This window comes from Brevundimonas sp. (genome assembly GCF_035626975.1).
Lineage (GTDB): Bacteria > Pseudomonadota > Alphaproteobacteria > Caulobacterales > Caulobacteraceae > Brevundimonas.
The window spans coordinates 1-44,948 of sequence record NZ_DASPMQ010000030.1 but is presented as its reverse complement, the minus strand read 5'-3'; the positions used below and the strand labels follow the sequence as shown (position 1 = coordinate 44,948).

The 44,948-nt window shown below is 70.3% G+C and carries 48 protein-coding genes; 25 read left to right on the top strand and 23 right to left on the bottom strand.

The features are described from left to right. Together groL and groES are read right to left on the bottom strand one after the other, a co-directional pair. Positions 1–1,099, bottom strand: a 1,099-nt coding sequence (gene groL / locus VEB62_RS07970) for a chaperonin GroEL (RefSeq protein ID WP_324797775.1), incomplete at its 3' end; no start/stop codon positions are given. 55 nt (positions 1,100–1,154) lie between these two features. Further along, positions 1,155–1,442 (bottom strand): co-chaperone GroES, encoded by a 288-nt coding sequence (gene groES / locus VEB62_RS07965; protein WP_324797772.1) that lies wholly within the window; start codon positions 1,440–1,442, stop codon positions 1,155–1,157. A gap of 258 nt (positions 1,443–1,700) precedes the next feature. Between groES and VEB62_RS07960 the strand changes: the two genes are divergently transcribed. The 3 genes from VEB62_RS07960 (at position 1,701) to VEB62_RS07950 (ending at position 3,992) form a co-directional block, all read left to right on the top strand. Continuing rightward, on the top strand, positions 1,701–2,129 hold the full coding sequence (locus VEB62_RS07960; RefSeq protein ID WP_324797769.1) for a YMGG-like glycine zipper-containing protein: 429 nt from the start codon (positions 1,701–1,703) through the stop codon (positions 2,127–2,129). A gap of 170 nt (positions 2,130–2,299) precedes the next feature. Beyond that, positions 2,300–2,698: a hypothetical protein gene (locus tag VEB62_RS07955; RefSeq protein ID WP_324797766.1), complete on the top strand. Its 399-nt coding sequence runs from the start codon at positions 2,300–2,302 to the stop codon at positions 2,696–2,698. 169 nt (positions 2,699–2,867) lie between these two features. Continuing rightward, positions 2,868–3,992 (top strand): ankyrin repeat domain-containing protein, encoded by a 1,125-nt coding sequence (locus VEB62_RS07950; RefSeq protein WP_324797763.1) that lies wholly within the window; start codon positions 2,868–2,870, stop codon positions 3,990–3,992. A 50-nt stretch (positions 3,993–4,042) separates the two neighbouring features. On the opposite strand, the gene pgi is transcribed toward VEB62_RS07950, so the two are convergent. Then, positions 4,043–5,668 (bottom strand): glucose-6-phosphate isomerase, encoded by a 1,626-nt coding sequence (gene pgi, locus VEB62_RS07945; RefSeq protein WP_324797759.1) that lies wholly within the window; start codon positions 5,666–5,668, stop codon positions 4,043–4,045. 99 nt (positions 5,669–5,767) lie between these two features. Between pgi and VEB62_RS07940 the strand changes: the two genes are divergently transcribed. Then, positions 5,768–6,244 (top strand): hypothetical protein, encoded by a 477-nt coding sequence (locus VEB62_RS07940; RefSeq protein ID WP_324797757.1) that lies wholly within the window; start codon positions 5,768–5,770, stop codon positions 6,242–6,244. Positions 6,245–6,287: 43 nt separating this feature from the next. Here VEB62_RS07940 and VEB62_RS07935 read toward each other — a convergent pair whose 3' ends face one another. The 3 genes from VEB62_RS07935 to VEB62_RS07925 all read right to left on the bottom strand — a co-directional run bounded on the left by VEB62_RS07935 (position 6,288) and on the right by VEB62_RS07925 (position 9,389). Next, positions 6,288–8,450, bottom strand: coding sequence for a protein-disulfide reductase DsbD family protein (locus tag VEB62_RS07935; protein WP_324797754.1), 2,163 nt, complete (start codon positions 8,448–8,450; stop codon positions 6,288–6,290). A 65-nt stretch (positions 8,451–8,515) separates the two neighbouring features. After that, positions 8,516–8,965 (bottom strand): OmpA family protein, encoded by a 450-nt coding sequence (locus VEB62_RS07930; protein ID WP_324797751.1) that lies wholly within the window; start codon positions 8,963–8,965, stop codon positions 8,516–8,518. Between the two features lie 85 nt (positions 8,966–9,050). After that, complete coding sequence (locus tag VEB62_RS07925; RefSeq protein WP_324797748.1) at positions 9,051–9,389, bottom strand: YMGG-like glycine zipper-containing protein; 339 nt, start codon at positions 9,387–9,389, stop codon at positions 9,051–9,053. Positions 9,390–9,550: 161 nt separating this feature from the next. Between VEB62_RS07925 and VEB62_RS07920 the strand changes: the two genes are divergently transcribed. Genes VEB62_RS07920 through VEB62_RS07910 form a run of 3 tightly spaced genes read left to right on the top strand, consistent with a single transcriptional unit; the run spans position 9,551 to position 11,793 of the window. Beyond that, positions 9,551–9,892: a hypothetical protein gene (locus VEB62_RS07920; protein ID WP_324797745.1), complete on the top strand. Its 342-nt coding sequence runs from the start codon at positions 9,551–9,553 to the stop codon at positions 9,890–9,892. A gap of 54 nt (positions 9,893–9,946) precedes the next feature. Continuing rightward, positions 9,947–10,942: a diacylglycerol/lipid kinase family protein gene (locus VEB62_RS07915; RefSeq protein WP_324797742.1), complete on the top strand. Its 996-nt coding sequence runs from the start codon at positions 9,947–9,949 to the stop codon at positions 10,940–10,942. A gap of 8 nt (positions 10,943–10,950) precedes the next feature. Continuing rightward, entirely contained in the window at positions 10,951–11,793 is an 843-nt protein-coding gene (locus VEB62_RS07910) for a metallophosphoesterase family protein (protein ID WP_324797739.1), read from the top strand. Positions 11,794–11,868: 75 nt separating this feature from the next. Here the strand turns inward: VEB62_RS07910 and VEB62_RS07905 are convergent, their stop codons facing one another. From VEB62_RS07905 to VEB62_RS07895, 3 genes are all read right to left on the bottom strand, one after another. Then, positions 11,869–12,036 carry a DUF1328 family protein gene (locus tag VEB62_RS07905; RefSeq protein WP_324797736.1) on the bottom strand — a complete coding sequence of 56 codons (168 nt, stop codon included), beginning with the start codon at positions 12,034–12,036 and terminating at the stop codon, positions 11,869–11,871. 92 nt (positions 12,037–12,128) lie between these two features. Further along, complete coding sequence (locus tag VEB62_RS07900) at positions 12,129–12,533, bottom strand: hypothetical protein (protein ID WP_324797733.1); 405 nt, start codon at positions 12,531–12,533, stop codon at positions 12,129–12,131. After that, positions 12,533–12,913, bottom strand: coding sequence for a glycine zipper domain-containing protein (locus VEB62_RS07895; protein WP_324797730.1), 381 nt, complete (start codon positions 12,911–12,913; stop codon positions 12,533–12,535). Before VEB62_RS07895 ends, VEB62_RS07900 begins: the two co-directional genes overlap by 1 nt. 133 nt (positions 12,914–13,046) lie before the next feature. Here VEB62_RS07895 and VEB62_RS07890 point away from each other — a divergent pair, with 133 nt between their 5' ends. Continuing rightward, a complete protein-coding gene (locus VEB62_RS07890) occupies positions 13,047–13,700 on the top strand; it encodes a fumarylacetoacetate hydrolase family protein (RefSeq protein WP_324797727.1) in 654 nt (217 codons plus the stop codon). Then, positions 13,697–14,329 (top strand): maleylacetoacetate isomerase, encoded by a 633-nt coding sequence (maiA, locus tag VEB62_RS07885; protein WP_324797725.1) that lies wholly within the window; start codon positions 13,697–13,699, stop codon positions 14,327–14,329. Before VEB62_RS07890 ends, maiA begins: the two co-directional genes overlap by 4 nt. Positions 14,330–14,333: 4 nt before the next feature. Here maiA and VEB62_RS07880 read toward each other — a convergent pair whose 3' ends face one another. Next, the gene (locus tag VEB62_RS07880) at positions 14,334–15,257 is read right to left on the bottom strand and encodes an alpha/beta hydrolase (protein ID WP_324797723.1); all 924 of its coding nucleotides are present in this window, start codon (positions 15,255–15,257) and stop codon (positions 14,334–14,336) included. 387 nt (positions 15,258–15,644) lie between these two features. After that, the gene (locus tag VEB62_RS07875; protein ID WP_324797720.1) at positions 15,645–16,973 is read right to left on the bottom strand and encodes a M23 family metallopeptidase; all 1,329 of its coding nucleotides are present in this window, start codon (positions 16,971–16,973) and stop codon (positions 15,645–15,647) included. 399 nt (positions 16,974–17,372) lie between these two features. On the opposite strand from VEB62_RS07875, the gene VEB62_RS07870 reads away from it, so the two are divergent. From VEB62_RS07870 to VEB62_RS07830, 9 genes are all read left to right on the top strand, one after another. Beyond that, positions 17,373–20,579, top strand: coding sequence for an intermembrane phospholipid transport protein YdbH family protein (locus VEB62_RS07870; RefSeq protein ID WP_324797718.1), 3,207 nt, complete (start codon positions 17,373–17,375; stop codon positions 20,577–20,579). An 81-nt stretch (positions 20,580–20,660) separates the two neighbouring features. Beyond that, positions 20,661–20,849, top strand: coding sequence for a YnbE family lipoprotein (locus VEB62_RS07865; RefSeq protein WP_324797715.1), 189 nt, complete (start codon positions 20,661–20,663; stop codon positions 20,847–20,849). Further along, positions 20,849–21,229: a YdbL family probable chaperone protein gene (locus VEB62_RS07860; RefSeq protein WP_324797713.1), complete on the top strand. Its 381-nt coding sequence runs from the start codon at positions 20,849–20,851 to the stop codon at positions 21,227–21,229. Before VEB62_RS07865 ends, VEB62_RS07860 begins: the two co-directional genes overlap by 1 nt. Positions 21,230–21,471: 242 nt before the next feature. After that, entirely contained in the window at positions 21,472–22,521 is a 1,050-nt protein-coding gene (locus VEB62_RS07855; RefSeq protein ID WP_324797711.1) for a sensor histidine kinase, read from the top strand. A gap of 50 nt (positions 22,522–22,571) precedes the next feature. Beyond that, positions 22,572–22,856 carry a hypothetical protein gene (locus tag VEB62_RS07850; protein WP_324797709.1) on the top strand — a complete coding sequence of 95 codons (285 nt, stop codon included), beginning with the start codon at positions 22,572–22,574 and terminating at the stop codon, positions 22,854–22,856. Positions 22,857–22,887: 31 nt separating this feature from the next. Continuing rightward, the gene (locus VEB62_RS07845; RefSeq protein WP_324797707.1) at positions 22,888–23,700 is read left to right on the top strand and encodes a tryptophan 2,3-dioxygenase; all 813 of its coding nucleotides are present in this window, start codon (positions 22,888–22,890) and stop codon (positions 23,698–23,700) included. 12 nt (positions 23,701–23,712) lie between these two features. Then, positions 23,713–24,201, top strand: coding sequence for a hypothetical protein (locus VEB62_RS07840; protein WP_324797705.1), 489 nt, complete (start codon positions 23,713–23,715; stop codon positions 24,199–24,201). 61 nt (positions 24,202–24,262) lie between these two features. Next, positions 24,263–24,748: a PA2169 family four-helix-bundle protein gene (locus VEB62_RS07835; protein WP_324797702.1), complete on the top strand. Its 486-nt coding sequence runs from the start codon at positions 24,263–24,265 to the stop codon at positions 24,746–24,748. 246 nt (positions 24,749–24,994) lie between these two features. Further along, entirely contained in the window at positions 24,995–28,201 is a 3,207-nt protein-coding gene (locus VEB62_RS07830; RefSeq protein WP_324797700.1) for a beta strand repeat-containing protein, read from the top strand. A gap of 70 nt (positions 28,202–28,271) precedes the next feature. On the opposite strand, the gene rplS is transcribed toward VEB62_RS07830, so the two are convergent. From rplS to VEB62_RS07805, 5 genes are all read right to left on the bottom strand, one after another. Further along, positions 28,272–28,700: a 50S ribosomal protein L19 gene (gene rplS / locus VEB62_RS07825; protein ID WP_324797698.1), complete on the bottom strand. Its 429-nt coding sequence runs from the start codon at positions 28,698–28,700 to the stop codon at positions 28,272–28,274. A 1-nt stretch (position 28,701) separates the two neighbouring features. Continuing rightward, a complete protein-coding gene (gene trmD, locus VEB62_RS07820) occupies positions 28,702–29,463 on the bottom strand; it encodes a tRNA (guanosine(37)-N1)-methyltransferase TrmD (protein WP_324797695.1) in 762 nt (253 codons plus the stop codon). A gap of 109 nt (positions 29,464–29,572) precedes the next feature. After that, complete coding sequence (locus VEB62_RS07815; protein WP_324797693.1) at positions 29,573–31,408, bottom strand: DUF885 domain-containing protein; 1,836 nt, start codon at positions 31,406–31,408, stop codon at positions 29,573–29,575. 80 nt (positions 31,409–31,488) lie between these two features. After that, entirely contained in the window at positions 31,489–32,061 is a 573-nt protein-coding gene (locus VEB62_RS07810; protein WP_324797778.1) for a DUF6655 family protein, read from the bottom strand. A gap of 49 nt (positions 32,062–32,110) precedes the next feature. Then, complete coding sequence (locus tag VEB62_RS07805; RefSeq protein WP_324797690.1) at positions 32,111–32,551, bottom strand: VOC family protein; 441 nt, start codon at positions 32,549–32,551, stop codon at positions 32,111–32,113. A gap of 151 nt (positions 32,552–32,702) precedes the next feature. Between VEB62_RS07805 and VEB62_RS07800 the strand changes: the two genes are divergently transcribed. The 3 genes from VEB62_RS07800 to VEB62_RS07790 are packed head-to-tail and all read left to right on the top strand — an operon-like array spanning position 32,703 to position 34,455. After that, positions 32,703–33,281 carry a YqaA family protein gene (locus VEB62_RS07800; RefSeq protein ID WP_324797687.1) on the top strand — a complete coding sequence of 193 codons (579 nt, stop codon included), beginning with the start codon at positions 32,703–32,705 and terminating at the stop codon, positions 33,279–33,281. A 48-nt stretch (positions 33,282–33,329) separates the two neighbouring features. Continuing rightward, on the top strand, positions 33,330–33,863 hold the full coding sequence (locus VEB62_RS07795) for a disulfide bond formation protein B (protein ID WP_324797685.1): 534 nt from the start codon (positions 33,330–33,332) through the stop codon (positions 33,861–33,863). Next, a complete protein-coding gene (locus tag VEB62_RS07790; protein WP_324797682.1) occupies positions 33,841–34,455 on the top strand; it encodes a demethoxyubiquinone hydroxylase family protein in 615 nt (204 codons plus the stop codon). Before VEB62_RS07795 ends, VEB62_RS07790 begins: the two co-directional genes overlap by 23 nt. Here the strand turns inward: VEB62_RS07790 and VEB62_RS07785 are convergent. Genes VEB62_RS07785 through VEB62_RS07770 form a run of 4 tightly spaced genes read right to left on the bottom strand, consistent with a single transcriptional unit; the run spans position 34,439 to position 37,881 of the window. Next, on the bottom strand, positions 34,439–35,407 hold the full coding sequence (locus VEB62_RS07785; protein WP_324797681.1) for an esterase-like activity of phytase family protein: 969 nt from the start codon (positions 35,405–35,407) through the stop codon (positions 34,439–34,441). The genes VEB62_RS07790 and VEB62_RS07785 overlap by 17 nt on opposite strands. Further along, positions 35,404–37,275 (bottom strand): cobaltochelatase subunit CobT, encoded by a 1,872-nt coding sequence (cobT, locus tag VEB62_RS07780; protein ID WP_324797678.1) that lies wholly within the window; start codon positions 37,273–37,275, stop codon positions 35,404–35,406. The genes VEB62_RS07785 and cobT overlap by 4 nt, the downstream gene beginning before the upstream one ends. Before the next feature lie 52 nt (positions 37,276–37,327). Further along, positions 37,328–37,567, bottom strand: a complete 240-nt coding sequence (locus VEB62_RS07775; RefSeq protein ID WP_324797675.1) for a zinc-finger domain-containing protein — start codon at positions 37,565–37,567, stop codon at positions 37,328–37,330. A 59-nt stretch (positions 37,568–37,626) separates the two neighbouring features. Beyond that, positions 37,627–37,881 carry a hypothetical protein gene (locus VEB62_RS07770; protein WP_324797673.1) on the bottom strand — a complete coding sequence of 85 codons (255 nt, stop codon included), beginning with the start codon at positions 37,879–37,881 and terminating at the stop codon, positions 37,627–37,629. Between the two features lie 271 nt (positions 37,882–38,152). On the opposite strand from VEB62_RS07770, the gene VEB62_RS07765 reads away from it, so the two are divergent. Then, positions 38,153–39,127, top strand: coding sequence for an ABC transporter ATP-binding protein (locus tag VEB62_RS07765; RefSeq protein WP_324797670.1), 975 nt, complete (start codon positions 38,153–38,155; stop codon positions 39,125–39,127). Positions 39,128–39,135: 8 nt separating this feature from the next. Next, the gene (locus VEB62_RS07760) at positions 39,136–39,660 is read left to right on the top strand and encodes a nuclear transport factor 2 family protein (protein ID WP_324797667.1); all 525 of its coding nucleotides are present in this window, start codon (positions 39,136–39,138) and stop codon (positions 39,658–39,660) included. A gap of 43 nt (positions 39,661–39,703) precedes the next feature. Here VEB62_RS07760 and VEB62_RS07755 read toward each other — a convergent pair whose 3' ends face one another. Genes VEB62_RS07755 through VEB62_RS07745 form a run of 3 tightly spaced genes read right to left on the bottom strand, consistent with a single transcriptional unit; the run spans position 39,704 to position 42,106 of the window. Further along, positions 39,704–40,078: a Tat pathway signal protein gene (locus VEB62_RS07755; RefSeq protein WP_324797664.1), complete on the bottom strand. Its 375-nt coding sequence runs from the start codon at positions 40,076–40,078 to the stop codon at positions 39,704–39,706. Between the two features lie 34 nt (positions 40,079–40,112). Further along, complete coding sequence (gene bioB / locus VEB62_RS07750; protein WP_324797661.1) at positions 40,113–41,120, bottom strand: biotin synthase BioB; 1,008 nt, start codon at positions 41,118–41,120, stop codon at positions 40,113–40,115. 50 nt (positions 41,121–41,170) lie between these two features. Continuing rightward, entirely contained in the window at positions 41,171–42,106 is a 936-nt protein-coding gene (locus VEB62_RS07745) for an aspartyl protease family protein (protein WP_324797659.1), read from the bottom strand. Between the two features lie 193 nt (positions 42,107–42,299). Here VEB62_RS07745 and VEB62_RS07740 point away from each other — a divergent pair, with 193 nt between their 5' ends. Together VEB62_RS07740 and ahcY are read left to right on the top strand one after the other, a co-directional pair. Next, entirely contained in the window at positions 42,300–43,244 is a 945-nt protein-coding gene (locus tag VEB62_RS07740; protein WP_324797657.1) for a Nal1-like putative serine protease, read from the top strand. 105 nt (positions 43,245–43,349) lie between these two features. Then, the gene (gene ahcY, locus VEB62_RS07735; protein ID WP_324797655.1) at positions 43,350–44,741 is read left to right on the top strand and encodes an adenosylhomocysteinase; all 1,392 of its coding nucleotides are present in this window, start codon (positions 43,350–43,352) and stop codon (positions 44,739–44,741) included. The last annotated feature ends 207 nt before the right edge of the window (positions 44,742–44,948 follow it).

Below are 44,948 nucleotides of genomic sequence, written 5' to 3'. Positions count from 1 at the left end.
CCTGCAGCTTCTCCTTGTCGTAGTCCGAGGTGGTGTCCTCGATCTGCTTCTTGATCTGGCCGACGCGGGCCTCGATCGCGGCCTTTTCACCGGCGCCGTCGACGATGGTGGTGTCGTCCTTGGTGATGGTGACCTTCTTGGCCTTGCCGAGCATGTCGATCGTGACGTTCTCGAGCTTGATGCCGAGGTCTTCCGAGATGACCTGGCCGCCGGTCAGGACGGCGATGTCCTCCAGCATGGCCTTGCGGCGGTCGCCGAAGCCCGGGGCCTTGACGGCCGCGACGCGGAGCCCGCCGCGCAGCTTGTTGACCACCAGGGTGGCCAGGGCCTCGCCCTCGATGTCCTCGGCGATGATCAGCAGCGGACGGCCGCTCTGGACCACGGCCTCGAGGATCGGCAGCATGGCCTGCAGCGACGAGAGTTTCTTCTCGAACAGCAGGATCAGCGGCTCCTCGAGCTGGACCTCCATCTTGTCGGCGTTGGTGATGAAGTAGGGCGACAGGTAGCCGCGGTCGAACTGCATGCCCTCGACGACGTCGAGTTCGGTCTCGGCGGTCTTGGCCTCCTCGACGGTGATGACGCCCTCGTTGCCGACCTTTTCCATCGCTTTCGCGATCATTTCGCCGACCTCGAGGTCGCCGTTGGCCGAGATGGTGCCGACCTGGGCGATCTCGGAGTTGGCGCTGACCTTCTTGGAGGAGGCCTTGATGTCGGCGATGACGGCGGCGACGGCCTTGTCGATGCCGCGCTTCAGATCCATCGGGTTCATGCCGGCGGCGACGGACTTGAGGCCTTCCTGCACGATCGACTGGGCCAGGACGGTGGCGGTGGTGGTGCCGTCGCCGGCCTTGTCATTGGTCTTGGAGGCGACTTCGCGGATCAGCTGGGCGCCCATGTTCTCGAAGGCGTCCTCCAGTTCGATCTCCTTGGCCACCGAGACGCCGTCCTTGGTCGAGCGCGGGGCGCCGAAGGACTTCTGGATGATGACGTTGCGGCCCTTGGGGCCCAGGGTCACCTTGACCGCATTGGCCAGGATGTTGACGCCCCGCAGCATCTTCTCGCGGGCTTCGGTGGAGAACTGAACTTGTTTCGCGGCCATGTGTGGCTGCTCCTAATTCTGTGGTGTCAGGGAAAGGGTCGAAAGGCGCCGGTGCTTACGCGAGCACGCCCAGCACGTCCGATTCCTTCATGATGATCAGGTCCTCGCCTTCCAGCTTGACCTCCGTGCCCGACCACTTGCCGAACAGGATGCGGTCGCCGGCCTTCAGCTCGAGGGCGTTGACCTTGCCGCTCTCGTCACGGAGGCCCGGTCCGACGGCGATGACTTCGCCTTCCTGCGGCTTCTCCTTGGCGGTGTCGGGGATGATGATCCCGCCCTTGGTCCTGGATTCCTCTTCCACGCGCTTCACGAGCACGCGGTCGCCGAGCGGACGAAACGCCATCTTCAGTGTCTCCCAAACAGTTTGATCGAGCCCCCGACGCGGCCGCTTTGGCAGCCGACCCGTCAGAGTGCTAACGCGAGGGGCAGGTAGGGCTCCCGACGGCCACCGTCAAGCATGGCCGCGCCGGAATTTCCCCCGGCGGCGACCGCTCAGGGATGAACGCCCGATGAACGGACCCTCCCCGGCCCGTTCAGCCCCGCCCGCGCAGGATGGCCGCTTCACGGACGCAGACGCGCGGGAACCCGGAAAGGACCGACCATGAAGACGCTTTCGAACATCGCCGCCCCCGCCGTGGCCGGCGCCCTGGCCCTGACCCTGGCCGCCGCCACCCCGGCCGACGCCCAGAGCCGCTATCGGGATCGCGATCGTGACCGCGACAACGACCGGACCGAAGACGTGCTGATCGGGGCCGCGGTGGGCGCGCTCGCGGGCGCCGTCATCGGCAACGGCGACGGGACCTATATCGCCGGCGGGGCCCTGGCCGGGGCGGCCATCGGCGCCAGCGCGGGCGACGACGATGACTGCAACTATTACCGCGGCGGCCGCTGCTACCGGAACCGGGGCCACTGGGAACGCGAGCACGGCATCAACAGCCGCGACGACCGTTACGACCGGCGCGACTATCGCCGCGACCGGCGGGACGAGCGCCGCTACGACCGCGACTACCGCTACGACCGTCGCTGGTAGGCCAATCCCATTCGTCCGGCCGCGTGAGTCTGGCCGGGCGTGGGCGAGGAGGCGGGCGCCGGCGACGGCGTCCGCCTTTTTCATACGGGACCGAAAGACGCTGACGGCGGCTGACGGGCGTTAGCCGACCTTCAACGTCTTTCGGCCAAGCCTTCGGCGGGAGGTGCGCGATGGGTTTCGCAAAGCTGCTGATCGCATGGGCGCTCTCGATGGCGGTCTACGCGGCCAGCATCCACGCCTGGTACGCCGTCCAGGGGCGCGCGACGACCGCATCGGTGAAAGGCGGCGCCCTGGAGGCCTTCATGGGTCTGGGCGTCCTGCTGGCCATTCCGGGCTTCCTGTTCGCCGTGGTTGTCGGATGGCCCATCCTGTCCCGCCTCGGCGCCCTGCGCCCCGCCTGGCTCGTTCCCCTCGTCGCGGCGGGGGTGCTGGCGGCGCTCATGTGGGGTCTGGCGATGCTCATGTTGCCGGCCGGCTGGCGGGGGGCGGGATATGCCCTCGCCGGCTATGCCGCGGTGCTGGGGCTTGTCTGGGGATGCCTCGATCTCGCCATTCGGCCGGCGAGATAAGGCGTACAAGGCGGACGGTTCGGTTTTCGGGGCGGTTCGAGCATCCCGGCGGCTTTTTGAATGTCCGCTTTCCACCCCTGGCCGACGGTCGGCTTCCGACCCGTTGCGGACCCTCGCTTTCGAGCTAGTCTGGGTGTGTCGAGGACGGCAACTGAAAGCTGGATGAACCATGCCCAAGGCCAGGAAGAAGCTTCTTCCCAAAGACTTCGACACGCTTCTGAAGGCTGGCGACATCGCCCCGCTCAAGGCGGTCTTCGAGACATGCGAGCTCGATGCGCGCGGCGGCTACGGCAAGCACGTCGCGCTGGCGTTTCGCGACTGTCCCGACGAGCTGGCGCGCTGGCTGATCGGGCAAGGCGCGGACATCGAGGCCCGGGACGCCTACGGCCGTACGCCTCTGCATGATCACGCCGCCAGCTGGCAGGGGCGGATTGAGACCCTGCTCGATCTGGGGGCCGACATCCAGGCCGTGGATAAGGACGGCGACACCCCGCTTCACAAGGCGGCCAAGTCCGCCAACCTCGAGGCTGTGCGTGTGCTGCGGGACCGTGGCGCACCGGCGGACGCCCTCAACGCCTCGGGTCTGACGCCCTTGGCGGCGGGGCTGCAGCACTGCAGCAACATCCAGATCGAACCGATGGGGAAGATCGCCGACCTGCTGCTCGCGGCTCCCGCGCCGCCGCCTCGGAAGGCGGGCCTCGGGGGCCTGATCAAACGCGCCTTCTCCAGCGGACGGCACGACGCCGGTTCGGGCGATCTGCAGCTGCGGGGCTTCGTGCAGCGTATCGGGGAGAATTTCGAGTTCCACCGCGCGGGCTTCAATCCCGAATATCTGGAGGGAACCAGCGCCGCGCTGGACCGGCTCTATGCGCTCTTCGGCGTTCCGCCCGTTCCCCGCCGTCTCATGCATGACGGCGACGCGCCGATCATCGCTCGGTCGGTGTCCTGGCAGGACCAGCACCAGGAGCTGTGGGCTTTGCTGGTGCCCTCAAAGGGGGCCGCCGCCACGGTTCAGGGCGAGGTCATCCGCATCGCTGGACGCGTCGCCGACGAGATCGACCGGAACGGCGGGGTCAACTGGGACGCCGATTTCGGCAGGATGACCCGCGCCTTCCTGACCCATGTCGGCTCGGGCTCGCCCTTGTCCAATGCCGAACGCGACCGAGCGGAGCGGCTTGTCGCCACGGTCCGCAAGGATGACGGCGCGGGCGCCGGGCTCTGCGAACTGGCCGTTCAGTGGGTGACGCTCAATCCTGCTCCTATCCCGTTGAGCCCGCCCGACTACGGACGGTGATGTCCGCTTCCCACCCATCGCGGACCTCGCCGGAGCCCGCTTTTCGCCCTTCACACCATCAGCCGCTTCATCAGCTCGGCGGTGGACGGGTCCAGCCCCGCCGACGGCTCCCCCGCCTGCACGTCCTTCAGGATCGCCTTCGCCAGAACCTTGCCCAGTTCGACGCCCCACTGGTCGAAGCTGTTGATGTCCCAGATCACCCCCTCGACGAAGGTCTTGTGCTCATAGAGGGCGATCAGGGCCCCGACCGCCTCGGGCGTCAGGGCGTCCAGCAGAATCGTCGTCGACGGCCGGTCGCCGGGGAAGGCCTTGTGCGGGGCCAGCCGGTCGGCCTCTTCCGCCGTGGCGCCGGCCGCGATCAGTTCGGCCCGCGCCTCCGCCTCCGTCTTGCCGACCATCAGCGCCTGGGCCTGGGCCAGGGCGTTCGACCACAGCGGCGCGTCGCCCTCGCGCGCGTCCATGGCGGCGTCGGAGGTGTGGCCGACGACGATGAATTCGGCCGGAACGACCTGCGGCCCCTGATGAATCTGCTGGAAGAAGGCGTGCTGGCCGTTCGTGCCCGGCTCGCCGAACACGATCGGCCCCGTGGCGGTGTCGACCGGCGAGCCGTTCCGCTTCACCCGCTTGCCGTTCGACTCCATCTCCAGCTGCTGCAGGAAGGCGGGCAGGCGGCGCAGGCCGTGGGCGTAGGGCGCGACCGTCCTCGCCGTCCGTCCCCGGCCCTCGACATTGTAGACCTGGGCCAGGGCCAGCAGGATCGGGGCGTTGACCTCCAGCGAGGCCTCCCGGAAATGCTCGTCCATGGTCCGGGCCCCGGCCAGAACCCGCTCGAACACGTCCCAGCCCAGCGCCACCGCCACGGACAGGCTGACCGGCGACCACAGGGAATAACGGCCGCCGACCCAGTCGCGGAAGGCGAAGGTGCGGCCGCAGCCCCAGGCCTCGGCCTTCTCCGGCGCGGCGGTGATCCCGACCAGATGCCGGACCATCCGCCGGGGCGAGAGACTTTCGGCCAGCCACGCCTTGGCCAGGTCGGCGTTGGCCAGGGTCTCCTGGGTGGTGAAGGTCTTGGAGACGATCACCACCAGCGTGGTCTCCGGATCCAGTCCCGCCAGCGCCTCGCCCATGTCGCGCGGGTCGATATTGGCCACGAAGCGCAGGTCGATGGTCGGCTCCAGCGGCCGCAGCGCGTCCCACAGCAGGCGTGGCCCCAGATCCGAACCGCCGATGCCGATATGGACGATGGCCGTGAACGGCTGTTTGGTCCCGCCGGTCTCGGCCCCGGAGCCGATGTCCGTGGCGAATTTCGCCATCTCGCGCCGCGTCGCCGCCACCTCTTTCGACACCGGTTCGCCCAGGGCCCGGAAGTCGGCGTCGTCCGCCGCCCGCAGCGCCGGATGCAGCACCGCCCGGCCCTCGGTGTTGTTGACCGCCTCGCCGCCGAACAGCGCGTCGCGCCGCCCCTCGACGTCGCAGCTGCGCGCCAGGTCCACCGCCGCCTCGAAACCCTCGTCGCTCCACGACTGTTTCGACAGGTCCAGATAGAGGCCGGCGGCCTCCACCCCCATGCGCTCGATCCGGCGCCGGTCGGTGGCGAACTGGTGGACGATGCGCGCGCCCTCGTCCTTGCGCGCGATGGCGCGAAGCATGGCGAGGGCCTGGGAACGGGCGGTCATCGGCGAACTCTATGGGGAAGGGGTAAACCCTCGTTTACGGGTCGGGCGTAAGCCGGTTCAACGCCGAAATCGTGATTCGGCAAACAAATGAGGTTCGCCATGTCCTGCGGCGTCGCCCTGGCCGTTTCCCTGCTGCTTTCGGACCCCCACGTGGCCGTCGCCGCGGCCCAGCCCCCCGCCGCCGCGGACGCGCCCGTCTCCGTGGCGGGCGAGCCGTTGTTCGCGGACATCGTGCTGCGCTCCGGCGCGCTGAAGGGCGTCGTCGATCAGTGGCGCGCCAATCTCGCCGCCGACACCGCCTGGTCCGTCCCGGCGCCCGCCCTTTCGCAGTTCAGGGTCGAGGCCGAGGGGCTGGCGGCGCTGGACATGCAGGGCCACCTGATCCTCAAGGAGCGCGGGACCGACGGCGATCTGAAATGCATCCTGCGCGGCATTTCCGAGGACATTCCGGTCAAGCTCGCCGCCGTCGAGGCCGCAGCCACGTCCGCGGAACGCAGCGTCGCCCTCGATGAGCTGGCCTATCTGCTCAACGACAACGTCGAGGTCATCACCGCCCCGCCCCAGCCCGAGGTGTAGATCCAATCGACAGTCGTGCCGCTGAGAGCCGCAGCGCGTCTTGTCAGCCCCGGCCGGCGCCGGCCTCTTCCAGCGCCTCGATCACCACGCCTTCGGTCAGCAACTGCGGCAGGACGCGCGGCGCGGCCTCGCCCGGGGCGTACAGCAGATACAGCGGCACGCCCGAACGGCCGTGCCGCCGCAGCTCGGCGGTGATGGCGTCGTCCCGCCGGGTCCAGTCGCCGACCAGATAGACGGCGTTGGCCGCCCGGAAGGCCTCGCCCGTGCGGGCCGAATGCAGCGCCCCCGCCTCGTTGATCTTGCAGGTCACGCACCAGTCGGCGGTGAAATTGACGAGCACCGGGCGTCCCCCGGCCAGAGCCGCCCCGACGGCCTGCGCCGACCATGGCGCGGCGGGCAGGCGGCTGCTCCCGTTCGCCGTCGACGGCCCGGGCGTCTCCACCGGCAGGCGCGTCGCCACGACCACAGCGGCGACCGCCAGGATCATCGCCGCCGCACCCGCCACGGCCGGCAGCAGGGCGCGACGCCCCAACGCCCGCTCGCCCTGCGCGAGGCCGAACAGCCATCCGCCCAGCGCCAGCAGCAGGCCGGCGACGAACAGCAGGCCGAGGGCCTCGGCGCCCGTCTGCCGGCTGAACACCCAGGCCAGCCACAGGGCGGCGCCGTACATCGGGAAGGCCAGCAGGCCCTTGAGCCGCTCCATCCACGGACCGGGCCGGGGCAGGCGGGCCAGCAGGCCGGGCGTCAGGCTGACCACCACATAGGGCAGGGCGAGGCCGAGGCCGAGCATCAGGAACACGGTCAGCGCCATCGGCCACGGCATCAGCAGGGCCGAACCCAGCGCCACGGCCATGAAGGGGGCGGTGCAGGGTGCGGCGACCACCACCGCCAGAACCCCGGTCAGGAAGGCGGCCGCCGTCCCGCCCAGCCGCGCCAAGGGACCCGAGCCGACGCCCTGCAAGCCCCCGCCGACATGGAAGACTCCGGACAGGTTCAGGCCCACGGCCAGCATCAGCAGGGCCAGGCCGGCGATCACCGCCGGCGACTGCAGCTGGAAGCCCCAGCCCGCGGCCTGCCCCGCCGCGCGCAGCGCCAGCAGCACGCCGGCCAGCAGCAGGAAGGTGGACAGCACGCCCGCGAGGAAGGCCAGTCCGTCCCGGCGGGCGCGCGGCGCGTCATGGGCGGCCCCGGCCAGCGCCGCCGCCTTCATCGCCAGGATGGGAAACACGCACGGCATCAGGTTGAGGATCAGTCCGCCCAGCAGCGCGAACAGGGCGGCCTGGAGGAATCCGGCGGCCGACCCACGCTCCGCGGCGGCGGGGCGGCCTTCCGGGGCCGGGGCCAGATCGCCCGAGCCGGTGGTTCCGGACAGCGGCGGCCCGGCCTCCACCGCGATCTCGAAGGCGCCCAGGGCGGTCGACAGCACGCCCCGGATCGGCTGTTGCGCCCCGGCGAAGTCCCGGCCCGGCGTGAGGGCCAGGGTCAGGCCCTGCGGGCCATAGCCGCCCGACTGCAGGGCGGCGTGGGAAATCACGCCCGGCTCGAACGGGAAGAAATAGCCCGGTCCCGGGTCGCGCCCGGCCAGCGGACCGCCGGCGGCCGTCAGCGTGGCGACGCCGTTCTGCACGGTGAGGCGGGCGGAAATCCCCGCGGGCCGGGGCGCGGTCTCGACGATGCGCTGGATGGCCGCGCCGTGCCGCCCGTCCAGCGGCGCCGCGCCGTCCCGGATCGGCAGGTCCAGCGACAGGGTCAGTTCGTCGGGGACGCACATCTCGGCGCTGCACACGAAGAACAGCGCCCTGACCCGCAGCGGCAGGGTCGATCCGGGTCGCGCGCCGGCCGGGATCGTGACGGGGACCGGCAGATAGACCTGCCCGGAATAGCCGTAGTTCATCAACGACTTCAGCCGTTGCCGTTCGGGCAGGGGCCAGACGATGTCGCCGGCCTCGACGCCCGGGGGCAGGGTCCAGGTCAGGCTGGTCGGGCCGCCGGAATCGCCGGGATTGCGCCAGTAGGTGTGCCAGCCAGGCGCGATGTCCTGGCGCACCGCCACGATGGCGGTCGATCCGGGCGCGGCCCATTGCGACATCGCCACCAGTTCGGCGGCGATCCGGTCGGTGCGCTGCACGCGCCCGTCCTGCGCCGCCGCGACGGTCGGGGCGCACAACAGGCCGATGAGGGCGAGCAGTCTCAGGAGGCGGATCACGGGCGCGACCTTAGCCGGGTCGCCCCGCCCGCGTCACGCGGCGTGCTGTCCCAGCCCGGCCTGCCTCAGCGCGGCGCGGCGTCGATCAGAACCTCGGTCCGGCGGCGCATGGGCTCGACGGCGCCGGCGGCGGTCACCGACCCCGACTCGCCGGCCGCGACCAGGCTGAAGACCGGCGAGGGCCAGCCGGCGGCCTCGAGCGCCTCGGCCACGGCCGCGGCCCGGCGCTCGGAGAGGTCGAGGTTGGCGGTCGGCCCGCCTCGCGCGTCGGTGAGGCCGATGACGTTGACCTTGCGGATCTCGCAGCCCTGCAGCTGGGTCGCGGTCAGGCCGATGGCGTGGCGCGCAGCCTCGGTCAGACCCGCCTCGCCGTCGCGGAAATAGACCTCGAACCGGGTCGGCGCGCAGGGCTCCGGCTCGGCCACCAGATCGCTGCGGTCGCGGACGCCGGAGCCTCCGGCGCAGCCGCCCACGGCCAGCGCCACTGCGCCCACGATTACGGTCAGCCCCTTCATGCAGCTCTCCTCACGGCCCGCCCGGGCGCGAAAAGGGCGGTCCGCGCATGACGAACCGCCCTGACGTCACGAAAGCCCGGCGCGCCTAGTAGCGGCGCTGACCGTTCTCCCAATAGCATTCTGTCTGACGGTTATCGTAGCAGTAGTAGTACCGGCCGGCGCTGTCGCGGTAGCGCTGCTGGTTGGCCCGGTCCTGCTGCGAACCGCGGATCGCACCGGCCGCGCCGCCGACCACGGCGCCGATCGCCGCGCCGGTTCCGGCGTTGCCGTCACCGACGTTGTTGCCGATGATCGCGCCGGCCACTGCGCCGATGCCCGCGCCGATAGCGCCCTGACGCACCGTCTCATTGGTGCCGTAGCCGTCGCTGGCGCAGGCGGAAGCCAGCAGGCCCGCGCCGGCGATCGCGATGATTGCCTTTTTCATGGGTAATTCCTTCATCCCTCGGGTTCGCCCCACGGGTGATAATGCTGGATTACCGTGACGGTTCCCCCGCTATGGTGTTGGTCAGGCCTGTATCAGGCTTTGCAGTACGCCGCGCAGGGGGCGCGGACGGCCCCGCATGGGGCGAGAGACGGGGGTTTCGTATGCGTTTTTCTGAACCGGTCCGCATGTCGGAAGACGGCGATCACAGTCCCGTGTGGGCCCGCGGCAAACGCCGGCGGGGTAATCCGCTGGTCAGCCTGCTGGTCACGCTCCTGGCCCTGTTCGGGGTCCTGACCGCCGTGCTCGGCATCAAGGAGAAATCCCTGGCCGATGGGGGAGCCATGATGGATGGCTGGATCGCCAGGGCGGTCTCGACTGTCCGGGGCGAAGCCCCCAAGGTCGCGGACCAGGCCGGCGACGCGGCCGGAGCCGCCGCGGCCAAGGCCGGCGACGCGGCCCAGGCGGGCGCCGCGGCGGCCTCGGACGAATTGAAGAAACAATAGTCACGCTTCGGCCGCCCGCCCGGAACATCGCTTCGGGCGGGACGTTCGGGCGGCATGAGCGCAACCCTGACGCCGGCGGCCGATCCAGCGACCGCGCCCGAAGCCACGCCCGAAGCCCCGGAAGGGGCCCCGGCCGCGGAGCCCTGTGTCCTGACCAGCCATGTGGCGCTGCGGCGGGTCATCATGCTGGTGAACCCCCTTTCGGGAAGCGTCGGGCCGCGGGCGGCGGAGGAGGCCGGAGCCATCCTCGACGCGTACGCCTGCGAGACTTCGATCGTGACGCTGGATCCGGGCCAGTTCGACGCCCAGATCGAGGCCGCGCTCGACGCCCGGCCCGACGTGCTGTTCGTCCTCGCGGGTGATGGAACGGCGGGCAGCATCGCCTCGCGCGCCGGTCCGGACGGGCCGCTGGTCGCGCCGCTTCCGGGAGGGACGATGAACATGCTGCCGAAGGCGCTCTACGGCACATCGGACTGGAAGGCCGCCCTGAAGACAGCGCTTGAGGACGGCGCGCCCCAGAGCGTGGCCGGCGGCGAAGTCTCGGACGGCCAGACCACGCAGACCTTCTACTGCGCGGCCATCTTCGGCTCGCCCGCCCTGTGGGCGCCGGCCCGGGAAGCGATCCGTGTCGGCAAGCCGGGTCTGGCCTGGGCCTATGCGCGCCGGGCGCTGAAGCGCGCCTTTTCCGGACAGATGCGGTTCTCGCTCGACGGATGTCCGCCCCGCCGGGCAGAGGCCCTGGTGCTCATCAGCCCGATGATCTCGCGGGCGATGGACGAGAACACCGGCCTCGAGGCCGCCGCCATGAATCCCTCAGACGCCGGACAGGCGTTCCGGCTGGCCGCCCATGCCGTGCTCGATGACTGGCGTCAGGATCCCGCGGTGACGACCCGGGCGACACAGAAGGTCGCGATGCGCGCCCGGTCCCGAATACCGGCGGTGATCGATGGCGAGCCTGTCCTGCTGCGCCACGAGGCCCGGGTTCGCTTCATCCGCAAGGCGTTCCAGGCGCTGGCCCCGATCCCGCCCGCCGCGGAGGACAGCGTCTAGTGGGGCGTGTGCTCCAGTTTTCGGACGTGCATTTCGGGCGTGAGCACCGCCATGCCTGCGCGGCTGCGCTCGACTTCGCCCATGCCACGCCCTCCGACCTGATCCTGATCACCGGCGACGTCACCCAGCAGGGCCTGCCCGACGAGTTCGCCGCCGCCGGGGACTGGATCCGGCGCATGCCCGAGCCGACCTTCGTCATCGTCGGCAACCACGACGTACCTTACTGGAGCCTTGTGGCCCGCCTGTTCCATCCGTGGCGGGCGTTCGAGCAGGCCATCGGCCATCCCGCGCACGACCACCAGTTCCTCAGCCCCGCCCTGATGGTGCGCGGCGTGGTCACGGCGCGGGGCTGGCAGGCGCGGCCCAACTGGTCCAAGGGCGTGATCGACTTGGTCCAGACCCGCAAGGCCGCCGAGGCGTTGCGACAGGCCCCCGCGGGGGCGCTGCGCATCCTCGCCTGCCACCACCCGCTGGTGGAGATGATCGGCGCGCCAATGACCGGCGAGGTCAAGCGGGGCGACGCGGCGGCGCTGATCTTCGCCGAGGCCGGCGTCGACCTGATCACCACCGGCCATGTCCATGTGCCGTTCGCCCTGCCGGTGAACCTGGGCGACAAATGCTCCTATGCGGTCGGCTGCGGAACGCTGTCGCATCGCGAGCGGGGCGCCCCGCCCAGCTTCAACCAGATCGACTGGGACGCCCGGGAGATCGTCATCACCGCCATCACCTGGACCGGCGACCGTTTCGAGCCCGGACAGAAGTGGCATCTCCCCCGCCGGCAGGACACCCGAAAGACCTCAACGGCGCCCGACCCGAACGTCGCCGGCGAGCGCGAGCGCACGGCGACCTGAGCCCTTGTCGCCGCGCAAGAAAAAGGGCCGCGGTCATGAGAACCGCGGCCCTTCCGGTCGTCGGCCAGCGGCCGACTAGATCCTGGTGCCTCGTCGACCCTGGAAGAAGTGAACGACCAGCAGGATGAGGAAGACGACGAACAGCACATAGGCGATGTTCATCGACAGACCCGCGACTCCGCCGGCGCCAAGAGCGCCTGCGACAAGCGCGAGTACGAGGAAGATAAGGGCCCAGCGTAGCATCAGTGGTGACTCCCGGAACTATTGATCCTCAGGAGCGGCAGCATCCGCCGCGCCTGTCAGATTCAACTCTTCCGGGCCGGGGGTGTTCCGCCTCAGCGCCGTCGGCGGCCATGCGATTTCTCGGCGAAGGCGGCCGCCACCATGGTCGCCAGGGCCGGGTTGCGCAGGAATATCCAGCCCCCCGCCAGCGCCGCCGCCGTACCGAGGATCGGCCGCTGGCGGAACAGAGTGAAGGCCCGCTCGCCCAGGCCGACCGGCTCGTCGTCCTCGATATCGTCGTCCCCAGCCTCGCGCCGCAGGAAAACCACCACCACGACCAGGGCCGTCAGCGCGAACAGCAACATGGTCAGGGCGGCGGCTGCGAGCGGCACGACGACCAGGCACAGGGCGTAGAAGATCGTCGCTCCGAAGGCGACCACGGCGACCAGGGCCGCGCCCGCCGCCACGGCGGCCGCGACGGCCTTCCTGACCAGCTTTCGCCCCAGACCGCCCAGCATCAGCGGCGACGGCCGGCGAGCAGCAAGCCGAGGACGACGCCGACGCCAAGCGCGATGGCGGTCGACTGCATCGGCCGCTCCTGCACCCGCTCGGTCAGATAACGCTGGGCCTCGTCGAAGCGCTCGGAGGCCTCGTCATAGTATTCCCGGCTCCGCACGCGGGCGGTGTCGTAATAGCCCCGGGCGCGCTCGCGCAGGATCTCCGACTGTTCGCGCAGGCGGGCCTCGGTCTCCGCCGCCTTGGCGCGCAGACGGGTTTCGGCGGTCGCGGCCTTCTCGCGCAGGCGCGCCTTTTCCTCGGCGCCGAGGGTCTTCAGGTCGTCCTTCAGCGTATTGATGTCGTTCTTCACGGCTGTCCGTGCTGCCTTGGTGGTGGCCATGTGCGCGCTCCGCTCTGCAAGCTTGACGGTTAGATAGAGAACCCTGAGCCGGAACGCCACTGCGACGTGCGGGTTCCGCAACGCAGCATGACACGCGCTGGCGAAGCGGCGCTTCCCGGCCTAGACAACGGCCATGACCGACTGGCTGTTCCCACCCGCCCCGACCCCGTCCCTGCCCATCGCCGGACGAGCCGAGCGCCTGCCCGTGCGCCGCATCCTGTGCGTCGGCCAGAACTATGCCGCCCACGCCCGTGAGATGGGTCATGATCGCGCCGAACCCTTCTTCTTCTCCAAGCCCGCGGACGCGCTCGTGACCGACGGCGCCGATCCCCTGTTCCCGACCGCTACGGCCGACCTGCATCATGAGGTCGAGCTGGTCTGCGCCGTCGGCGAGGACGGGCGCATCACCGGCTGGGCGGTCGGCTGCGATCTGACCCGCCGCGACCTTCAGGCGGCCGCCAAGGCGAAGGGCCGGCCGTGGGACGCCGCCAAGGGCTTCGACCAGTCCGCCCCGTGCGGCGCCCTGACCCTCGGCCCCCTGCCGGATCCCGCCGCGCCGATCAGCCTGTCGGTCAACGGCCAGACCCGTCAATCGGGGCGGCTGGACGACATGATCTGGGCCCCCGACGAGATCCTGGCCAAGGCCCGTACCCTGTGGGATGTCCGCCCGGGCGACCTGATATTCACCGGCACCCCCGAGGGCGTTGGCCCGCTCCAGCCCGGCGACCGGGTCGAGGCGGCGATCGGCGGCCTCCAGCCCCTGACCTTCACCCTGAGACCACGATGATCCTGCACGGCTACTGGCGCTCGGGCGCCGCCTACCGCACCCGCATCGCCCTGAACCTCAAGGGCCTCGCCTACCACCAGCAGGGCGTCGACCTGCGCACCGGCGCCCAGAAGTCCGACGCCTTCCTCGCGCTCAATCCGCAGGGCCTGGTCCCCGCCCTCGAGGTTGACGGCGCCGTCCTGACCCAGAGCCCGGCCATCCTCGAATGGCTGGAGGAGGCGCATCCGGTTCCGCCTCTGCTGCCCGCCGGCCCCGTCGACCGCGCCCACGTCCGGGCCATGGCGGCCCTGATCGGCTGCGACATCCATCCGCTGAACAACCTGCGGGTCGGCAAGGCCCTGCGCGAGGCCTTCGGGGCCGATCAGGCGATCGTCGACGCCTGGGCCGCCCGCTGGATCCTGCCCGGCTTCACGGCGCTCGAGCGGCTGGTGGCGGTCCACGGCGACGGCTGGTGCTTCGGCGCCGCTCCGACCCTGGCCGACTGTTACCTGATCCCGCAAATCTATTCGGCCCGCCGTTTCAACGTCCCGCTCGAGGCCTTCCCGCGCCTGCTGGCCATCGACCTCGCCGCGCGGACCCATCCCGCCTTCGTCGCCGCCCACCCGGACAGACAGCCGGACGCGGACTGAGCCCTCAGGCCAGGAATCGCTCCACCGCCGCCAGGAAGCGGGCCGGCTGGTCGATCATGACCATATGCTCGGCCCCCTCGATCCGCTCGAACGTCGCGGGACGGGGCAGGGAGGCGTAGGCCCGGCGAAACAGGCTGTCGGTGCGGCTGCGCGGCGAGGCCTCGTCGGGGCTCCAGCCATAGACCACGGTCACGGGCGCGGTGATGTCCGGCAGCCGGTGGCGCAGGTCCACGGTCATGACCTCGTACAGCGCCTGGGCCAGCACCTGGCGATCGCCGCCCTGCCAGCCCATCGAGCCCAGCACGGCGTCGGCCGCGCCGCCCAGTTCCAGCCCGAGGGCCCGACCGTGCCCGCGCAGGCTCTCGTCGCCGAGGAACTGGACCGCCTGATAGGCGACCTGGGCGATCGGCTCGACATCGCCGACGGTCGCGCCGGGGCTGATCAGGGCCGGAAAGAACGGCGAGGCGTCGACCGTCATCACCCGGCCGACGCGGTCCGGTGCGTCGGCCGCGACCCGCAGCGCGACCAGCCCGCCCATCGAGTGGCCGATGATCGCCGGCCGCCTCAGCCCGGCCTCGACGATATATCGGCGCACCTCGCCCGCCACGGCGCCGAGGATCGCTCCGTCGGCGTTGGCCCCGGCCGCCAGTTCGCCGAACCCCCGCACCGACACCAGATGCAGCCGCCGCCGGTCCGCCAGTCCCGCGGCGGTCCGGCTCCACACCGCCGACGTCGAGGCGAGGCCGGGGATCAGGATCAGGTCGGCTCCGCGTCCGCGCGTCTCGACCACGATCCGGCGCGACTGGAACCGGCCCGGCGCCCGGGCCTCGGCCTGGGCCTGCGCCTGCGCCCCGCCCGGCGCGCCCGTGGCCGCCCACACCGCCGAGCCGGCCATCAGACCCTTGAGAATGTTCCGCCTGTGTTCCATCGCGCCGTCGGTTCAGGTTGGCCCCGTACAACACGAGGGAGGTCCAGATGATCCAGCCGGCCAACGAGGAAATCGTCTTCTACACCAGCCTCGTGTCGCACGGCCGGATCGCGTGCTGGATGCTGGAGGAGACCGGCTGTCCCCATCGCACCGTGGTGCGGGATTTTGGCACGACTATGAAGGCCGTGGACCCCCGGCGACCGCTTCCCGGCGGCGCCCGTCCATATCGACAGCCGGATCATGTGGGGGCTGCGGTTCAGGACCCTGCCCGAGCGACGCCTTCAAGGCCTGTGCGGAGGGCCAGTCCGGGCGCGCGGCGACGATTCGGGCACGCGGCATCGCGACGCCCTGATCGCGGCGGCGCAGGTGGGCGGATGAAGGGTCCGATCAGCCCTGGGCGGGGCGCAGGACACCGCCCAGGCTGGCGCGCTCGACCTGCGGGCGACGCTCGCCGCCGGCGGCGATGATGCGGTCGATCCGGGCCTTCTCGGCGCGGAAGGCGGCCAGATCGGCGCCGGCCAGGATGGTGCCTTCGGTGGTGCGCACGCCGGCGGGATTGATCCGCCGTCCGCCGCGCCAGATCTCATAGTGCAGGTGCGGACCGGTCGAGGCGCCGGTCGAGCCGACATAGGCCACGACCTGACCCTGGCGGACCCGCTGGCCGGCGCGCATGCCCGAAGCGTAGCGCGACAGGTGGCCGTAGCCGGTCTCCAGCCCGTTCGAGTGACGGATGCGCAACCAGTTGCCGTAGCCGCCCCAGCGCCGGGCCTCGACCACCACGCCGTCGGCGGGAGCCACGACCGGCGTGCCCGTGCCGGCGGCGAAATCGATGCCCTGGTGCATCTTGCGATAGCCGGCGATCGGGTGGCGGCGGAAGCCGAACGACGACGAGACCCGGAAGCCGCGCTCCAGCGGCGTGCGCATGAAGGCCGACCGGGTGTTCTTGCCGGTGGCGTCGAAATACTGCGGCTCCTTGGCCCCGGCAGGCTGGAAGCGATAGAAGACCACGCCCTTAAGCTCGGCGTAGAGCAGGCCGTCGGTGCCGATGGTGCGGCCGTTCTCGGTCACCGTGCGCCCATACACATAGGTGAAATCGTCCGAGGCGCGGATATCGCGATCCATGTCGAACTTGTGCGAGAACAGCTGGCCGGCCTTGCGGCGCACGGCGGCGGGAGCGCCCTCGCGTTGGGCCGAGGCCGAGAGCGAGCCCTCGACCTTCCCTTTCAGGACGACGATCTCGTGGGTGACCTTCTCCTCGAGCGCCCGCAGGCGCAGGGCGCCGTCGAAGGTGCGGGACACGGTCACCTGGCTGGCGGGACCGGTGCGCATGGTCAGGCCGATCAGCCGGGGATCGCCCCGGCCGCCGCGCGGCTTGGCGATGGCGGTCTCGAAGCGGAGGCCGGCGCGAATCTCGCTCATGTCCATGGCGTTGGACAGGGTGGCGGCGACGGCGGAGGCGTCCTCGGCGGCGATGCCGGTGCGGCGCACGGCCTGCTCGAAGGTCTCGCCGCGCCGGATTTCGACCGGTATGGCTTCGGGGGTGGACAGGCCGGCCGGCATTCCGGCGGCGAAGAAGGCGTTGGCCTCGATGACGGCCATCTGGGCGGGAGTCAGGGCGGGCGCCTCTTCAGCCCTGGCGGGCTGGTAGACACGTCCGGCAAGGAGGGCCACCGAGAGCGCTGCGACCGCCGTGAGAGCGTGAGGCGCCAGACGCATCGGTTGGCGACGTGGATCGAACTGAGCCATCGGTCCCCGAAAACTGCGACGCCCACCGGCGCCCAAGCCACTAAAAAAGCAAGGATCGTGCCTGAAGAAGCCCCCGGCGCGAGACAGGCCCTATAGCCCGTCTGTCCCATCATGGGAAGTCAGTTCGTTACAGAGCGTTAATCGGGATCGCCGCCCCCGGTAAAGCCTCCGTGATGCGTCAGCTTATCGGCGGGAGCGAACAGTGTATTGACGACGTTTCGTTGAGGTATTCGGGGTTCCCTCGCCGCTACGCCTTGATGTTGTCATCACTGCATTGAAAGTGGCTGATGCGCCACTGTACTGTGTTTCCATAGCCACGCCGACTGTGCTGTTCCAGGAGTCCGCTTTGTTCATCGCTCGGGTCAAGGCATGACCGACGCGGCCGCAACCGCCGCCTCACCGCCACCCCGGCGGGGACGGCGTGCTGGACGACGCCTGCTGCTCGCGGCCGGCGTGCTGGTCTGCGTTCTGCTGGTGCTGGCCGGCCTGCTCTACCTCAACCGCCGCGCGGCCACGCGTCAGGTCCTGGTCGGCTGGCTGGAGCGCCAGGGCATACCGGCCGACATGGATGTCGAGCGGGTCGAGCTCGACGGTCTGGTCGCCCGCATCCGGATCGGCGATCCGCGCAATCCCGACGCCGTGGTCGAGCGGGTCGAGGTCGACTACGCCATCGGCGCGCCCTGGTCGAAGGCGGGTCTGGGGATCACGCCCAGCCGCATCCGCCTCGTCCGCCCCGTACTGCGCGCCTCGTTCCGGGACGGCGAGTTCTCGCTCGGCTCGCTCGATCCGCTTGTCGAACGCTTCACGGGCCGGCCGCCGCGCCCGGACGTCCGCGGACCACTGGTGCTGATCGAGCAGGGCCGCGTTCGGGTCGACACGGAATACGGTCCCGTCGGCATCCTCGGCGACGCCCGCATCGACGACGGAAAGCTGATCCGGCTGAGCGCCCGCATGCCCGCCGCCGATCTCAGGAGCGGCGACATCGCGGCGCGCGCCCTCGCCGCCACGGCCAGCGTCAACACCACCGGAGACCGGATGGCGTTGCGCGTCACGGCCTCGGCCGATCAGGCGACGCTGCCCGGCTTCTCCGGATCCGCCCCCCGTCTGACCCTGAGCGGCGACCTGCCCTATCCCGATCTGAAGCGGCGCCGCGGGGACGGCCGCGCCCGTCTCGATCTCGGCCTTGTCGCGGCGGGCCTGACGGCGGGCGACGTCGCCGCCCGCGAGGCTGTCGCCCGCCTGACCTTCGACGGCCAGACCACCGGCTGGCTCGAGACGTTCCGCATCGAGGGCGCCGCGGACGCCGATCTCCGCGCCGCCCGGCTCGATGGCCCGGACCTGTCGGCGACCGCCGCCGCCGTCCGCTGGAACAACGGCCGCGCCGTCCTGTCCCGCGACGACCGCGGCGTCGGCTGGCGCATCGAGGGCCCGGCCCGGATCTCCGCCGCGCGGGCGTCAGGCGCGGGTCTGGACGGGGCGGGCGTGGCGCTGGCCTCCGGCGGTCTGACCGCCGGCGGCCGCGACGCCGCCTGGGAGGTGACCGGCCCCCTGAGCCTGGGCGCCGACCGGCTCGCCTGGGGCGATCTGTCGCTGGGCGGCGCGCGCGGGGCGGCCGACCTCCAGCTGGTCTCCGACGCCGGCCTGCGCCTGAACCTCTCGGGCGGGCTGCGCGCGGCCCGCGGCGCCTGGCCCCTGTTCGGACCCGCGGCGCGCGACGACAACGCCGATCTGACCGAAATGAAGCGGGCGCTCGGCGCCTTCGCGGTGGATATTCCCGCCTTCACCCTGACCTCCGGAAGCGGGGGAACCCGGGTGGCGCTCGCACGTCCGGCGACCCTGCGCCCGGCCAACGGCGGCGTCCTCACGCTCAGCCCCGCCGAGGGACCGATCTTCGCCGCGGCGCCGGGGCAGTCGGGCGGCGGCGCCCTCGCCCTGACCGCGACGCGCGGCCGGGGCCTGCCCGAGGCCGCCTTCGCCATTCCGGCCTGGCGCCTGACGCCGGACGGATTCACCGCCGACCTCGATGGCCGCGCCGCGCTGGACTTCGACCTCGCCCGGGGGATCAGGCTGGACACCCGCGGGCGACTGACTTCGTCGAATGGCCGGATTGGATATGTGGCGGCCGGGTGCACGCCGCTCACCGTCGAACGGCTGGAGTTCGGCGAGAACGACGTCACCGACCTGTCCGGCCGGGCCTGCCCGGTCGACCGGCCGCTGGTCAGCATCGCCGGGGGGCGCTGGCGGGCCGACGCCGCCCTGGCCGGGGTCGACGCCTCGGCTCCCTTCCTGGCCCTGCATTTCCGCGACGCGAGCGGCCGGTTCGCGGCCACAGGCGGTCCAGACGGCTTCGGTCTCGACGCCCGTGTCGAGCGCGCCACCATCGCGGACGCCACCGCGCCGCTGCGCTTCAACCCGCTCACGGCCGCCGGCTCGGCCCGGTTGGCGAACGAGGACTGGACCGGCGGTTTCGACCTGTCGCGCGGCGGAGCGGCGCTCGGCCGCCTGACCCTCGCCCACGACGGCCAGTCCGGGGCCGGCGGCCTGGCCATCGACGCGCCCTCGATCGTCTTCGCCGAGGGCGGTCTGCAGCCGGCCGACCTCAGCCCGCTGGCGGCGGGCTTCGCCGGGTCGCCCGCGTCCGGCTCCGTCGCCTTTGAGGGCCGCATCGACTGGCTGGCCGAGGCCGAAGGGTCCAGTTCCGGCCGCCTGACCATCCCCAATCTCGACTTCGTCAGCCCGGCCGGCCCGGTGAAGGGGCTGAAGGGAACCATAGACTTCATCAGCCTGGCGCCGCTGGTCACGGCCCCGGGCCAGCGCCTGACCGCCGACCGGCTCGAATCCGTCGCGCCGCTGACCGACATCGCGGTGACCTTCGGCCTCGACAAGGCGGCGGTGACCATCGAGGGCGGCGACCTCGCGGTGGCCGGCGGCGTCATCCGGGTCGAACCCTTCGCCCTGCCGCTGGACCGTAGCCGGCCGTTCAGCGGCGTCATCGTCCTGGAGAACGTCCAGCTCGGCGACGTGATCGCCGGCTCCGGCTTCGCCGACACGGTGGCGCTGGACGCCGTCGTCTCGGGCCGCCTGCCCTTCACCTCCGATCCGGTAGCCGGAATCCGCATCTCGGGCGGAACCCTGGCCGCCGTTCGGCCCGGCCGCCTGTCGATCCAGCGCGAGGCGCTCAGCGGGCTGGAGGCCGGCGGGGGCGGCGCGGGCGTGCCCCCGAACACGGTGCAGGACCTGGCCTACCAGGCCATGGAGAACCTGTCGTTCGACATCCTGTCGGCCGAGGTCAACAGTCTGGACGAGGGCCGCATCGGGGTGTTGTTCCGCATCCGGGGCCGGCACGATCCGCCGGTGCATCAGGAGTTGCGTATCGGCATGGCCGAATTCATCAGCCGCGAATTCCTCAACCGGCAGCTGCCCCTGCCGTCGGGGACGGGCATCGACCTGACGCTCGACACCACGCTGAACCTCAACCAGCTGATCGGCGACCTGCTGGAACTGAACCGGGCCCGCGCGGGCCAGCCGTCGGCCGCCGCCGCCGCGCCTGTGACGCCGCCAGTCCCGGAGCCTTGATCGCGCCGCCCTGGCCGTTCAGAACCCGTTCACCCTGCCCGGCGTTAGATCGTCGTGGATCAATACCGGAGACCTCCCGCCATGACCCGGACGCGCGCACGTCTCGCCCTGATCGGCCTCATCGCCGCCGTCGGCGCGGGCGCCTGCACGCCCACGGTCCGGCTGCAGGTCGATCCGATCCAGATCTACGCCAAGCTGGACGCCGATATCCGCGTCCGTCTCGACAAGGAGCTTCAGGACCTCCTCGTCGAGAACCCGAACCTGTTCTGATGCGAAAGCCGCTTCCGATGTCCTTCCGCAAGCTCTTCGTCATCACCGCCGCCATCGCCGCTCTGGGCGTGGCCGCCGGGGCCGCCTTCGCGCAGACGTCGCAGCAGAAGGCGATGATCGACGCCGCCAAGGCGCAGGGGACCGTGGGCGAACAGTCCGACGGCTACCTCGGCTTCCGCCAGGCCTCGTCCGATCCGGCCCTGACCCAGGCCGTCACGGTGACCAACAGCGCTCGCCGCGAGGCCTACGCCCGCAGCGCCCAGGCCGCCGGAACCACCGCCGACGTCGCCGCCGCCCGCGCCTTCGAGACCATCGTCCTGCCGCGCATCAGCTCCGGCCAGTGGTACCGCAACGCCCAGGGCCAGTGGGTCCAGCGCTAGGTTTCGCCGGAGCCTTCATCCTCCGACGGGGCTCAATGTATGGCGTACCGCATGCGCGCCGAACGGGCCGTCCTGGCCCGGCGCCGGACCGATCTGGCGCCTCGGGCGGACTGGCGGGACCGCTATAGCGCCCGGCTACGCCAGGTCGGCTTTCCGCCTTGTTCGCAATGCCGGTCATTTGTGTCTAGAGATGTTCTGCAGGCCGCCCTTCCGCGCGCCCGCACCGGACGACCCCTTCCCCCATGCCGACCACGATCCCCGGGATCGAGGATGCCCAGACACTCGCCCAGGCGATTGTCGACACCATCCATGAGCCGCTGATCGTCCTCGACGGCGGTCTGCGCGTCCTCGCCGCCAGTCGCGCCTTCTACGAGATATTCAAGGTCGATTCCGAGCACACCATGGGCTGCCTGCTCTACGATCTGGGCGACGGCCAGTGGAACATCCCCGCCCTGCGCCTGCTGCTCGAGACCATCATTCCCGAGAAGACCGCCATGGACCGGTTCGAGGTCGACCACGACTTCCCGGGCGTCGGCCGCCGCACCATGCTGCTCAACGCGCGCAAGGTCATCTACGAGACCAGCGCCAACAGCACCATTCTGCTGGCCTTCACCGACGTCACCGCCCGGCGTCTGATCGAACGGGAGAAGGCCGATCTGCTCAAGAAGGCCGAGGATCTGCTGCGCCAGAAGCAGATGCTGCTCGAGGAGATGCAGCACCGGGTCGCCAACAGCCTGCAGATCATCGCCAGCATCCTGCTGCTGAAGGCCAGGGCGGTCACCTCCGAGGAGACCCGCCACCATCTCAAGGACGCGCACCAGCGCGTGCTGTCGGTGGCCGAGGTTCAGTCGCAACTCCACGCCTCGGGCGGCGTCGACCGCATCGAGGTCGGAGTCTACCTGACCAAGCTGTGCTCCAGCCTCGCGGCCTCGATGATCGGCGAGGGACAGCCCCTGGCGCTTCGGGTCGAGGCCGATCACAGCCGCATAGGCTCGGACAAGGCCGTCAGCATGGGGCTGATCGTCACCGAGCTGGTCATCAACGCGATCAAATACGCCTTCCCCGAGCCGCGCGCGGACGCCGTCGTGCTGGTGCGGTTCGACAGCACCGGGGACGCCTGGACCCTGACGGTCAGCGACAATGGCGTCGGCGCCGCCAAAACCGCCGCGCCCCTCGCCCATGGCGGCCTCGGCACCGCCATCGTCGAGGCGCTGGTCAAGCAGCTGGACGCCCGCATGGAAGTGCGGTCCGCCGCCGGCATGGCCGTCTCCATCCATCACTCCGGCGTCTGACGCCCCTGGCCACGCTCGCCTCCGGCCGCCGCCGGGCGTAGTCTCGCGGCATGGCCCCTCGCCCATTCCGTCTTGTCGGCAATCTCCTCGTCGCGGGCGGCGTCGCGGCCGCCGCGGCCATCGGCCTCAACGTCGCCTGGGTCTCTATCGGCGGCGGCGAGCTGCCGCTGCATGGCTGGATCGCGCTGCTGCTGGGCATCTTCGGGACGGTCGGCCTGGCCTGGGGTCTGATGGCGCTGGCCTTCAAATCGGACCGCGAGGGCTGGGACGATCGGGTCGACAACACGCTCGATCCGGGTCGCGAGCCCGGCGATGACCGTGACGACAAGCCTTGAGCGGGAGCGTGGGTCGCGCGATAGGTCGCCCATGACCGACGCATCCGAACAGCGCCCCTCCGGGATCACCTACGCCGGCTATCTCGCGCTGGACGACCTGCTCTCGGCCCAGCATCCGATCTCGGACGAGCACGACGAGATGCTGTTCGTTATCATCCATCAGGCCAAGGAGCTTTGGCTCAAGCAGATCCTGCACGAGGTGGCCCAGGCCCAGGCCCAGGTCCGCGCCGGCGATCTGGTTCCCGCCTACAAGGGTCTGGCGCGGGTCAGCCGCATCCAGGCCGTGATGACCATGAGCTGGGACATCCTGGCCACGATGACCCCGGCCGAATACCTGCGCTTCCGCGGCGTGCTCGGCTCGTCGTCCGGCTTCCAGAGCGACCAGTTCCGGCGCGTCGAATACATGCTCGGCCTCAAGGACGCGCGCTTCCTGCGCTTCCACGAGGACCGGCCGGCCGCGCATGCGGCGCTGAAAGCCGCCCTCGAGGCGCCCAGCCTCTACGACGACGCCCTGGCCCAGCTGGCCGCCGCCGGCCTGCCCGTACCCGCCGACGTTCTGAACCGCGACGTCAGCCAGCCCTATGAGGCCTCCGAAGGGGTCGAAACCGCCTGGCTGGAGGTCTATCGCGACACCGGCCGCTGGTGGCCGCTCTACCAGCTGGCCGAAAAGCTGGTCGATCTCGACGACGCCCTGCTGACCTGGCGGCACAAGCATGTGGTCACCGTCGAGCGCATTATCGGCCGCCGCCGCGGCACCGGCGGCACCGAGGGCGTGGCCTATCTGACCGAAACCCTGCAGCGTCGCTGCTTTCCCGAGCTGTGGTCGCTGCGCACCAAGCTCTGAGAGGAGCCCGAGATGCGAACCGCCCTGTTGGCCGCCGCCTTGCTGGGACTGGCCGCCTGCGGCCGGGAAGAGCCCTCCCCCTCGACCGCACCGGTCGGGCCGCCTCCGGTTACGTCGAAACCGCCGCTGGTCCAGCCGCCCGAAGCCCCGGTCAGCATGGCCTTCGTCGACGCCTCCGGCGCGGAGCGCCTTCGGCTGGCCTGCCGCGCCGATCCCCCCGCGTTCCAGATCTCCGTTCCGGGCTTCGAGGTGGTCGGCAGCGAGGACCGGCTGACCGTCGGAGCCGGCGACGAGGCCTTCGCCCATGTCGCCGATCTCGAGGCGCCCGGCCCCGGCGTGACCGGCGGCGGGCCAATCGACCCTGATCTGATCGACCGGCTGGCGCGCGGCGAGCCGGTCCGGGCGGTCTACGGCGCCCGGTCCGTCGGCCCCCTCCAGGCCGCGAAGCCGGAGATGCTGGCCGCCTTCACGGAGCGGTGCCGCGGGCTCGGGGGCCGCTGACGAGGCAACCAACACCGTCATGACGGGGTTTAACCTGCACAGCACACGCGGGAATCCCGTCATGCCCAACGCCAATCGCCATGATATCCATGTCCTGAACAGCCTGATCCAGACCACGATCGACAGCGCCGACAGCTATCGCGAGGCCTCGACCGAAACCGACGACCCGCGTCACCGGGACCTGTTCGGACGGCGTAGTTTCGAACGCCGCCAGGTCGCGGAGGAGCTGCAGTCGACCGTCCGCGCGCTCGGCGGAGACGCCGCCGCCGACGGCTCCATCCTCGCCAAGGCCCAGCGCGCCTTCACCGACGTGAAGCACGCCCTGATGCGCGACGACGCCGGCACGATCGGCGCGGCCGAAACCGCCGAGGCGGCTGTCCGGGCCCGTTTCGAAAAGGCGCTGGAAGACAGCCAGATCTCGGCCACCACCCGCGACACCATCCGCCGCGCCTTCTCGCGGGTCAGCGAGGGCCGGGACGAGGTGCGCGACCTCCGGCTCAGCCTCAAGGGCCGGCGCGACGCCGACGACCGGCTGCACCCGCACTAGCCGTCGTCTGCCCAGGGGGCATGTCCCTGCCATCCCGCCGTTAAGACTCTTTGCCCTGCGGCCACGCTTGCATGGCCCTGAGGTCCTGCGGCTTATGCGGCCGTGACGCCCCCTTGTGGCCACAGGGCGGGCAGTCAGCGTCGCTTCGGGGATATCCCCGGACTGCCAGGATCGAGTTCCAGTATCGCGTTGTTTTCATCCGCCCGCCGGGTGGAAGCCCGGCCCTGAGCGAGGGACCGAAACGCCATGCCTATCAGCTACATCTACAACGGCGAGCCCATGACGGGCACCGCGGCGGACAATTTCTTCATCGCCTACAGCGGTTCGACCGGGACCAACACCAATACGGTCAACGGCGGCGACGGCGACGACTGGGTGATGGCGGACTCCAGCGACACCTGGATCCCGAGCGCCGGGTTCCACAACGACAGCATCGCCGACGCCTTCAACCTCGAAGCTCTCACCTCGCCCTGGACGACGGACGAGAACCCCCTGTTCGGTTTGAGCGGAACACCCCATTCCACGGCGATCGTCGAGGCCACGATCGGGGAGAGCGAGTATTTCAGGGTCGCCATCGGCGCCGGCCAGACCATCACCCTGGACATCGACTTCGCCTTCGGCTCGGCGTTCGGACCCTCGCGCGACCTGATCGTCGAGATTTACGATGCCGGGGGCATTCTCCTCGCCAGCGGCGACGACAGCAACATCGCCCAGGGCGGCCTCGGTTCCTTCGCGATCGCCCCGGGATCACAGAACAGCTACGATCCCTACCTAACCTACACCGCGACGGCCGCCGGGAACTATTACATCAACGTCCGGCCGTTCGGCGGCGGACCGGGCTCCACCTTCACCGCGAACGACATCTTCCTGCTGAACGTATCGGTCACCGGACACGCCGTCAGCGCTTCCGCCACGGTCATGGGCGCCGACACGGTCAACGGCGACGCGGGCGACGACAGCCTGTTCGGCCAGGGCGGCGCGGACCTCATCAACGGCGGCCTCGGCAATGACCTGATCCATGGCGGCAGCGGCGTCGACACCGTCAACGGCGGCGACGGCGCCGATGTCCTGTACGGCGGCGAGGGCGCCGAGGAGAGCATCCACGGCGACGGCGGAAACGACATCCTCTGGTCGGGCGGCGAGGGTCACTACTACGGCGACGCCGGCGACGACATCGTCTACGCGGGCCTGACCTCGGGCGTGAATGAGATCCTCGACGGCGGGACGGGTATCGACACCCTCGACACCCGCACCTGGGGCGGAGCCTACACCATTGACCTGGTGACCGGCGCGACCAGTTTCGGCGAGCAGTTCACCAACTTCGAGAACGCGACCACCGGCAACGGCGACGACGTCATCACCGGCACCTCCGGCGCCAACGTCATCCGCACGAACGGCGGGACCGACACGATCGACGCGGGAGCCGGCGACGACACCCTCGCCGGCGGGGTCGGGAACGACAGTCTGACCGGGGGCGACGGCCTCGACACGGCCGACTACTCCGCCGCTGCCGGCGGAGTGCACGCCCAGCTGAACACCAACGTCGTGAGCAACGACGGCGACGGCGGTTCGGACACGCTCTCCGGCATCGAGAACCTGACCGGGTCGAGCGCCAATGACACCCTGATCGGGAGCGGTGTCGCCAATGTGCTGCGCGGCGGGTTTGGAAATGACACCCTGATCGGTCTGGCCGGCAACGACGCGCTGTGGGGCGGATTGGGCGCGAACACCCTGCAGGGTGGAACTGGCGACGACTGGTATGTGCTGGAGGCCGTCGACAGCGTGGTCGAGGCCGCCGGCGAAGGGACCGACACCGTCGAGGCCCGGATCGCCGCCTACACCCTGGGCGGCAATGTCGAGAACCTGGTCTTCGGCGGCGTCGGAGCCTTCACGGGCACGGGCAATGCCTTGAACAACGCCATCAGCGGCGGCATCGGCGACGATGTGCTGCGGGGCCGTGGCGGAAATGACGCCCTGAACGGCGGGACGGGGGTCGACACCGCCGACTACAGCCTCGCCGCCGCCGCGATGAAGGCTTCGCTCGCCTCGGGCAGCGCCTCGGTCGACGGCGACGGCGGTGTGGACACGTTCAACAGCATCGAGAACCTGACCGGATCCGTCTTCAACGACCAACTGGTCGGCGCGGCCGGCGCCAATGTCCTGCGCGGCGGCCTCGGCGCCGACACCCTGCTTGGCATGGGCGGCAACGACGTCCTGTGGGGCGGAACCGGCGCGGGCAACCAGCTGCAGGGCGGGATCGGCGACGACACCTATGTGCTGGAAGTCGCCGACTCCGTCGTCGAGCTGGCGGGCGAGGGCAACGACACCGTCGACGTCCGCATCGCCGCCTACAACCTCGCCAACCATGTCGAGAACCTGGTCTTCGGCGGCGTCGGGAATTTCACCGGCTCGGGCAACGCCCTGAACAACAGCCTGACGGGCGGGGCGGGCTCCGACATCCTGAGCGGCCGGGGGGGATCGGATTCGCTCAACGGCGGGGCGGGCTTCGACACGGTCGACTACAATCTCGCGGCCGCCGGCGTGACCGCCCGGCTGGACACCAACCTCGCCAGCAATGACGGAGACGGCGGGACCGACACCTTCTCCTCCATCGAGTGCCTGATCGGATCGGCCTTTAACGATCTCCTCATCAGCGGAGCGGCGGGCGACACCCTGAGGGGCGGGCTGGGCGCCGACACCCTGCTCGGCTTCGGCGGCAACGACGTCCTGATGGGCGGACAGGTCGCGGCGAACACCCTGCAGGGCGGGCTCGGCAACGACTTCTACGTCCTGGACGCCTCGGACTCCGTCGTCGAGTTCGCCGGCGAGGGCCACGACACCATCGAATCCCACGTCGGTGCCACGGTCATGGGGGCGAACGTCGAGGACATGTACTACGTCGGCGGCGGCAACTTCACCGGCACGGGCAACGCCATCAACAACTCCATAACCGGCGGGGCCGGGAACGATGTGCTCAAGGGCATGGGCGGCAACGACAACCTGTTCGGCGGCTCCGGCGTCGATGAGGTCCGGCTACGCGGCATTCCGGCCAACTACACGATCACCGCCGAAGGGGCGGGCTACCGCATCGTCGACGGCGTGGCCGGGCGCGACGGCTCGACCTTCGTCTCCAGCATCGAACTGGTCCGGTTCCTGGGAGACGGAACCACCACGGTCCTGACCTATCCGCCCCCGGGGCCGGCGCCGCTGGAGGCCGGCGACAAGGCGGCCGGCGACGCCCAGGTGCTGCCGCCCCTGATCGACGATGACGAGCCGCTGGTCCTGCCCGCCATCGACGGCGCCGCGCCGTGGGACCCGGCCTTCGCGCCCGGCGAGGCTCCCCTCCCGCGCCTGTTCGACGGAGGGGTCGGGCGCGCCCCGCTCCTCGACCTGGACGACCCGTGGCTGGAGGCCCCGGTTCATCGGCCTGCGGAGCCCGACATCTGGGGGTAGGGCCCGCCGCAACGAAAAGGGCCCCGGCGTTCCCGCCGGGGCCCTGATTCTGTCCGCGCGAAGCGGCCGTTCAGGCTTCCGTGTCGGCCGGGCCCTCGGCCTTGCCGGTTTCCGGCACCACCACGCCCTTGGGCGCGCGAACGGTCTGCTTCTCGGCGATCCGGGCCGACTTGCCGCGGCGATCGCGCAGGTAATAGAGCTTGGCGCGCCGCACGACGCCGCGGCGCTTGACCTCGATGGAGTCGATGTTCGGCGACAGGATCGGGAAGACCCGCTCCACGCCCTCGCCGAACGAAATCTTCCGCACGGTGAAGTTCTCGTTCACGCCGCCGCCGGCGCGGGCGATGCAGACGCCCTCGAAGGCCTGGATGCGTTCGCGCTCGCCTTCCTTGATCTTGACCATGACCCGCAGCGTGTCGCCGGGCTGGAAGTTCGGAATCTCGCGCTTGGCGATCAGGCGGGCTTTTTCTTCGGCTGCGATCGTCTGCAGGATGTTCATGTCAGTCTCCTCGAGCTTTTTTGCTCTTTACCTGTGATTTGGCGGGGTCATGCCCCGCAGGGGTCTTTGCGAGATGCGCCGCCCAGAGGTCCGGCCGCCGCTCCCGCGTCGTCAGTTCCCGCTGCTCTTCGCGCCATAGCGCCACCTTGCGGTGGTCGCCCGACAGAAGCACCTCGGGTATCTCCAGTCCCTCGAACGTCCGCGGTCGTGTGTACTGCGGATGCTCCAGAAGACCGTCCTCGAAGCTCTCCGAACTCAGGCTTTCGGCCTGGCCCAGCACTCCGGGGATCAATCGTACGCACGCCTCGATCACCACCATCGCCGCCGCCTCGCCGCCGGCGAGCACCGCGTCTCCGACGGAGACCTCCTCGAACCCGCGCGCGTCGAGCACGCGCTGGTCCACCCCCTCGAACCGGCCGCAGAGGACGGTGATCCCGTCCGCCTTCGCCCATTCCTTGACGCGCGCCTGGGTCAGGGGCCGACCCCGGGCGCTCATGTACAAAAGCGGCCGCGCCGGTCCGGATACGCTGTCCAGCGCCCTCGCCACCACGTCCGCTTTAAGCACGGCTCCCGGTCCGCCACCCGCGGGGGTGTCGTCCAGGAAGCCGCGCCTATCCTCGCTGAAGGCCCGAATGTCAAGGGTTTCGAGGCTCCACAGCCCGCGCTCGCGCCACGCCGTGCCGATCAGCGAGACGCCGAGCGGCCCCGGAAAGGCCTCGGGAAACATGGTCAGGACGGTGGCGGTGAAGGGTCGCGCGGTCATCGCGCGGCTCATAGCGCAATCGCGCTCAGGCAGCGAGCCGCCGCGCGGCGAGCGGTAGCGCGCAACCTGCGCTCAAGCAGCGAGCGACCGCGTCGCGAGCGTTAGCGCCCTACCGGCGTGACTCGATCCACGCGTCCACCTGATCCTCCAGCACGTCCAGCGGCACCGAGCCCGAGCCCAACACCACGGCGTGGAAGTCGCGGATGTCGAACCGCTCGCCCAGCGCCGCCTGCGCCCGCTGGCGCAGCTCCATGATCTTCAGCTCGCCGATCTTGTAGCTGGTCGCCTGCCCCGGATTGGTGATGTAGCGCTCCACCTCCTTGACGATGTCGCGCTCGCTCAGCAGCGAGTTCTGGCGGAAATATTCAATGGCCTGTTCGCGGCTCCAGCGCTTTGCATGCAGGCCGGTGTCCGTCACCAGCCGCACCGCCCGCCACAGCTCGGTCGAGAGCCGGCCGAAGTCCGAATAGGGGTCCTGGTAGAAGCCCATCTCCTTGCCCAGCCGCTCGGCGTACAGGCCCCAGCCCTCGGCATAGGCGCCGTAGCCGCCGAAGCGCCGGAACGAAGGCAGGCCCTGCATCTCCTGCGCATAGGCGATCTGGAAATGGTGCCCCGGCGCGCCCTCGTGATAGCTGATGCCCTCGATCTGCGGCTTCAGCACCTGGGTCATGTCCGACAGATTGACGTAGTAGATGCCCGGCCGCGATCCGTCCGGGGCCGGGGCGTTGTAGAAGGCGATCGACGCCGTCGACTCGCGCCAAGGCTCCACCGCCCTCACCTCCAGCGCCGCCTCGGGCAGGTCGCTGAACCAGCGCGGCGCCGCCTCCATCACCTGGGCGATGAAGCCGCGGGCGTCGGTCAGGTATTCCTCCTTGCCCTCCGGCGTGTTCGGATACTGGAAGCGCGGGTCGGTCTTCAGATGGGCGAACATCTCCTGCAGCGAACCCTCGAACCCGACCTGGTCCATGATCGTTTGCATCTCGCCATGCAGCCGCGTCACCTCGTTCAGGCCGATGTCATGGATCTGGTCGGCGGTCAGGTCGGTCGTGGTCGAGAGCTGCAGGCGCGCGTTGTAGTAGGCCTCGCCGTCGGGCAGCCGCCACACGCCGCCCTCGCGATCCGGCATGGCCGCCGCCTGGGCCTGCACCTCGGCCAGCGCCGCCAGCACGCCGTCGTAGCCGCGCTTCCATTCGCCGGTCAGGGCCGCCCGGCCCTCGCCGAGCAGCCGATCCTTGTCGGCCTGATCGGCGGTCAACGCCGCGACCTTCTTCTGGAAGTCGGCCCAGACCGGATTGTCCGCCCCGCCGTCGAACGGCGCGCCGGTGATGATGTTGCGGGTGTTGGCGATTGAGGGCTCGAACACGAAGCTGGGCGAGATCACCCCCGCCGCCGCCCGTTGCCGCAGTTCGGCGGCGATCTCGCCCATGACCCGTTCGGAGTCCCGCAGACGCGAGACATAGGCCTCGGCGTCGGCCACGCTGTCGATACGGTGGTTGTTGATCAGGAACGTGGGCAGGCCGGTGGTCGGATTGCCGTTCGCCGCGAACTGATAGCCCCAGTCGCGCCAGCGGTTGCCCAGCCGCGCCTGCTCGACCCCGTATTCGAACAGCCGCCACGACATCCGGCTGTCGGCGCTCAGCGCCTGCGGATTGAACTGGTCGTTCAGCTGCGCCAGCTGCCGCTCCATCAGGGCCAGCGACCGCTCCGCCGCCGCGTCGGTGGCGTCGTCCAGCTTGCCGTAGTCGCGCTTGATGCCCAGCGCCGTCATGGTCTGCGGCGACAGGGCGATCCGCTCCTGGAACGCCTGCTCGAAGAAGGCCGCCAGCCGCGCGTCCTCGCTCTGGGCCGGGGCCGCCGCGGCCGGGGCCTCCTGCGCCAGAACGGCGACAGGCGCTCCCGTCAGCATGGCGGCGACGGCGACGGTGGAGACGAGCAGACGACGCATGGAAACCCTCCGGAGAACTGAGGGCGGGACCATCACCGGTCGGACGCCGGGAGGCAAGTTACGGCGACGTCAGGAAAGCCCTAGAACTCCCGCCAGCTGTCGCCCGGGTCGCGTTCGCCGGGGTCGACGCTCTGCTGGCCCCAGGCGACGATCATCAGCAGCTTGTGGCTGCGGATGCGGAACTCGCCGGTCATCGGCAGGACGGCGCCCAGCGGCGCGCCGGTCTTCGGCTCGTAGAGGAAGGCCGAGAACTCGGCCACGCCGACCCGGTCCCGGCGGCTGTAGACCGACAGTTCGGGCACCGAGACCACGTTGAAGCTGTCATTGATCGGGATCCGCATCTCGGGCACCCCGAACACCCGGCGCATCTGCTCCAGCGACAGGGCCCCGGCGCGCAGCTCCAGCACCGCCTCGGCCTCCTGCTTCGACGACGCCAGCGAATAGCCCGCCTCCGACAGGGCCGCGCGCACCGCGCTGACCGCATAGGGGGCGTTCTCGGCGCGGAAAAAGGCGTCGTCGACGAACACCCGCGTGCCGTCCGGTATGGGCAGGGTCAGGCCCTCGACGGCGCGGTCGGCGGCGCGCGCCACCAGCAGCTGTTCGGTCGCGGTCCGCGACGGATAGGTTTCGGAGGTCGAGGCGCAGGCGGCCAGGACCAGCAGGCTCGGCAGCGCCAGCCACGCAGGGGTACGAATGTTCAGCTTACCAGCTCCCGGTGTTGGGCATGGAGGCCCAGGGCTCGGCGGGCGGCAGCGGCGCGCCCTCCTGCAGCAGTTCGATCGAAATGCCGTCCGGCGAGCGGACGAAGGCCATGTTTCCGTCGCGCGGCGGCCGGTTGATCACCACGCCGCCGTCCATCAGCCGCCGGCAGGCCGCGTAGATGTCGTCGACCCTGTAGGCCAGGTGGCCGAAATTGCGCCCGCCGCCATACGGCTCGGGGTCCCAGTTGAAGGTCAGCTCGACCTCGGGCGACCGTTCCGCCGCCGAACGGGCCGTGTCAGCGGGCGCGGCGAGAAAGACCAGGGTGTAGCGTCCGGCCTCATTCTCCATGCGCCGCACCTCCTCCAGACCCAGCAGGTCGCGGTAGAAGCGCAGCGAGGCGTCGAGGTCCGACACGCGGACCATGGTGTGCAGGTAGCGCATGGTCGTCCGGTTCCGGGGAGGGCGGAACGGCCTCTATAGCGACCGATGGCCGCGACGGCGACTCACGGCCTGTTTCGGCAGGTGCGCGCCCCTTCCCCGCCTGCTAGAGCCGGGCCTCCGGCGCCCTTGGGAGCCCATCATCGGGGATCGTATGCTTCGCAAGCTCTACGACTGGGTGTTCGCTCTGGCCCGCAGCCGGCACGCCACCCCGGCCCTCGCCGTGGTCTCCTTCGCCGAGAGCTCGATCTTCCCGATACCGCCGGACGTGATGCTGGCGCCGATGATCATCGCCCGCCCGGAGCGCGCCTACTTCTATGCGGGCGTCTGCACGGTCGCGTCCGTACTCGGCGCCATGCTCGGCTATGCCATCGGCTATTTCCTGACCGACCTTGGTCTCGCCATCCTCGCCTTCCTCGGCAAGGCCGACACCTACGAGGCGTCGAAGGCCCTGTTCGACCGCTGGGGCGCCTGGATCATTCTCGGAAAGGGCCTCACGCCGTTCCCGTTCAAGCTCATCACCATCGCGTCCGGGATTCTGAAGTTCAACTTCCCGCTCTTCGTCGCGCTCTGTGTCGTCACCCGCGGCGGACGCTTCTTCGGCGAGGCCTGGATTCTGAAACGCTGGGGCCCGGCGGCCTGGGCCATGATCGAGAAACGCCTCGCCATGTGGACCGTCATTGGCGTCGTGGTGCTGGTCGGGGCGATCGTCGCGGTGAAATTCCTCCTTTAGGCAGGCTCCATCGACGCCACGCTCCGGCCTCGCTATGAACGGTATCCGATGAGAGGCCTTTACCGACTCCTGACGCGGTGGTGGACCGCCTTCGCCCTCGCCGCCTCGCTGGCGCTGCTGGGCGCGGCGCATGCGTTCGAGCGCTTCGGCGGCCTCGCGCCCTGCAACCTCTGCCTCAAGCAGCGCGAGGTCTACTGGGGCGCCGTCGCCATCGCCCTGACCGCCACCCTCTGGCATCTGGTCAGCCGGGGCAGCCGGGGCACGCCGCGCATCGCCGCCTTCCTGCTGGCCGTGGTCTTCACCACCGGCGCGATCACCGCCGTCTTCCACATGGGCGGCGAGAACGACTGGTGGGAGCTCCCGGCCGCCTGCGTGGGCGGCGGCGACGTCAGCCTGGAAAGCCTGGCCGCCCTGGCCATGGGCACCGCCCCGGTCGAGGCGCCGGTCTACTGCGACGCGGTGACGTGGCGCTTCCTCGGTCTCAGCATGGCAGGATGGAACGTGCTGATCTCGGCCGCGCTTGCGGTGTTCAGCCTGCTCGCCGCCAAGAGGCCCAAGGATGCCCGTGCCCCCCGCTCCTGAACCGGGCCCTGAAGCAGCCCCTGAACCGGCTCACCGACCGGTCCGCCTGCCCCACCCGGGTCGCGGCGCCAGCCGTCGCCGCCGCGCCGGAATCCTGCGGGTCGACCACGCCGGTGAATACGCCGCGGTCCACATCTACCGGGCCCAGCGGGCCGTGTTCGAGGGTCGCGCCGGCAAGGCGGCCATCGCCGCCGACATGGGCGAGATGCAGGCCCAGGAAGCCGTCCACCTCGCGCGCTTCGACGCCCTGCTCAGCGCCGAACGCGTGCGCCCGACGATCATGACCCCGGTCTGGCGCCTCGCCGCGCTCGGCCTCGGGGCCGGCACGGCCCTGCTGGGCGAGAAGGCCGCCCACGCCTGCACCGAGGCGGTCGAGAGCGTCATCGGGGAACACTACGCCGACCAGATCGCGGAGCTGGCGGACCGCGACCCGGCGCTCGCCGCCGAACTGACGGCATTCCGCGACGAGGAACTGGCCCACCACGACCACGCGGTCGAGCACGGCAGCCGCGAGGCCCCGGGCTACGGACTTCTGAGCGCCGTCATCAAGGCGGGTTGCCGCGCCGCCATCAAGATCAGCGAACGGGTCTGACGTCAAAGGCCAGCAGCAGCGTCCGCTGCCGGGCGTTTCCGTTGTCGTCCGACAGGATGTAGAGCCGCGTCGCGTCGGCCTGCCTCACCGCCGCGATCCCTTCGAAATTGTCCGTCGTCGAGGGCAGGCTGAGCTCGACCAGCACCGGCCCCAGCACCCCGTCGGCATCCATCCGCCGGATACGGGCCCGCATGTCGATCGGGGCCCGGAAGCGCCGCTGGACCACGAACCAGCCCGCGCCGATCGGGTCGCGATCCATGCCTGTGATGCGCCAGTCGGACACCGGGACCGGCGTGGCCGCCGGCGCCGCCACGACGACGCAGGCTTCGCGCCCACAGTCCCAAACGCCGCCCGCCTCGCCCGCCACGCGCCAGCCGCCCGCCGCCGCCGCCAGCGCCTCGATCCCTTCGTTGCCGGGCGGAACGGGCGGAACCGGCAGGGCGAGGGGGCGGTCGCGAAGATCCGCGGGCGAGCCATAGCCCCATAGCCGCGGCCGCTGCTCGAAGCCGACGATCAGGACGCCGTCGTCGGCCACCGCCAGCGCCTCGGCGTCGCCCTCGGACTTGCTCTGGAAGATCCGGCCGTCCTCTCCGGTCAGCGGCCGCGCCCGCAGGTCCGACAGGCCCGTCGCCCGGCCCCGCCCATCCAGCGCCAGGCGCGCCCTGAACAGGTCCCCGGCGTCGCTGACCATCAGCAGCTCGTCGCCAGACAGTTTCAGGTCCGACAGGCCATGCAGGCGGTCGCCCGCCGGCGCCACGATCTCCAGCCCGCCGCTGAAGCGGACGCCGGACGCGAGGCGGACCCCGCCCGGAACCCCCAGTCCGACCGGGCGCGTCTCCACCGCCAGCGGCGTCCATCCGTCCGGCGCATGGAGCGCGGCCGGGGCGATGACGGTCGCTCCGGCGCAGGCTGACAGCAGAAGGCAGGCGAAGAGCGGCGCGACCCGCTTCAAGCGGCTCTCCGCCGCCGTGTCGGCGCGGCCTTGGGCTCGGCGTCGAACAGCTCGGCCAGCTTCTCGATCATCACCCCGCCCAGTTGCTCGACGTCGACGATGGTCACCGCCCGGCGGTACCAGCGGGTCACGTCGTGGCCGATGCCGATGGCGATCAGCTCGACCGGCGACCGCGTCTCGATCTCGGCGATCACCTGGCGAAGGTGCTTGTCCAGATACAGGGCGGCGTTGGCCGACTGGGTCGAGTCGTCGACCGGCGAGCCGTCCGATATGACCATCAGGATCTGTCGCGCCTCCGGCCGGCCCAGCAGGCGGTCGTGCGCCCAGTTCAGCGCCTCGCCGTCGATATTCTCCTTCAGCAGCCCCTCGCGCATCATCAGGCCGAGGTTCTTTTTGGCCCGCCGCCAAGGGGCGTCCGCCGACTTGTAGATGATGTGCCTCAGGTCGTTCAGCCGCCCCGGGTTGGCCGGCTTGCCGGCGCTGATCCACGCCTCGCGCGCCTGTCCGCCCTTCCACGCCCGGGTGGTGAAGCCGAGGATCTCGACCTTGACCCCGCACCGCTCCAGCGTCCGCGCCAGGATGTCGGCGCACACTGCCGCGACCATGATCGGCCGCCCCCGCATGGAGCCCGAGTTGTCCAGCAGCAGGGTCACCACAGTATCCCGGAACGGGCTCTCGCTCTCGGCCTTGAAGCTCAGCGGCGAGGTCGGATCGGTGATGATCCGCGTCAGCCGGGCGGTGTCCAGCACCCCTTCCTCGAGGTCGAAGGCCCAGCTGCGGTTCTGCTGCGCCATCAGTCGGCGCTGCAGCTTGTTGGCCAGCCGCGCCACCACCGACGACAGGGCCGTCAACTGTTGATCCAGCAGCGACCTCAGCCGCTCCAGCTCGTTCGGATCGCACAGGTCGGCCGCATCGATGATCTCGTCGTGGGCGGTGGTGAAGACGCGATAGGCGTCGATCGCCCGGCCGTCGTCGCCGACCTCCTGTCGGTTCGGCAAGGCGCCCTCGTTGACCTCCGGCCCCTCGTCGGAGGCGTCGCCGTCCGGATCGGCCGGCGCGCCGTCGGGGCGGGCGTCGCGCTCGTCGCCGGCGGTCTGGTCGTCGGTCGAGCCGTCCATCGACTGGCCCTCGCCGCCGCCGGCGTCATCCTCCTCGTCCTGGTCGTCGGACGCGTCGGGCTCCTGCGGATCGGGCTGCTCGTCGCCCTGGTCGTCCGAGGCGTCGTCGCCGCGCCCGTCGCCGGGGTCGAAATCCAGAGCCCGCAGCACGTCCTTCAGCCGCACGGCGAAGGCGTCCTGGTCGTTCGCGACCTCGACCAGGGCGTCGATCTTCGTCCCGGCCTTCGCTTCCAGATCGCCCCGCACCAGATCCAGCAGCGTCCCGGCCCCATCCGGCGCCCGTTGCCCCGTCAGCCGCTCGCGCACCAGCAGGGCCACCGCCTCGGCCGCCGGGACCCGCTCCGCCTCGGTGACCCGCAGCGCGCCGGACTTCTCCAGCCGGGTCAACAAAGCAGCACTCAGATTGGCGCGGACTCCGGCCAGCGACTGCGACCCGACCGCCTCGACCCGGGCCTGCTCGACCGCCTCGAACACGTCCGCCGCCCGGGTGTCGGCCGGCCGCAGCCGGGCGTGCAGCCCCTCGTCGTGATTGGCCAGCCGCAGCGCCAGCCGGTCGGCCTGGCCCCGCAGCGTCGCGCTCTCGGTTCCGCCCGGATCGCGCGGCGGATGGGGCAGGGTCAGGACGCCGTCCGCCAGCCTCGGCCCGTCCGAGCCGAACACCACCTCCAGCTCCGACTGCTCGGCCAGCGCCCGCGCGGCATGGGCCAGCGCGCGCTTGAAGATTTCGGCGGGGGTCTCTGCGGAGGCCATGGCGTCCGGTTAGCCTTTTCGCCGCCCGCTGGAAAGCGGCGCGGCGCCCGATTCAGTGCGCCTCGGGCGGCCGGGCGGCGGGGCTGAAATACTCGCTCTCGGGCTTCGGATGGGCCGACAGCACGAAGCGGCGGTCGCAATAGGCGCATTCGACGAAGTCGTCCTCACCCATGTCCATATAGACCAGCGGATGGCCCAGGGCCCCGCCGCCGCCGTCGCAGGCCACGCGCTTGGTCGAGACCACGATCTCTTCCGGCGGCGGGATGATCGCATCGGGATGGCGGGGCGGCATGATCGACCTTGGGCTGGGAGGGCGCGTCGGCGACTCCCTAGGCGGCAAGCCCGCTGCCGTCAAACCTCGCGCGGCTTGCGCCCGAACATCCGGTCGAACAGCGCCTTGCGCCGTCTGAAGATCGTCCAGCCCAGGCAGCCCGCCGCCACCCACAGGCCGATCTCGCCGATCACCGCCGCCGGTCCGCCATAGATCAGCAGCTCGCGCATCCCGACATGGCCCATGCGGTTCAGAACGAGAACCGCCGTAAAGGCGCCGTAGCCGAGAAGGCAGAACCCGAAGGCCGTCCAGCCGATCAGTTTGATCCGGGGCATCGGCTCTCTCCGTCAAGCACGCTGTTCATAATGACAAGGACACTGGACATTCCGTCCAGCCATGTCAAGCACCATTGACACTGGACGCGCCTCACCGGGGCTTGGCCGCGGCGGGTCCCGCGCCTACCTAGAGCGAAATCGGTTCTGATGGACGCAGTCCATCAGGGCTCAGATTTCGCTCCATGTTGAAACTGGACCATTTTCTGGATTCAGGTCGATTCGACCTGAAACAAGAATGGTCCAGGCGAACCGCTCCGCCTGAAAGCCGCCGATGACCGCTCAAGACCCGCTCCCCGCCAACGCCATCGAGGTGCGCGGGCTGGAGAAGACCTACGCCGGATCGAAGAAGGCCCCGCCCAAGACGGCCCTGCGCGGCGTCGACCTGGTCATCCCGCGCGGCTCGATGTTCGGCCTGCTCGGCCCCAACGGGGCCGGCAAATCGACCCTGATCAACATCCTCGCCGGCGTGGTCAACAAGACCGGCGGCACGGCCGAGATCTGGGGCCGCGACATCGACAAACGCCCCCGCGACGCCCGCGCCGCCCTCGGCGTGGTGCCGCAGGAGATCGTCGCCGACGTCTTCTTCACCCCGCGCGAGGCGCTTGAGGTCCAGGCCGGCTTCTACGGCGTCCCGGCCGGCGAGCGCCGCTCCGACGAGCTGCTCGCCGCCCTCGGCCTGTCCGACAAGGCCCACGCCTATGTCCGCGCCCTGTCCGGCGGCATGAAGCGCCGGCTGATGGTGGCCAAGGCCCTGGTGCACAATCCGCCCATCCTGATCCTCGACGAGCCCACCGCCGGCGTCGATGTCGAGCTGCGCCGCCAGCTCTGGGACTATGTCCGGCGCATCAACGCCGAGGGCGTGACCATCCTGCTGACCACCCACTACCTCGAGGAGGCGCAGGAGCTCTGCGACACCATCGCCATCATGAACCGCGGTCAGGTGGTGGCCTGCGAGCCGACTCCGCAGCTGCTGCGCCGCCTCGACACCCGCCACGTGGTGGTCAGCCCCGACGGCGAACTCGCCGGCCCGCCGATCCTGAAAGGCTTCGAGGTCACCCCCCGCCCCAACGGCGCCTTCGCGGTCAGCTACAAGAAGGGCCAGTCGTCGGTGGAGCAGGTCCTCGCCGCCGTCCGCGCCGCCGGCGTCACCATCGCCGACATCTCCACGGAAGATCCCGATCTGGAAGACGTCTTCCTCGCCCTGACCTACGGCGACGCGTCGCAGGTCAGCCCGACGAAGGATTGAGAGGTCTCATGAAACGTCTCGTCCTTGCCTTCATCGCCATGGCCTTCGTCCCGGTGGCGGCGTTCGCCCAGGAGCCGGTCGTCGCGGCGCCCGATCAGCAGGCGCTGCTGACCAGCCTCGATCCTGCCGTGGCCCGGAACAAGACACTGGTGTTCGACTTCTGGCGCGAGGTCCAGGCGGGCGATCTGACCAACCTCGACCGGTACATGGACGAAAACTACATCCAGCACAGTCCTGGCGTGGCCAGCGGGCGCGCGGGGTTCAGGGCCTTCTTCGAAGGACGCGGCGGTGCAGCCCGGCCCGTGAAGCCGACCATCGACAATCTTGTCTCCCTCGTCGGCGAAGGCGACCTGGTGGTGATGGCGCTCCGGCGAGAGATGCCGGACCCGAGAAATCCCGGTCAGACCTACACCACCACCTGGTTCGACATGTTCCGGGTCGTCGACGGCAAGATCAGCGAGCACTGGGACTACGGCCTCGTCCGCGCCCCCGCCGCCAATCCGGGCAGCCCTTCGGGGACGACGCCTCGCTGAACCGGCGCAGCGAGAGTGGGCTCTCTCCGGACGTTCCTCGTCCCTAGACCACCATCACCGTCCCGATCAGCAGCCGCGCCCCCGCCCGGCCGACCGTCCGATCGGTGGCCGCCTGAAGCTGGACGATCAGCCGCTCCACGTCCGGCGGGGCGCCCGGCAACAGGGCGTTGGCCGCCTGCTGAACCACCGCCGCATAGGCGGCCCTGAGGCGTGGCGCCGACTGCGCCACCCGTGTCCGCAGCGCCGCGTCGGGCGTGTCCAGCCCCGTCTCGACCGTCATCACCCCCCGCCGTCCCCCGGGCCGCACCACATTGGCCGTGATGGTGGGCAGCCGCAGATAACTGGCCTGGGGCGCGCCGGAGCCGCCGCGGGTCTTGCGGGGCGTGTCCTTCAGTCCGAGCAGGGCGCGACGATCCATACAGTGACGCTAGGGCGCAGCGCTTAAGAGCCGGTTACGCCGCCACGCCGTCCGCCGCCTCGAACACCTTCGGCTCCATCGGCCTCAGGTCCAGCAGGGCGAACAGGGCCGCGTCCTCGTCCCGCTCGGGATTGGGCGTTGTCAGCAGCTTGCCGCCGACGAAGATCGAATTGGCCCCGGCGAGGAAGCACAGCGCCTGCATCTCCGGGCTCATCGTCTCGCGCCCGGCCGACAGCCGGACCATCGCCTTCGGACAGACCAGCCGCGCCACGGCCACGGTGCGCACGAACTCGATCGGATCGATCTCGCCCTCCCGCTTCACCCGGTCGCCCAGCGGCGTGCCGGTGACGGGCACCAGCGCATTGACCGGCAGGCTGTCCGGATGCTCCGGCAGGGTGGCCAGGGCGTGCAGCAGCCCGGCCCGGTCCCGCCGCGCCTCGCCCATGCCGACGATCCCGCCGCAGCACGTCGACATTCCGGCGTCGCGCACATGCTGCAGCGTGTCCAGCCGGTCCTGATAGGTCCGGGTCGTCACCACCTCGGCGTAGTACTCCGGCCCGGTGTCGAGGTTGTGATTGTAGTAGTCCAGCCCCGCCGCCTTCAGCTGCCGCGCCTGGTCGGCGGTCAGCATGCCCAGGGTGGCGCAGGTCTCAAGCCCCAGCGCCTTCACGCCCGCGATCATCGTCGCCAGCTTCGGCGTGTCCCGATCCTTCAGCTCGCGCCACGCCGCCCCCATGCAGAAGCGGCTGGCCCCGCCGGCCTTCGCCGCCATGGCCTCGGCCATGACCGCGGTGGCGTCCATCAGCTTCTCGGCCTTCAGCCCGGTCTGGAAACTGGCCGACTGCGAGCAGTAGCCGCAGTTCTCCGCGCAGCCGCCCGTCTTGATCGACAGCAGTTGGCTCTTCTGCACCTCGGACGGATCGAACCAGCGCCGGTGCACGCTGGCGGCCTCGAACACCAGCTCCATGAAGGGTCGGGCGAACAGCGCCTCGACCTCGTCCAGGGTCCAGTCGTGGCGGGGGATCGACAGGTCACGGGTCATGGCCGTTTCCCTGACGCAGGCCGGGGCCCCGGGCAAGCCCCCGGCGCTTCCTAGACGTCCATAATGATCTCGCCGCGCTTCAGGTCGATGACCACGCGCTCAAAGACGCCCAGCACATCGACGCCCATCAGCATGGCCGGCGTGTTGTCGAGCCCAAGCAGCCGGAAAATGTGGAAATCGCCCATCAGCACCGCCAGCCGGTCCAGCACCAGTTCATCGAAATGGACCGCCGAGACCACCATGGCCTGGGCCAGCGCCGCCCGTCCGGTCGGAGACTGCACCAGCGCGGTCCCGGTCGACGCGGCGCGGCTCTGGAACGGCCGGGCGCCGGCCGCTTCGGCCAGGGCCGGATTGATCAGGGTGACCTGGGCGCCGGTGTCGACCACCGCCTGCACGGACTGTCCACGCACCAGGGCGTTCACCACCATCAGTTCGGCGCCGCCCCCTTGCGGCGGCTGGAACCGGACCCGCGGGCGCACCACGCCGAGGAACTGGTCGTGATCGGGCCGCGACCGGTTGATGGACGACCGGCCCTGGCCGCGGAAACGCATGACCAGCCGCTGCTCGGCCAGCAGGTCGAGCCCCAGCAGGCCGTCCAGTCCGATCAGACCGGGACGCGAGCCCACGGCCAACCGCGCCTCGCCCACCGACAGGGATCCGCTCGACAGGGTGCGCGCCCGGACCGCCGGCACCCGCTCGAGCCCGATCACCGTGTGCATGTCCAGTTCGCCCGCCGGCGCGATGCCCAGCCGCTCCACCAGATCGCTGGCGACGACCGAGGCGCTGGCCGCCGTGTCGACCGCGAATTGGAACGGCCCTTCGCCGTTGATGAACACCGGCACGGTCGATCGGCGGACCCGGTCCGTCGTCTGGTCGGCGCGGAATTCGTCGATCTGGGTTTCCTGGGCCAGGGCCAGCCCCGGCGCGGCCAGGCCCGCCAGCAAGGCGCCCCCCAGTACGCGGCGGTTGAGTCCGTCTGCGGTCATCACGCTCCTCCCCGGACGGATGGTTGCACGGAAACCGGCGGGCGGCGACCCGGGGGGTCATTTAAGTCTGTCCGTGTCGATCGAAGCATTTTGGTGTAGGCTGCGATCCGCCGTCCCGTTTCGCGGGCGGCCTGTCCGTACCCCAGTATCAGTGCCGCGTGCCATTGGGCCCAGTGCAGCCTTGGGGAAGGTTATGCCAGATCAGACGCCGCGCATCAGCGCCAAAGCTCGCGCGATTCTGCGCGCCAATCCGTCGGTGCTGGGTTTCTCGGAAACCCTGAAACCGAAACTGAAGCGAGGCCGGCCCGTCGGGCCCCTGGCGATCCGGGTCTACGTCGAGAAGAAGCGATCGAAAGCCTCGCTGCCTGACGCCCTGGTCGTGCCGGCGGCTATCGACGGGGTGCCGACGGACGTCTTCGCCATCGGCAAGATCGGGCCGACCGCCCTGCCGCCGCGCAATCGGGGCCAATTCCGTCCGCTCGAGGGGGGCGCCTCCGGGATGTACAGGGGCGGGACCGCCGGGACGCTGGGATACTTCATGCGCGACCGGCGGCGACCGCCGCCACCGAACAAGCCGCAGTGGTATGCACTGTCCTGCGCCCATGTCCTCCATACCGGCACGGCCCAGAACGAAACCCTCCAGCCGTCTCCGCGCGACGGCGGCGTCGATCCGGTCGATCGCGTCGGCCGCGAGCGGCTGTGGACCTATCACGGGGTGGACGCCGCCCTCTCGGTGCTCGACGAGCGGGCGATCGCCGCCATCATCGACCTGCCCGCGCCGGTCGGCACGTCCCCGCCCTACGTCGGGAAGACCGTCGCCAAGTCCGGCCGGACGACGGGCGTCACCTTCGGCAAGGTGTTCGACGATGGCGCCGAGTTCAAATTCCCGGCCTGGGCCACCTCGCCGGGGCCCGTCCGGTTCCGGGACGTGATCCTGGTCTGGCACAGGCGTCGGCCCTTCAGCGAGGGCGGAGACAGCGGAAGTCTCGTGATCGACCCGGGCGACGACAGCGCGGTGGGCATGGTGTTCGGCGGAAACGTCACCGCACCGAGATACACCCTGGTTGCGTCGATCCGTTCGGTGCTGAAGGCGTTCCCCAACCAGATGATGGTGCGGGTGGGCGAGACCTGGCCCTAGGCGAGGCTCCACCCGGCGAACATATAAGGATATCCTTATATGCCGTTGCCGGGCGGCGGGCAGCGGGCTATAGCGGCGCCAGCTCCAGACGCGCCAGAGGCCTTCATGACCGACTACATCGTCCGCGACATCTCCCTCGCCGCCTATGGCGCCAAGGAAATCGCCATCGCCGAAACCGAGATGCCGGGCCTGATGGCGCTGCGGTCCGAGTTCGGCCAGAGTCAGCCGCTGAAGGGCGCGCGCATCGCCGGCAGCCCGCACATGACCATCCAGACGGCCGTGCTGATCCAGACGCTGGAAGCGCTGGGCGCCGAGGTCCGCTGGGCCTCGTGCAATATCTTCTCGACCCAGGACCACGCTGCGGCGGCCATCGCCGCCGCCGGCACGCCGGTCTTCGCCACCAAGGGCGAGACCCTGGTCGAGTACTGGGACTACGCCCACAAGATCTTCGAATGGGCCGACGGCGGCTATCCGAACCTGATCCTCGACGACGGCGGCGACGCCACCCTGCTGTGCGTGCTCGGGCCCAGGGCCGAGAAGGACATCTCGGTCCTGTCGAACCCCCAGAACGAGGAGGAGGAAGCCCTCTTCTCCGTGATGAAGCGCTACATCGCCGAGAAGCCCGGCTTCTATTCGGCCATTCGCGACGCCATCGGCGGCGTCTCGGAAGAGACCACCACGGGCGTCCACCGCCTCTATCAGATGGCCGAGCGCGGCGAGCTGCCCTTCCCCGCCATCAACGTCAACGACAGCGTCACCAAGTCCAAGTTCGACAACCTGTACGGCTGCCGGGAATCGCTCGTCGACGCCATCCGCCGCGGCACTGACGTCATGCTGTCCGGCAAGGTCGCCGTGGTCTGCGGCTACGGCGACGTCGGCAAGGGCTCGGCCGCCTCGCTGCGCCAGGGCGGCGCCCGGGTGAAGGTCACCGAGATCGACCCGATCTGCGCCCTGCAGGCCGCCATGGAAGGCTATGAGGTCGTGACCCTCGAGGACGCGGCGGGCGAGGCCGACATCTTCGTCACCGCCACCGGCAACAAGGACGTCATCACCGTCGAGCACATGAGGGCGATGAAGAACAACGCCATCGTCTGCAACATCGGCCACTTCGACTCGGAGATTCAGGTCGCCGGCCTGAAGAACTTCAAGTGGGACGAGATCAAGCCCCAGGTCCACCACATCGAATTCCCGGACGGCAAGAAGATCATCCTGCTGTCGGAAGGCCGCCTGGTGAACCTCGGCAACGCCACCGGCCACCCGTCCTTCGTGATGAGCGCCAGCTTCACCAACCAGACCCTGGCCCAGATCGAACTGTGGACCAACCGGTCGCAATACCAGAACCAAGTCTACACCCTGCCCAAGCACCTCGACGAGAAGGTGGCCATGCTCCACCTGGCCAAGCTGGGCGCCAAGCTGACCACCCTGCGCAAGGAACAGGCCGACTACATCGGCGTGCCGCAGCAGGGGCCGTTCAAGCCGGAGCACTACCGGTACTAAGGTTCGCACCTGGCGAGACGGAAGGGCGGCTGCGAAGGCAGCCGCCCCTTTTTGTGCGCCGACCGTCCCACCGCGGCCGGATCGCCCCTTTTTCGGCGTGGCGCGCCGAACGCTGCTCGGCTAATCCCAGCCCATGCCCATGGCGCTTCTTCTTTCCAGCCACGTCGCCGGTAGCCGCGTCGGCGGCTCGGCCCAGGCGCTGGCGCT

Bases quoted from the DNA above. Each gene is read 5' to 3' on its own strand.
- VEB62_RS07815 (WP_324797693.1), bottom strand. From the start codon at position 31,408: ATGCGTCGTCTGCTCGTCTCCACCGTCGCCGTCGCCGCCATGCTGACG.
- VEB62_RS07760 (WP_324797667.1), top strand. From the start codon at position 39,136: ATGAAACGTCTCGTCCTTGCCTTCATCGCCATGGCCTTCGTCCCGGTG.
- VEB62_RS07875 (WP_324797720.1), bottom strand. From the start codon at position 16,973: ATGCGTCTGGCGCCTCACGCTCTCACGGCGGTCGCAGCGCTCTCGGTG.
- VEB62_RS07865 (WP_324797715.1), top strand. From the start codon at position 20,661: ATGACCCGGACGCGCGCACGTCTCGCCCTGATCGGCCTCATCGCCGCC.
- VEB62_RS07745 (WP_324797659.1), bottom strand. From the start codon at position 42,106: ATGACCGCAGACGGACTCAACCGCCGCGTACTGGGGGGCGCCTTGCTG.
- VEB62_RS07740 (WP_324797657.1), top strand. From the start codon at position 42,300: ATGCCAGATCAGACGCCGCGCATCAGCGCCAAAGCTCGCGCGATTCTG.
- VEB62_RS07855 (WP_324797711.1), top strand. From the start codon at position 21,472: ATGCCGACCACGATCCCCGGGATCGAGGATGCCCAGACACTCGCCCAG.
- pgi (WP_324797759.1), bottom strand. From the start codon at position 5,668: ATGACCGCCCGTTCCCAGGCCCTCGCCATGCTTCGCGCCATCGCGCGC.
- VEB62_RS07900 (WP_324797733.1), bottom strand. From the start codon at position 12,533: ATGCTGGGCGGTCTGGGGCGAAAGCTGGTCAGGAAGGCCGTCGCGGCC.
- VEB62_RS07930 (WP_324797751.1), bottom strand. From the start codon at position 8,965: ATGAAGGGGCTGACCGTAATCGTGGGCGCAGTGGCGCTGGCCGTGGGC.
- VEB62_RS07920 (WP_324797745.1), top strand. From the start codon at position 9,551: ATGCGTTTTTCTGAACCGGTCCGCATGTCGGAAGACGGCGATCACAGT.
- VEB62_RS07840 (WP_324797705.1), top strand. From the start codon at position 23,713: ATGCGAACCGCCCTGTTGGCCGCCGCCTTGCTGGGACTGGCCGCCTGC.
- VEB62_RS07790 (WP_324797682.1), top strand. From the start codon at position 33,841: ATGCCCGTGCCCCCCGCTCCTGAACCGGGCCCTGAAGCAGCCCCTGAA.
- VEB62_RS07845 (WP_324797707.1), top strand. From the start codon at position 22,888: ATGACCGACGCATCCGAACAGCGCCCCTCCGGGATCACCTACGCCGGC.
- VEB62_RS07805 (WP_324797690.1), bottom strand. From the start codon at position 32,551: ATGCGCTACCTGCACACCATGGTCCGCGTGTCGGACCTCGACGCCTCG.
- bioB (WP_324797661.1), bottom strand. From the start codon at position 41,120: ATGACCCGTGACCTGTCGATCCCCCGCCACGACTGGACCCTGGACGAG.
- VEB62_RS07955 (WP_324797766.1), top strand. From the start codon at position 2,300: ATGGGTTTCGCAAAGCTGCTGATCGCATGGGCGCTCTCGATGGCGGTC.
- VEB62_RS07860 (WP_324797713.1), top strand. From the start codon at position 20,849: ATGCGAAAGCCGCTTCCGATGTCCTTCCGCAAGCTCTTCGTCATCACC.
- VEB62_RS07960 (WP_324797769.1), top strand. From the start codon at position 1,701: ATGAAGACGCTTTCGAACATCGCCGCCCCCGCCGTGGCCGGCGCCCTG.
- VEB62_RS07775 (WP_324797675.1), bottom strand. From the start codon at position 37,567: ATGCCGCCCCGCCATCCCGATGCGATCATCCCGCCGCCGGAAGAGATC.
- VEB62_RS07795 (WP_324797685.1), top strand. From the start codon at position 33,330: ATGAGAGGCCTTTACCGACTCCTGACGCGGTGGTGGACCGCCTTCGCC.
- groES (WP_324797772.1), bottom strand. From the start codon at position 1,442: ATGGCGTTTCGTCCGCTCGGCGACCGCGTGCTCGTGAAGCGCGTGGAA.
- rplS (WP_324797698.1), bottom strand. From the start codon at position 28,700: ATGAACATCCTGCAGACGATCGCAGCCGAAGAAAAAGCCCGCCTGATC.
- VEB62_RS07770 (WP_324797673.1), bottom strand. From the start codon at position 37,881: ATGCCCCGGATCAAACTGATCGGCTGGACGGCCTTCGGGTTCTGCCTT.
- VEB62_RS07940 (WP_324797757.1), top strand. From the start codon at position 5,768: ATGTCCTGCGGCGTCGCCCTGGCCGTTTCCCTGCTGCTTTCGGACCCC.
- VEB62_RS07835 (WP_324797702.1), top strand. From the start codon at position 24,263: ATGCCCAACGCCAATCGCCATGATATCCATGTCCTGAACAGCCTGATC.
- VEB62_RS07850 (WP_324797709.1), top strand. From the start codon at position 22,572: ATGGCCCCTCGCCCATTCCGTCTTGTCGGCAATCTCCTCGTCGCGGGC.
- maiA (WP_324797725.1), top strand. From the start codon at position 13,697: ATGATCCTGCACGGCTACTGGCGCTCGGGCGCCGCCTACCGCACCCGC.
- VEB62_RS07870 (WP_324797718.1), top strand. From the start codon at position 17,373: ATGACCGACGCGGCCGCAACCGCCGCCTCACCGCCACCCCGGCGGGGA.
- trmD (WP_324797695.1), bottom strand. From the start codon at position 29,463: ATGACCGCGCGACCCTTCACCGCCACCGTCCTGACCATGTTTCCCGAG.
- VEB62_RS07880 (WP_324797723.1), bottom strand. From the start codon at position 15,257: ATGGAACACAGGCGGAACATTCTCAAGGGTCTGATGGCCGGCTCGGCG.
- ahcY (WP_324797655.1), top strand. From the start codon at position 43,350: ATGACCGACTACATCGTCCGCGACATCTCCCTCGCCGCCTATGGCGCC.
- VEB62_RS07800 (WP_324797687.1), top strand. From the start codon at position 32,703: ATGCTTCGCAAGCTCTACGACTGGGTGTTCGCTCTGGCCCGCAGCCGG.
- VEB62_RS07915 (WP_324797742.1), top strand. From the start codon at position 9,947: ATGAGCGCAACCCTGACGCCGGCGGCCGATCCAGCGACCGCGCCCGAA.
- VEB62_RS07895 (WP_324797730.1), bottom strand. From the start codon at position 12,913: ATGGCCACCACCAAGGCAGCACGGACAGCCGTGAAGAACGACATCAAT.
- VEB62_RS07830 (WP_324797700.1), top strand. From the start codon at position 24,995: ATGCCTATCAGCTACATCTACAACGGCGAGCCCATGACGGGCACCGCG.
- VEB62_RS07950 (WP_324797763.1), top strand. From the start codon at position 2,868: ATGCCCAAGGCCAGGAAGAAGCTTCTTCCCAAAGACTTCGACACGCTT.
- VEB62_RS07905 (WP_324797736.1), bottom strand. From the start codon at position 12,036: ATGCTACGCTGGGCCCTTATCTTCCTCGTACTCGCGCTTGTCGCAGGC.
- VEB62_RS07755 (WP_324797664.1), bottom strand. From the start codon at position 40,078: ATGGATCGTCGCGCCCTGCTCGGACTGAAGGACACGCCCCGCAAGACC.
- cobT (WP_324797678.1), bottom strand. From the start codon at position 37,275: ATGGCCTCCGCAGAGACCCCCGCCGAAATCTTCAAGCGCGCGCTGGCC.
- VEB62_RS07890 (WP_324797727.1), top strand. From the start codon at position 13,047: ATGACCGACTGGCTGTTCCCACCCGCCCCGACCCCGTCCCTGCCCATC.
- VEB62_RS07925 (WP_324797748.1), bottom strand. From the start codon at position 9,389: ATGAAAAAGGCAATCATCGCGATCGCCGGCGCGGGCCTGCTGGCTTCC.
- VEB62_RS07765 (WP_324797670.1), top strand. From the start codon at position 38,153: ATGACCGCTCAAGACCCGCTCCCCGCCAACGCCATCGAGGTGCGCGGG.